Annotated in this window: 27 protein-coding genes (1 of these 27 running past the window's edge); 18 read left to right on the forward strand and 9 right to left on the reverse strand. The window is 67.7% G+C overall.

All coding sequences use genetic code 11. The features are described 5' to 3' along the window. The 5 genes in view from LZ199_RS27270 to LZ199_RS27290 are tightly spaced (at most 47 nt apart) and all read left to right on the forward strand, a layout consistent with a single transcriptional unit that may run on beyond the window. Positions 1-784: the 3' end of an amino acid adenylation domain-containing protein gene (locus LZ199_RS27270; protein WP_253996686.1), read on the forward strand. The gene continues 2,666 nt to the left of window position 1, outside the view; the window shows 784 of its 3,450 coding nt (coding positions 2,667-3,450); its start codon lies off the left edge, out of view; its stop codon occupies positions 782-784. 47 nt (positions 785-831) lie between these two features. After that, entirely contained in the window at positions 832-15,081 is a 14,250-nt protein-coding gene (locus LZ199_RS27275) for a non-ribosomal peptide synthetase (protein WP_253996687.1), read from the forward strand. Beyond that, positions 15,074-19,243, forward strand: a complete 4,170-nt coding sequence (locus LZ199_RS27280) for a non-ribosomal peptide synthetase (protein ID WP_253996688.1) — start codon at positions 15,074-15,076, stop codon at positions 19,241-19,243. Before LZ199_RS27275 ends, LZ199_RS27280 begins: the two co-directional genes overlap by 8 nt. Then, a complete protein-coding gene (locus tag LZ199_RS27285; protein WP_253996689.1) occupies positions 19,240-20,613 on the forward strand; it encodes an MFS transporter in 1,374 nt (457 codons plus the stop codon). The genes LZ199_RS27280 and LZ199_RS27285 overlap by 4 nt, the downstream gene beginning before the upstream one ends. Then, positions 20,610-22,364 (forward strand): fatty acyl-AMP ligase, encoded by a 1,755-nt coding sequence (locus LZ199_RS27290; protein ID WP_253996690.1) that lies wholly within the window; start codon positions 20,610-20,612, stop codon positions 22,362-22,364. Before LZ199_RS27285 ends, LZ199_RS27290 begins: the two co-directional genes overlap by 4 nt. Positions 22,365-22,785: 421 nt before the next feature. On the opposite strand, the gene LZ199_RS27295 is transcribed toward LZ199_RS27290, so the two are convergent. Further along, entirely contained in the window at positions 22,786-25,908 is a 3,123-nt protein-coding gene (locus tag LZ199_RS27295) for an RNA-directed DNA polymerase (RefSeq protein ID WP_253996691.1), read from the reverse strand. A 1,211-nt stretch (positions 25,909-27,119) separates the two neighbouring features. Here LZ199_RS27295 and LZ199_RS27300 point away from each other — a divergent pair. From LZ199_RS27300 to LZ199_RS27310, 3 genes are all read left to right on the forward strand, one after another. After that, positions 27,120-29,525, forward strand: coding sequence for an eCIS core domain-containing protein (locus LZ199_RS27300; RefSeq protein ID WP_253996692.1), 2,406 nt, complete (start codon positions 27,120-27,122; stop codon positions 29,523-29,525). A 193-nt stretch (positions 29,526-29,718) separates the two neighbouring features. Next, positions 29,719-29,973: a transposase gene (locus LZ199_RS47015; protein WP_407667253.1), complete on the forward strand. Its 255-nt coding sequence runs from the start codon at positions 29,719-29,721 to the stop codon at positions 29,971-29,973. Between the two features lie 220 nt (positions 29,974-30,193). Further along, a complete protein-coding gene (locus tag LZ199_RS27310; protein ID WP_253996693.1) occupies positions 30,194-32,812 on the forward strand; it encodes an NB-ARC domain-containing protein in 2,619 nt (872 codons plus the stop codon). Positions 32,813-33,462: 650 nt separating this feature from the next. Here the strand turns inward: LZ199_RS27310 and LZ199_RS27315 are convergent. From LZ199_RS27315 to LZ199_RS27325, 3 genes are all read right to left on the reverse strand, one after another. Further along, positions 33,463-35,280 (reverse strand): hypothetical protein, encoded by a 1,818-nt coding sequence (locus tag LZ199_RS27315; protein WP_253996694.1) that lies wholly within the window; start codon positions 35,278-35,280, stop codon positions 33,463-33,465. A gap of 17 nt (positions 35,281-35,297) precedes the next feature. Next, complete coding sequence (locus tag LZ199_RS27320; protein WP_253996695.1) at positions 35,298-39,386, reverse strand: M4 family metallopeptidase; 4,089 nt, start codon at positions 39,384-39,386, stop codon at positions 35,298-35,300. Between the two features lie 606 nt (positions 39,387-39,992). Continuing rightward, on the reverse strand, positions 39,993-41,195 hold the full coding sequence (locus LZ199_RS27325; RefSeq protein ID WP_253996696.1) for an aminotransferase-like domain-containing protein: 1,203 nt from the start codon (positions 41,193-41,195) through the stop codon (positions 39,993-39,995). A gap of 225 nt (positions 41,196-41,420) precedes the next feature. Here LZ199_RS27325 and LZ199_RS27330 point away from each other — a divergent pair, with 225 nt between their 5' ends. Further along, the gene (locus tag LZ199_RS27330) at positions 41,421-43,007 is read left to right on the forward strand and encodes an MBL fold metallo-hydrolase (protein ID WP_253996722.1); all 1,587 of its coding nucleotides are present in this window, start codon (positions 41,421-41,423) and stop codon (positions 43,005-43,007) included. On the opposite strand, the gene cysC is transcribed toward LZ199_RS27330, so the two are convergent. Genes cysC through cysD form a run of 3 tightly spaced genes read right to left on the reverse strand, consistent with a single transcriptional unit; the run spans position 43,004 to position 45,730 of the window. Further along, on the reverse strand, positions 43,004-43,561 hold the full coding sequence (gene cysC / locus LZ199_RS27335; protein ID WP_253996697.1) for an adenylyl-sulfate kinase: 558 nt from the start codon (positions 43,559-43,561) through the stop codon (positions 43,004-43,006). The two genes, LZ199_RS27330 and cysC, sit on opposite strands and share 4 nt — an antisense overlap. Before the next feature lie 7 nt (positions 43,562-43,568). Beyond that, a complete protein-coding gene (locus LZ199_RS27340; protein WP_253996698.1) occupies positions 43,569-44,825 on the reverse strand; it encodes a sulfate adenylyltransferase subunit 1 in 1,257 nt (418 codons plus the stop codon). Continuing rightward, on the reverse strand, positions 44,825-45,730 hold the full coding sequence (cysD, locus tag LZ199_RS27345) for a sulfate adenylyltransferase subunit CysD (protein ID WP_253996699.1): 906 nt from the start codon (positions 45,728-45,730) through the stop codon (positions 44,825-44,827). The genes LZ199_RS27340 and cysD overlap by 1 nt, the downstream gene beginning before the upstream one ends. Before the next feature lie 163 nt (positions 45,731-45,893). On the opposite strand from cysD, the gene LZ199_RS27350 reads away from it, so the two are divergent. Beyond that, entirely contained in the window at positions 45,894-46,679 is a 786-nt protein-coding gene (locus LZ199_RS27350; protein WP_253996700.1) for a thioesterase II family protein, read from the forward strand. Positions 46,680-46,682: 3 nt separating this feature from the next. Here the strand turns inward: LZ199_RS27350 and LZ199_RS27355 are convergent, their stop codons facing one another. Then, positions 46,683-47,459, reverse strand: a complete 777-nt coding sequence (locus LZ199_RS27355; protein WP_253996701.1) for a 4'-phosphopantetheinyl transferase family protein — start codon at positions 47,457-47,459, stop codon at positions 46,683-46,685. A gap of 83 nt (positions 47,460-47,542) precedes the next feature. Between LZ199_RS27355 and LZ199_RS27360 the strand changes: the two genes are divergently transcribed. The 8 genes from LZ199_RS27360 to LZ199_RS27395 all read left to right on the forward strand — a co-directional run bounded on the left by LZ199_RS27360 (position 47,543) and on the right by LZ199_RS27395 (position 56,232). Next, positions 47,543-48,757: a phosphatase domain-containing protein gene (locus tag LZ199_RS27360; protein ID WP_253996702.1), complete on the forward strand. Its 1,215-nt coding sequence runs from the start codon at positions 47,543-47,545 to the stop codon at positions 48,755-48,757. A 243-nt stretch (positions 48,758-49,000) separates the two neighbouring features. Beyond that, positions 49,001-50,251 (forward strand): glycosyltransferase, encoded by a 1,251-nt coding sequence (locus LZ199_RS27365; RefSeq protein WP_253996703.1) that lies wholly within the window; start codon positions 49,001-49,003, stop codon positions 50,249-50,251. Beyond that, positions 50,248-51,348, forward strand: coding sequence for a hypothetical protein (locus tag LZ199_RS27370; RefSeq protein ID WP_253996704.1), 1,101 nt, complete (start codon positions 50,248-50,250; stop codon positions 51,346-51,348). Before LZ199_RS27365 ends, LZ199_RS27370 begins: the two co-directional genes overlap by 4 nt. 33 nt (positions 51,349-51,381) lie before the next feature. Continuing rightward, positions 51,382-52,512, forward strand: a complete 1,131-nt coding sequence (locus LZ199_RS27375; protein WP_253996705.1) for a hypothetical protein — start codon at positions 51,382-51,384, stop codon at positions 52,510-52,512. A gap of 104 nt (positions 52,513-52,616) precedes the next feature. Next, a complete protein-coding gene (locus LZ199_RS27380; RefSeq protein WP_253996706.1) occupies positions 52,617-53,195 on the forward strand; it encodes a hypothetical protein in 579 nt (192 codons plus the stop codon). 85 nt (positions 53,196-53,280) lie between these two features. Continuing rightward, a complete protein-coding gene (locus LZ199_RS27385; RefSeq protein WP_253996707.1) occupies positions 53,281-55,161 on the forward strand; it encodes a Vps62-related protein in 1,881 nt (626 codons plus the stop codon). A 385-nt stretch (positions 55,162-55,546) separates the two neighbouring features. Then, positions 55,547-55,870, forward strand: coding sequence for a hypothetical protein (locus LZ199_RS27390; protein ID WP_253996708.1), 324 nt, complete (start codon positions 55,547-55,549; stop codon positions 55,868-55,870). 32 nt (positions 55,871-55,902) lie between these two features. Then, on the forward strand, positions 55,903-56,232 hold the full coding sequence (locus LZ199_RS27395; RefSeq protein ID WP_253996709.1) for a hypothetical protein: 330 nt from the start codon (positions 55,903-55,905) through the stop codon (positions 56,230-56,232). A 200-nt stretch (positions 56,233-56,432) separates the two neighbouring features. On the opposite strand, the gene LZ199_RS27400 is transcribed toward LZ199_RS27395, so the two are convergent. After that, entirely contained in the window at positions 56,433-57,578 is a 1,146-nt protein-coding gene (locus LZ199_RS27400; RefSeq protein WP_253996710.1) for a mannosyltransferase family protein, read from the reverse strand. Between the last annotated feature and the right edge of the window lie 93 nt (positions 57,579-57,671).

Raw genomic sequence — 57,671 nt, forward strand, 5'->3', positions numbered from 1 at the left:
CGCGAGCTTCGTGCCGGACCCGCACGCAGGGCGTCCAGGCGCACGCCTCTACCGCACCGGAGACCTGGCGCGGCGGCGGGCCGATGGCTCGCTGGAGTTCCTGGGGCGCGGCGACGGACAGGTGAAGCTGCGCGGCCACCGCGTCGAGCTGGGGGACATCGAGGCGCAGCTCGCCCGCTACCCCGGCGTGGCGGAGGCCGCCGTACGCCCGTGGGGACCGGCCGGCGACCCGGTGCTGGTCGCCTACGTCCAGCCCGTCCCAGGCACCGCCCTCGACGAAGCGGCTCTGCGCGAGCACCTGCGCTCCCATCTTCCCGCGTACATGCTGCCCGCGCACTTCGCGGTGCTGGCGTCGTTCCCTCGCACGGCGAACAACAAGCTGGACCGCAAGGCGCTGCCTCCGCCCGCGACGGACTCGCGCGCCTCGGCCGCGTACGTGGCGCCGCGCACTCCTGACGAAGCGCGCCTCGCGACCATCTGGTGCGAGGTGCTGGGAGTGGAGCGCGTCGGCGTGGACGACCACTTCTTCGCCCTGGGCGGCCACTCGATGAAGGCCGTGCAGGCACTCGCGCGCATCCAGGAGGGCTGGCGCGTGGACGTGGCCCTGCGCGTCCTCTTCGAGCACCCCACCCTGGGCGCCATGGCGAAGCACCTGGAGATGCTTCGCCCCAGCGAGTCGCGGCCCGCGCCGCCCCCGTTGGTCGCACGCCCCCGGCAGGCGCGCCGCGTCCAGGCGGACTCGCGCGCCGAGCTGAACCTGCCGGACCCCTCCCAACACGATTAGCGCCGCCCCCTCTCGGGGCCGCCTCCACCTCTTCGCACCCAGTGGCCATGACCGCCGAATCCTTCGTCTTCCCCGTCTCGTTCGCTCAGCAGCGGCTGTGGTTCCTCCACCTCCTCCAGCCGGAGAACCCCAGCTACAACATCGCCGGAGCGGTGAGGCTCAGCGGGAAGCTCGACATCGAGGCGCTTCAGCGCGCCTTCGATGCGCTGGTGGAGCGGCACGAATCGCTGCGCACCACATTCGCGCAGGAAGAGGGCACCCCCGTCCAGGTCATCGCGCCGGAGGGCCGCGCGCCCGTCGTCCTCGTGGACCTGTGTGACGGCCCCGAGGCGGAGCGCGAGGAGCGGGCTCGACGGCTCGCCACCGAGGAGTGCCGGCGGCCGTTCGACCTGATGCGCGGCCCTCTGCTGCGACCGCGCCTCTTCAAGCTGGCCCCCACCGAGCACCTCCTGGTGATGACGCTGCACCACATCATCTCGGATGGTGGCTCGCTCGGCATCCTCATCCACGAGATGTCGAGCCTCTACGCGGCGTTCAGCGCGGGCCACGAGCCCACCCTGGAGCCGCTCCCGCTCCAGTACGCGGACTACACCCAGTGGCAGCGCGACTGGTTGGCGACGCCCGGGACGCTGGATGCCCACCTCGCGTACTGGAAGCAGCGGCTCACGGGCGCGAGCGTGCTCCAGCTCCCCACCGACCGGCCCCGGCCCGCGCTCCAGACGCAGCGGGGCGCGGCGCTGCCCCTCCATCTGCCTCCCCCCCTCGTCGAGGCGTTGCGGGCTCAGGGACAGAAAGAGGGCGCCACCCTCTTCATGACGCTGCTGGCCGCGTGGCAGGGCCTGCTGTCGCGCTACACGCACCAGACGGACATCGTCGTGGGCGCCCCGCAGAACAACCGCTCCCAGGTCCAGACGGAGGGGCTGATCGGCTTCTTCGTCAACACGCTGGTGTTGCGCACGGACCTGTCCGGCAACCCCACCTTCCGTGAGCTGTTGGTCCGCGTGCGCGAGGTGCTGCTGGAGGCGCACGCCCACCAGGACCTGCCCTTCGAGCGGCTGATGGAGCAGGTCCAGCCCGAGCGCAACCTCGCGTACACGCCGCTGTTCCAGGCTGCGCTCAACCTCCAGGTCGCGCCCACCCGTGAGCTGACGCTCCCCGGGCTCGTCTTGAAGACCGTCGAGTTGGAGACGGGCACCTCCAAGTTCGACGTCACGCTGGACCTGCAGGAAGGCCCCGACGGACTGCGCGGCGTCCTCGAGTACAACAGCGACCTGTTCGATGGCGCGACGATGGAGCGCCTGCGCGGCCACCTCCTGTCGCTGCTCACGGGCGTCACGGGCAACCCGGACCTCCGGCTGGATGAATGGCCGCTGCTGACGGCGCCCGAGCGCCACCAGCTCCTGGAGACGTGGCCGGCCCTGAAGTCCTTCGACCGCACGGGGAGCCTGCACCAGCGCTTCGAGGCGCAGGTACAACGCCGGCCCGACGCCATCGCGGTGGTCAGCGAAGGCGAGCGCATCACCTACGCGGAGCTGGACCGCCGCGCCAACCAGCTCGCCCACGCGCTGCGCGAGCGCGGCGTCACGCGGGAGTCACTGGTGGGCCTGTGCGTGGAGCGCACCGCCGCCACCGTGGTCGGCATCCTCGGGATTCTCAAGGCGGGCGCCGCGTATGTACCGCTCGACCCGACGTACCCCGCGGACCGCCTGGCGTACATGGTGACGGACAGCCGGATGACCGTGGCCATCACCCAGCGCCACCTCGCGGAGCGGCTGCCGACTGAAGGCGTGTCGCTGCTCGTCCTGGAGGACGCCGCCGAGCACCTCGCGAGCCAGCCCATCACCTCGCCCGGGGTCGACGTCTCGGAGGACGGCCTCGCCTACGTCATCTACACCTCCGGCTCCACGGGGCGGCCCAAGGGCTCGCTGCTCCCGCACGGGAACGTGCTGCGCCTCTTCGAGGCCACGAAGGACTGGTTCCACTTCGACGAGCACGACGTCTGGACGCTGTTCCACTCCTATGCGTTCGACTTCTCCGTCTGGGAGTTGTGGGGCGCGCTGCTGTACGGCGGCCGGCTGGTGGTGGTGCCCTACCTCACGTCGCGCTCGCCCGACGCCTTCCTCCAGCTGCTGCACGACGAGCACGTCACGGTGCTGAACCAGACGCCCGCGGCCTTCCGTCAGCTCAGCCAGGCCGAGGAGCGCCTGGAGTCGAAGCCGCCACCGCTCGCGCTGCGCTACGTCATCTTCGGCGGCGAAGCGCTGGAGCCCGCGAGCCTCCTGCCCTGGTTCCAGCGACACGGGGACGCGCGGCCCCAGCTCGTCAACATGTACGGCATCACCGAGACGACCGTCCACGTCACCTACCGACCGATGACGGCGGCGGAGGCCGCGCACACCCAGCAGAGCCCCATCGGACTCGCCATCCCCGACCTCCAGCTCTATGTGCTGGACTCGCGGATGGAGCCGGTGCCCATCGGCGTCACGGGCGAAATCCACGTCGGCGGCGCGGGGCTCGCGCGCGGCTACCTGGGACAGCCCGGCCTCACCGCCCAGCGCTTCGTGCCGCACCCGTTCAGCCGCGTCCCGGGGGCCCGGCTCTACCGGACTGGAGACCTGGCGCGCTTCACGCCGGATGGCCAGCTCGAATACCTGGGCCGCATCGACGACCAGGTGAAGATTCGCGGCTTCCGCATCGAGCTGGGCGAAATCCAGGTCGTCCTCAGCCTTCACCCCGCCGTGCGCGAGGCGCTCGTCCTGGTGCGCGAGGAGCCGCCGGGCACCCGCTCACTGGTGGCCTATCTCGCCACCGGCGACCAGCCACCGCCGGGCGTCGATGAGCTGCGCCAGTTCCTGCTGGCCCGCCTGCCGGACTACATGGTCCCCAGCGCCTTCGTCCTGATGGAGCGCTTCCCCCTCACGGCCCACGGCAAGGTGGACCGCAAGGCCCTGCCCACGCCCTCGAAGGAGCGCGCGGAGCCGGCACGGTACGTCGCGCCTCGCGACGCCTCGGAGACCGCCCTGTGCGCCATCTGGGCGGAGGTGCTGGGCGTGCAGCGCGTGGGCATCCACGACAACTTCTTCGCGCTGGGGGGCGACTCCATCCTCAGCATCCGCGTGCTGACGCTCGCCCGACGCCAGGGCCTGGACTTCACCCTCCAGCAGGTCTTCCAACACCAGACAGTGGCCGCGCTGCTCGAAGCGGCCGGTGCGACGCGAGAGCAGCCCGCGCGAGAGGTGTTCCCTCGCACCGAGCCCTTCAGCCTCATCTCCGAGGAGGACCTCGCGAAGCTTCCGCCGGGCATCGAGGACGCGTACCCGCTCGCCCGCATCCAGGCCGGGATGCTGTACCACATGCAGCTCGCGCCGGACTCGAACATCTACCACAACACGGACAGCTTCCATCTGCGGCTGAAGACGCCCGTGGACACGGCGCTGTTCGAGGAGGCGGTGCGCGTCATCGTCGCGCGCCACCCCGTGCTGCGCACGTCGTTCGACATGACGACGTACAGCGAGCCGCTGCAGTTGGTCCACCGTGAGGCGAAGCTCGCCCTGCGGGTCGTGGACGTGCGCCACCTGTCCGACGCGGAGCAGGAGGCCGCCATCCGGCAGCTGCTGGAGGACGAGAAGCGCCACCACTTCGACCTGGCGGTGCCGCCGCTGCTGCGCTTCTTCATCCACCTGCGCGGCGACCAGTCCTTCCAGTTCACGCTCACCGAGTGCCACGCCATCATCGACGGCTGGAGCCTCCACTCCACGCTGGTGGAGATCTTCAACCACCACCACGCCCTGGTGAACGCGCAGCAGCCTCCCCCCGAGCAGCCCACCACGCTGACGTACCGCGACTTCGTGGCCATGGAGCGCCAGGTGCTCGCGTCGGAGCCCCATCAGCGCTTCTGGCGGGACTTGCTGACAGGCGGCGCGGTGATGCGGCTGCCACGCTGGCGGCGCCCGCTCGCCTCCGGCACGCCGACCATCGCCACCGTCAAGGTGCCGTTGTCGCGAGAGCTCCATGACGGACTGCTCGCGCTCACCCGCGCGGAGGGCCTGCCGCTCAAGAGCGTGCTCGTCGCCGCCCACCTCAAGGTGATGGGTCTGCTGAGCGGTCAGGACGACGTCATCACCGGCATGGGCGTCAACAGTCGCCCGGAGGAAGGCGATGGTTCCCGGCTGCGCGCCATCTTCCTCAACACCGTGCCCTTCCGGATGCGGCTGGCCCCGGGGAGCTGGACGTCGCTGGTCCGAGGCGCGTTCGACGCCGAGCGCGCGCTGTATCCCTTCCGCCGCTACCCCATGGCGGACATCCAGCGGCAGTGGGGCCGCGAGCCCCTCTACGAAGTCATGTTCAACTACATGCACTTCCACGTCCTGCACGAGCTGGCGGGCACGCTCTCCCAGGTGGAAGCGCTGGGCATGATCCGCGCCGAGGGGACGAACGCCACCCTCGCGGTCCACTTCCAGACCGAGCCCCACACGCAGGAGCTGACGCTGGAGCTGGACTACAACGCCGTCGACCTGGAGCACGCACAGGTGGAGCAGGTCGGCGCCGCCTTCCAGCGAGTGCTGAGCGCGCTGGCCTTCCACGCGGACCAGCCTCACCACACCACCAGCGCGCTGCCCCCCGAGGAACAGCGGCGGTTGCTCGTGGACTGGAACGCCACCGCCACGCCCTTCCCCACCGAGGCGACGTTCCGGTCGCTCTTCGAGGCGCGCGCCGCGACCTCTCCGGATGCGGTGGCCGCGGTGAACGGCGCGCGGTCGCTCACCTACGCGGAGCTGGACGCGAGGGCGAACCAGCTCGCGTGGCACCTGCGCTCGCTGGGCGTGGGAGCCGAGCGACTGGTGGCGCTCCACATGGACCGCTCGCTCGAGTTGCTCATCGGCCTCTTGGGAGCCACCAAGGCGGGCGCGGCCTGGCTGCCGTTGGACCCTGCCTATCCGTCGGAGCGGCTGGCCTTCATGTTGTCGGACTCGCGCGCGGACGTGCTGCTCACCACGAGCGCCTTCGCGCCAGGGCTCGTCGACGTGGGTGCCCGCACCGTCCTCCTGGATGGGCCCTCGGACCTGCTCGCGGGGGCACCCAGTCACACGCCGCCGCCGACCGACGGCGGTGACTCGCTGGCGTATGTCATCTACACCTCCGGCTCCACGGGCCTCCCCAAAGGGACGCTGGTGACGCAGCGAGGATTGGTCCACTACCTCGACTGGGCACGGCGGGAGTACCAGGTGGAGGAGGGACAGAGCGCGCCCGTCCACACGTCCATCGCCTTCGACGCCACCCTCACCAGCCTCCTCACGCCCCTGTGCGCGGGCGGGACGGTGCACTTGCTGCCCTCGGGGCAGGAGCTGGAAGCGCTGGCGTCATCGCTGCGCGCGCATCGGCACGGGCTCGTCAAGCTCACGCCGGCCCACCTCCAGGTGCTGTCCAACCTCCTACCGGAGCCCGCCCTGGCCGAGCTCCAGGGCACCTTCGTCGTCGGCGGTGAAGCGCTGCCGGCGGCGACCGTGGAGCTGTGGCGACGACAGGCCCCCAAGGTCCGGTTGGTCAACGAGTACGGCCCCACGGAGACCGTGGTCGGCTGCTCCATCCACGACGTGAGCAAGACAGGCCTGGTGGACGGCATCGTCCCGATTGGCCGCCCCATCGCGAACACGGAGCTGTACGTCCTGGACGCGGGGCTCCAACCCGTGCCCGTCGGCGTCACGGGCGAGCTGTACATCGGCGGCGTGGGCGTGGCGCGCGGCTACCTGGGACGCGCGAGCCTCACCGCCGAGCGCTTCGTGCCCGACCCCTTCAGCGGGCGCACGGGCGCGCGGCTGTATCGCCCGGGAGACCTCGCGCGCTACCTGCCGGATGGCGCCCTGGAGTTCCTCGGCCGCCGCGACGGACAGGTGAAGCTGCGCGGCCACCGCATCGAGCTGGGAGAAATCGAAGCCACGCTGCGCCAGCACCCGACCGTGGGTGACGCGGTGGTCCTGGTGCGCGAGGACGAGCCCGGAGACCAGCGCCTCGCCGCCTACGTGGTACCGCACTCCGGAAAGGCGACGGAGCCGGGCGACCTGCGGGCCTTCCTCCAGCGGCGGCTCCCCGGCTACATGGTGCCCGCCAGCGTCACGACGCTCGAGTCCCTGCCGCTCACCCCGAACGGCAAGGTGGACCGCGGAGCGCTGGCGGCACCGCCGTCGAGCGCGAGCGGCGACACCCGGGCCCCGAGGAATGGCACGGAGGAGCTGGTCGCCAGCATCTGGGCCTCGGTGCTGCGCACGGAGCGGTTCGGACTCCACGACGCCTTCTTTGATTTGGGCGGCCACTCGCTGCTCGCCACCCAGGTGGTCTCACGCGTGCGCGAGGCCTTCGGAGTGGAGCTGCCCATCGCCACCCTCTTCGAGGCCCCCACCGTGGCGGGCCTGGCCGAGCGCATCCAGGCGCTGCGCGCGCGGGCCACGGGCGAGCCGCCTCCGCCCCCGCTCCAGTCCCTCCCGCACGACGGACCTCGCCCCCTGTCCTTCGCGCAGCAGCGGCTGTGGTTCCTCTACCGGATGGAGCCGCGGAGCCCCGTCTACAACATGCCGGCCGTGCTCCGGTTGTCCGGCGAGCTCGACGTGGAGGTGGCGCGCCGCTGCCTGGACGCGCTGCGAGAGCGCCACGAGAGCCTGCGCACGACGTTCCTGATGAACGGACAGACGCCAGCACAGCTCGTCCGCCCCGCCGAGCCCCAGCCCCTGGACGTCATCGACCTGACGGGGCTGCCGCCCGAGCACCGCGAGGCCCAGGCCCGACAGTTGGTGGACGAGGAGGCCCGGCGCCCCTTCGACCTGGAGCACGGCCCTGGCTTCCGCTGCGCCCTGCTGCGGCTGGGTGAAACCGAGCACCTGCTGCTGCTGACGCTGCACCACATCATCGCGGACGGCTGGTCGCTCTCCGTGCTGGTGCGCGAAGTGGCGACGCTCTACTCGTCCTTCAGCGCGCAGAGTCCCTCGCCGCTCCCCGCGCTGCCGGTGCAGTACGCGGACTACGCACGCTGGCAGCGGGAGTGGCTGTCCGGCCCCGCGCTGGAGCGGCAGTTGGATTATTGGAAGGAGCGGCTCGCGGGCGCCCCGCCCTTCCTGGAGCTGCCCGCGGACCATCCTCGCCCGCCCGTGCAGGGCTTCCGAGGCAGCACCCACCAGGGTCCGCTCCTCGCTCCCGACGAAGCCGAGGCGCTGCGTGTGCTCTGCCGTCGCGAGGGCGTCACGCCCTTCATGACGGTCATGGCCGCCTTCCAGGCCCTGCTGCACCGCTACACGGGCGCGACGGACGTCGTGGTCGGCACAGACATCGCCAACCGCAACCACCTGGGCACCGAGGGGTTGATTGGCTTCTTCATCAATCAGCTCGTCATGCGCGGGGACCTGTCGGGCGACCCGACCTTCCGTGCGCTGCTCCGCCAGACGCGGCGCTCGGCGCTGGACGCCTACGCCCACCAGGACCTCCCCTTCGAGGAGCTGGTCAAGGCGGTCAACCCCGAGCGCAGCGTGAGCCACTCGCCTCTCTTCCAGGTGAAGCTCATCCTCCAGAACGTGCCGGACACGGATTTGGAGTTGCCCGGCCTCGTGCTGAAGGAGGAGGTCAGCACCACGAGCACCGCCCGGTTCGACATGACCTGGGTGGTCACCGAGACCGCGCGCGGGCTGGAGTGTCTGTGCGAGTACAGCAGCGACCTGTACGAGCAGGACACGGTCTCGCGGATGCGCGAGCACCTGCGCGAGGTGTTGGTGGGCGCGGTCGCGAAGCCGGAGGAGCGCGTCTCGCGCCTTTCACTGCTGTCCGATCCGGAGCGGCAACGCCTGTTGGTGGAGTGGAACGACACGGCGACGCCGCTGCCCGACGTCTGCCTTGCCCATCGCTTCTTCGAGGCCCAGGTGGCGCGCACGCCGGACGCCATCGCCGTCAGCTTCGAGGGACAAGAGCTCCGTTACCGGGAGCTGGACGCCCGAGCCAACCAGCTCGCGTGGCACCTGCGCGCGCTGGGCGTGGGGCCCGAGGTGCGCGTGGGCCTGTGCCTGGAGCGCTCGCCGGAGCTGGTGGTCGGCATGCTCGGCATCCTCAAGGCCGGCGGCGCGTGGCTGCCGTTGGACCCCACCGCTCCCATGGCGCGGCTCGGGATGATGATGCGCGACGCGGGCGTCCCGGTCATCGTCACCCAGGAGCACCTCGCGGACGAGCTTCCCATCCAGTCAGAGCTGATGGTGTGCCTGGACTCGGACGCGGCGGCCATTGCCCGGCAGCCGGTGGAGCCGCCTTCGGTGGCGCTGTCGCCGGAGAACCTCGCCTACGTCATCTACACCTCCGGCTCCACGGGCCGTCCCAAGGGCACGCTGCTGGCGCACCAGGGCCTGTGCAACACGGCCCTGTCGGCCATCCGTGCGCACCGCATCCAGCCTGACAGCCGGGTGCTCCAGTTCGCGGCCATCGGCTTCGACGCCTCGGTGTGCGAGGTGCTCTCCACGTTGCTGGCGGGCGCGCGCCTGTGCCTCGCGCCGCGTGACTCGCTCATGCCGGGCGCGCCGCTCCAGGGACTGCTGGTGTCCCAGGCCATCACCGTGGCCACGCTGACGCCGTCGGTGCTGGCACAGCTGGACCCGGCGGGACTGCCCACGCTGGCGTCCGTCATCTCCGCGGGCGAGGCCTGCACGCCGGAGCTTGCGCGCCGGTGGGTGGAGGGCCGTCACTTCGTCAACGCCTATGGCCCCACGGAGGTGACGGTGTGCGCCTCCGCGCGAGAGCAGGTGGTCGCGGAGCGGCCGGACATCGGCCGGGCCTGGCCCAACGTGCGGCTGTACGTGCTGGACGCGAGCGGACGGCCCGTGCCCACGGGAGTGCCGGGCGAGCTGTACGTCGGCGGCATGGGCGTGGCGCGCGGCTACCTGGGCCGGCCGGAGCTGACGGCCGAGCGCTTCCTTCCGGATGCGTTCAGCGGCACGCCGGGCGCGCGGCTGTACCGCACCGGAGACCGCGTGCGCTGGTTGGCGGATGGCCACCTCGAGTTCCTCGGGCGCAATGACTTCCAGGTGAAGCTGCGAGGCTTCCGAATCGAGCTGGGAGAAGTCGAAGCCGCGCTGACGGACTTGCCCGAAGTGCGCGAGGCCGCGGTCGCCCTGGTCGAAGATGCGTCCGGGCGCGGGCAGCTCGTGGCGTGGCTGGTCACCGGAGAAGAAGCAGAAGAAGGAGCGCTGGACCCTGCGCCGCTCCGGCGCGCGCTGGAGACCCGGCTCCCGGACTACATGGTGCCCTCGGCCTTCATCGCGCTGAAGGCCCTGCCCCTGACGTCCAGCGGCAAGGTGGACCGCCGGGCGCTGGTGTCCGAGGCCCCTCGGCAGCGCAAGCCCAAGGACACCTACGTCGCGCCACGCACGCCCGTGGAGCGGACGCTGGCGAGCATCTGGGCCGCCGTGCTGTCGCACGAGCGGGTGGGCACGCACGACAACTTCTTCGAGCTGGGCGGCGACTCCATCGTCAGCATCCAGGTCATCGCGCGGGCGCAGGATGCCGGGCTGCGCATCACCCCCCGGCAGTTCTTCCAGCACCAGACCATCGCCGCGCTGGCGCTCCACGTGGGCGTGGCCGGAGCCTCCCGCGGCGAGCAGGGTGTGGTGACGGGCCCCGTGCCCCTCACGCCCATCCAGCGCTGGTTCTTCGAGTCGCGCCTTCCCCATCCGCACCACTACAACCAGTCCCTCCTGTTGGGCCTGCGCGAGCGTCCCAATCGAGAGCTGCTGCGCGAGGCGCTGAGCGCGCTGGTGGCACATCACGACGCGCTGCGATTGCGCTTCGAGGAGACCCCGGACGGCTGGCGTCAGGAGAACACCGGCCTGGAGCACGGGGTGGAGCCGCGAGAAGTGGACCTGTCCACCCTGGACGCGGACGCCCAGCGGACCGCGCTGGAGCAGGAGGCCCAGAAGGCGCAGTCAGGCTTCGACCTGGCGAAGGCGCCCCTGGTGAGCGCCGTCCTCTTCGACCTGGGCCCGCGTGGCACCCGGCTGCTGTTGGCCGTCCACCACCTGGTGGTGGATGCCGTCTCGTGGCGCGTGCTGCTCCAGGACCTGGGGACCGCGTTCCAGCAACTCCTCCAGGGCGAGCCCGTGGCCCTGCCTCCGAAGACGACGTCGTTCCAGGAGTGGGCGCGTCGGCTGGAGCCCCACGCCCAGGGACCCGAGCTGGAAGAAGAGGCGGCGTTCTGGCTGCGCCGAAGGGCGGACGTTCCGCCGCTGCCCCTGGACCTCCGAGGTGGAGACAACACACTCGCCTCCGCGCGAACGGTGCACGCCGCGCTGGACGCGGAGGAGACGCGCGCGCTGCTCCAGGAGTTGCCGAGGGCGTGGCGCGCCCGTGTCGACGAGGTGCTGCTCACCGGCCTGGTGGGTGCGCTCGCCGGATGGACGGGTCAGCGCCTGCACTGCGTGCAGTGGGAAGGCCATGGCCGCGAGGAGCTCTTCGAGGACGTGGACCTCGGTCGCACCGTGGGCTGGTTCACCAGCATCTACCCGGTGACGGTGGAGCTGCCGCCAGACGGCACGCCGGGCGATGGGCTCCGCGCCGTGCGGGATGCGCTGCGGCGGGTGCCTCGCAAGGGCCTGGGCCACGGACTGCTGCGATACCTCGGGCGTGATGAGGTGCGCGCGAAGCTCGCGGCCGTGCCCGAGCCCCAGGTCGCCTTCAACTACCTGGGACAGCTCGACTCCGCGTTGCCGTCCGACTCCCCGCTCGTCCCCGCCGATGAGGCCATGGGCGCGCAGCAGAGCGCGCTCGGGCGCCGCCGGCAGGTGCTGGAGGTGAATGCACACGTGTTGGAGGGCAAGCTGGAGGTGTCCTTCACCTACAGCGAGGCGCTGCACCAGCGCTCCACGGTGGAGACGTTGGCCCAGGGCTTCGTCCAGGCGCTTCGCGAGCTGGTGGCGAAGCGGGACACGGCGGACGCGAAGAGGCTGTCGCCCTCGGACTTCCCCCTGGCGGATGTGACGCAGGCCACCATGGACGGACTGCTGCGCGAACACCCCGCGTTGGAGGACCTCTACCCGCTGTCGCCCATGCAGCAGGGCATGCTCTTCCACGCGCGACTGGAGCCTCGCGCGGGGATGTACTTCGAACGGGCCGCGTGGACACTCGACACGGACCTGGACGTGGCGGCGCTGCGACGCGCCTGGCAGGAGACGATGGAGCGCCACCCCATCCTGCGCACCAGCTTCGCGTGGGAGGACATGGAAGAGCCGCACCAGGTGGTCCACCGCGAAGCCGTGCTGCCCTGGGAGGAAGCGGACTGGAGAGCCCTGTCCGACGAGCAGCAGCAGGCCCGGCAGGCCACGTGGATGAAGGAGGACGAGGCGCGGGGCTTCGACCTCGCGCGGGCACCTCTGATGCGGGTGGCGGTGTTGCGCCTGCGTGAGCGGACGTGGCGCGTGGTGTGGAGCTTCCACCACCTGCTGTTGGACGGCTGGAGCGTGGGCCGTGTGCTGAACGAGATGCTGTCGAGGTACGACGCCCGCCAGGGCCGTGAGCTGGCGCCGATGGAGGCGCCACCCCTGTTCCGCGACTACATCGGCTGGCTGCGCGAGCGGGGCGCGGCGAGGTCGGAGGCGTGGTGGCGGCGAGAGTTGGCCGCCTTCACCGAGCCGACGCCAGTCCCCTGCGAGCAGGGAGGTCGGGCCCGGAGCGCGACGCCGATGATGGGAGCGCGCAAGGTCCTGGTCCCCGCGGACGCGACGGAGCGGCTCCGCGCCTTCTCCCGGCGGCACCAGGTCACGCTCGGCACGCTGGTCCAGGGCGCGTGGGCGCTGGTGCTGGGGCGCCATGCCGGCGCGGAGGACGTGCTCTTCGGCGTCACCGTGGCGGGGCGTCCGCCGGAGCTGGCGGGTGTCGAGCAGATGGTGGGCCTGTTCATCAACACCGTCCCCGCACGGGTGAAGCTGCCCCCTGGGATGCGTGTGGTGGACTGGCTGAAGGAGCTCCAGGCCGCGCAGGTGGAGCGCTCGTCCCACGAGTCCGCGCCGCTCGTGCGCGTCCAAGGCTGGAGTCAGGTGCCTCGTGGCACGCCTCTCTTCGAGACGCTGCTCGTCTTCGAGAACTACCCGGTGGAGCAGTCGGTGATGCAGGGCACGAGCGCGCTGGACGTGCGCGACGTCACCGCCCAGGAGCGCACGCATTACCCGCTCACCCTGACGGCCCACGCCGACAAGGAGCTGCTGCTCCACATCGACTTCGAGTCCCCTCGGCTGGACGAGCGGGCCGTGGAGCAACTCCTGGAGCAGCTCGCCACCGCGCTGGTGGGACTCTGCGCCGTCGAAGCACGAAACCTGGGGGACGTGCCCATCCACTCGGAGGCGGCGCGGCACCGGCTGCTCTTCGAGTGGAACGACACCCACGTCCCCTTCGGCCTGGACGCCTGCGTGCACGAGCGCTTCAGTGCCCAGGCCCGCCAGACGCCAGACGCCATCGCCGTCAGCGCACCGGGGGGCACGTCGCTCACGTACGGACAACTGGAGGCACAGGCGAACCGCCTGGCTCACCACCTCCGAGCCCGCGGCGTGGGCCCCGAGGTCCTCGTCGGTGTCTATCTGGAGCGCGCGCCGGAGCTGTACGTCGCGCTCTTGGGCATCCTCAAGGCGGGCGGTGCGTATGTCCCGCTCGACCCCGCCTACCCCGCGGACCGCGTGGCGCTGATGGTCTCCGAGGCCCACCTGTCGCTGCTCGTCACGCAGCGCGCCCTGGAAGCCTCACTGAGCGCACCCGGCGTGGCGCGCTACCTGATGGACGGAGAGGCGCAGTCCCGCGCCGCGCTCCCCATTGAGCCCCCTTCCCCGCTCGCGGGTCCCGACACCCTGGCGTATGTCGTCTTCACCTCCGGCTCGACGGGAACACCCAAGGGCGTGATGGTCTCGCACCGGAGCTGGGCCAATGCCTACCTCGGCTGGGAGCGAGACTACGGACTGCGGGAGGACGGCTGCCGCAATCATCTCCAACTGGCGAGCTTCTCCTTCGACGTGTTCGCGGGAGACCTGGTCCGGGCGCTCCTCTCGGGAGGCCGGCTGGTCCTCTGCCCACGTGAGTGGCTGCTGGAGCCTGCGCGGCTCTATGCGCTGCTGCGTGACGAGGACATCCACTGCGCCGAGTTCGTCCCCGCCGTGGCGCGCGGTCTGCTCCAGTACCTGGAGGAGAGCGGGCAGCGGCTGGACTCCATGCGGGTGTTCATCGCCGGCTCCGATGCCTGGTACGTCGACGAGTACCACCGCCTGCGAGGCGTCATCGGCGACGACACGCGGCTCATCAACTCGTACGGCATCAGCGAAGCCACCATCGACAGCACCTGGTTCGAGAGCGACGGCCTGGAGGCGGCGGACGCACGACTCGTCCCCATCGGCCGCCCCTTCGCCAACGTGCGCATCCACGTGCTGGACGCACGCCACCAGCCCGTGCCCGTGGGCGTCGTGGGCGAGCTCTTCATCGCCGGCGAGGGCGTGGCGCGCGGCTACCGCCTCCGTCCCGAGCTGACCGCGGAGCGCTTCGTCCCCGACCCCTTCGGCGCTCCGGGAGCGCGGCTGTATCGCTCGGGAGACCGGGCGCGCTGGCTGCCGGATGGGAACCTGGAGTTCCTGGGGCGCGCGGACACGCAGGTGAAGCTGCGCGGCTTCCGAGTGGAGCTGGCCGAAATCGAGTCGGTGCTCGGCAAGGCGCCTGGCGTCGAGGCCGCCGTGGTCCTGCTGCGACAAGACCCCGGCGCGCCCGCTCGGCTCGTCGCCTACTTCGTGGGCGCGGGTGCACCGGACCTCTCCGCGCTGAGGGACTTCCTGAGGGCGCGGCTGCCCGACTACATGGTCCCTGCCCTCTTCCTGAGGCTCGACGCGCTCCCGCTGACGCCTAACGGCAAGGTGGACCGCCGGGCCCTGCCGGCGCCGGATGCGGGCCTGCGCGCGGTGGATGACCCGCTGGTCGCTCCCCGGACGGAGACGGAGGCGGCGCTGCTCGCCATCTGGCGCGAGGTGCTGGGGTTGGAGTCGCTCGGAGTGCTGGACGACTTCTTCGCCGTCGGCGGCCACTCCCTGCTGGCCACGCGAATCCTCTCCCGGTTGAACGCCACCTTCCAGGTGGAGGTGCCCCTGCGCGCCCTCTTCGAGCACACCACCGTCGCCGCGCTGGCCGAGCGCATCGTCCTCGCGCGACTGGAGGCCGCGGACGCAGCGGCCCTTGCGAGCGCGTTGGACGAGGTGGACGAGCTGTCGGACGAGGAAGTGGCGCTGCTGATGGGAGGCGCCAGCGATGAGTGACGCGCTCCAGAAGCGGCTGGCCGGCTTGTCCCCGGAGAAGCGCGAGCTCGTGTTGAAGAAGCTGCGCGAGCAACAGAAGACCGCGGCGCCTGCGCCAACACAGGGCCCGCCCCCCATCCTCCGCGCCCCACGCACCGAGCCGCTGCCGCTCTCCTACCCCCAGCGCCGGCTCTGGTTCCTGGACCAGTTCGAGCCAGGGACGCCGGCCTACAACATCCCCGAGTTCGTGAGGCTGCGCGGCCCGCTCCAGGTGGAGGCACTGACGCGAGGTCTCGCCGAGGTCGTCCACAGGCACGAGGTACTGCGCACCACCTTCGCGGCCGTGGCCGGTGAACCCACGCAGCACGTCGTCCCGCGACTGGCACTCGAAGTCCCCGTGGTGGACCTGACGTCCCTGCCTACCGACGAGCGTGAAGCGCGCTGCCGGGAATTGGCGCTGCGCGAGGCGGGCCGATCCTTCGACCTGGCGAAGGGGCCGCTGCTGGCGACCACGCTGGTGCGGCTGGGCCCTGAGGACCACGTCCTGTTGCTGGTGATGCACCACATCATCTCCGACGGCTGGTCCACCGGCGTGCTCGTGCGTGAGCTGGCGGCCCTGTACGACGCCTTCTCGCGCGGACAGCCCTCTCCGTTGACGGAGCTGCCCATCCAGTACGCCGACTTCGCGGTGTGGCAGCGGCGCTGGCTCCAGGGGGACGTGCTGGACGCCCAGCTCGGCTACTGGCGCCGACAGCTCACGGACGGCGACGCTCCGCTGAAGCTGCCCACGGACAGGGCGCGTCCCCGGGTGCGCACGTTCGCGGGAGGAAAGCGGACCTTCGTCGTGAGCGCGGAGGTGACGCGGCGACTGCGCTCGCTCGCGGGCCAGGAGAAGGCCTCGCTGTACATGGTGCTGCTGGCCGCGTTCCAGGCCCAGCTCCACCGCTACACGCGCGAGCCCCGGCTCAGCGTCGGCACATACATCGCCAACCGCAATCGCGCCGCCATCGAGCCGCTCATCGGCTTCTTCCTCAACACCCTCGTCATGCGCACGGACATGTCCGGCAACCCGCGCTTCCGCGAGCTGCTGCGGCGCGTGGTGGACGTGACGCTGGGCGCGTACGCACACCAGGACGTCCCGTTCGAGAAGCTGCTGGAGGAGCTGGCCCCCACGCGCGACACCAGCTTCCCGCCCTTCTTCCAGGCCATGCTGGTGCTGCAGAACACCCCCGAGGCCGAGGCCACGGTGGGGCCACTGCGGCTGGAGTCCTACTCCGTCCCGGGAGAGTCCTTCGCCCAGTTCGACCTCACGCTCTGGCTCGCCGAGGAGGCGGACGGACTGCAAGGCACGTGGGAGTACAACCGGGACCTCTTCGACGCCACCACCGCCGACCGCATGGTGGCGCACTTCCAGACGCTCCTGGCCAGCATCGCCGCCAGGCCCGACGAGCCCCTCGCCACACTGCCACTGCTCCCGCCGGAAGAGCGACAGCAGGTGCTGCACGGCTGGAACGAGGCCCGCCTGGATGTCCCGGCCGGCGCCTGTCTGCATCACCTCATCGCGGCCCATGCCACCAGGACGCCGGACGCCCTCGCCGTCGTCGACCCGGAGCGCCGTCTCACGTATGCCCAGCTCGACCAGCGCGCCAACCAGCTCGCGCACCACCTGCGCGCCCTGGGCGTGGGCCCCGAGCAGCGCGTGGGCATCTTCCTGGAGCGCTCCGTCGACCTGGTGGTGGCGGTCCTCGCGGTGCTCAAGGCCGGGGGCACCTACGTCCCGCTGGACCCCTCCTATCCGCCGGACCGCACCGCGCTGATGCTCTCGGACAGCCAGCCCGCGCTGCTCATCACCCGGAGGACGCTGCGCGCCAACCTGCCCGCGTCTCGCCCCACGGTGGTGAGCCTGGACGAGGACGCCGTCGCCATCGAGGGCCGTTCGGACACGGCCCCCACGGGAGGCTCGGGACCCGAGCACCTCGCGTACGTGGTCTACACGTCGGGCTCCACGGGGCGCCCCAAGGGAGTGATGGTGGACCACCGCGCTCTCGCGAATGCCTACTTCGCGTGGGAGCACGACTATCGGCTGCCCACGCTGCGCGCCCACCTGCAGATGGCGAGCTTCTCCTTCGACGTCTTCAGCGGGGACCTCGCGCGGGCGCTCGGCTCGGGCGCGGCGCTGGTGCTCTGCCCGCGTGAGTGGTTGCTGGAGCCCGAGCGGCTGCACGCGCTGATGGTGCGTGAGCAGGTGGACTGCGGTGAGTTCGTGCCCGCGGTGGTCCGCCTGCTGATGGCCCACCTCCAGGAGCGAGGAGAGCGCCTGGACTTCATGCGGCTGCTCATCGTCGGCTCGGATACGTGGGACATGCGCGAGTACACCCAGCTCCGGAGCCTGTGCGGCCCGGACACGCGACTGGTGAGCTCGTACGGTCTCAGCGAAGCGACCATCGACAGCACCTTCTTCGAGTCCGTCACGCCCAGCCCCAGCGAGCAGACCGTCCCGATTGGCCGCCCCTTCCCCAACGCGGAGATGTACCTGTTGGACGCGGCGCTGCAGCCCGTGCCCATCGGAGTCCCGGGGGAGCTGTTCGTCGGCGGCGTGGGGCTGGCACGAGGCTATTGGACGCAGCCGGGCCTCACGGCCGAGCGCTTCATCCCGCATCCCTTCAGCGCGGAGCCCGGGGCCCGCGTGTACCGGACGGGAGACCTGGCGCGCCACGCGGCGGACGGCACGCTGGAGTTCATCGGGCGCAACGACACACAGGTGAAGCTGCGCGGCCACCGCATCGAGCTGGATGAAATCAGGGCGAGGCTGTTGGAGCACGCGAGCGTGCGCGCCGTGGAGCTGCTCGTCCGAGGCGACGGGGCGGCGCGGCAGCTCGTCGCGTACCTCACGCTGACGTCACCCGACGCGGTGGGCGAGGAGGCGCTCCGTCAGCACCTGCGCCAGCACCTGCCCCTGTACATGGTGCCCTCGGCCTTCGTCCTCCTGGACGCCTTCCCCCTCACACCCAACGGCAAGGTGGACCGGCAGGCGCTCCCAGTGCCCGGGGACTCCCGGCGCGAGGAGGCGGAAGGCTTCATCGCGCCACGCGGAGACACCGAGCCGAAGCTCGCGGCGCTCTTCGAGGAGCTGCTGGGGACAGGCCCCATCGGTGCGAGCGACAGCTTCTTCGACCTGGGCGGTCACTCCCTGCTCGCCGTCCGGCTCGTGGCTCGGATACGCGAGCGCTTCGGCAAGGCGCCGTCCCTGGCGGTCCTCTTCCAGGGCCCCACGCTGGAACAGCTCGCGCGAGCGATTGAGCAGGACGGCGACAGCCCCTGGTCTCCGCTGGTGACACTCCAGGCCGGGGGCGAGGGAGCGCCGCTGTTCTGCGTGCCAGGCGCGGGCGGCAACGTCCTCTACTTCCGGGAGCTGACGCGGCGGCTGGGCAAGGCGCGGCCCCTCTACGGACTCCAGGCCCGGGGACTGGACGGCGCGGAGCCTCCGCACGCCTCCGTCGAGGAGATGGCGGAGTGCAACGTCCAGGCGCTCCAGCGGGTGCGGCCGCACGGCCCCTATCACCTGCTGGGCCACTCCTTCGGAAGCTGGGTGGCCTTCGAGATGGCGCGGCGGCTCCAGGCGCAGGGCGAGGAGGTCGCCTTCCTGGGCCTCCTCAACACCCCTGTGCCCAGGCACCAGGAGCCCACCACCAACGCGCCCGCGCTCGACGACGCGGACTGGATGGCCTCCGTCGCCAGCGTCGCGGGCCGGCTGTATGGCGTTGACCTGGGAGTCTCCGCCGAAGCACTCAGGCCCCTCTCCCCAGAGGAGCGATTGGCCCACGTCACCAGGCGGCTCGTCCAAGGGGGCCTCTTGCCCCCCGACGCGGACAGCCAGCAGGTGCGCGGACTCATCCAGGTCTACAAGCGCGCCTACGAAATCACATACATCCCTCCGGCGGATGCGCGCCCCGCCCCCATCACCCTCTTCCGAGCCAGGGAGCGGCACGAGGATGACGGTGTCCTGCCGGGCGACTTCAAGGAGGACGCCACCTGGGGCTGGAGGCATCACGCGACACGCCCCGTCCTCGTCGAGGACATCCCGGGCGACCACATGACGATGCTGGCCGCGCCCCATGTCGATGAGCTCGCGGAGCGCGTGCGCTGGCACCTGGAGCACCCGTCCACGGAGCGTGGCCCATGACGCCGGCCACGGTGGCGCCGGTGCCTGACTTCTCGCTCGGGCGCGCCCTGGCCCTGTGGCTGGGGCAGGTGGTGTCCCTGCTGGGCTCCTCGCTGACGAGCTTCGCCCTGGGCGTGTGGATGTACCAGACGACGGGAGGCGTGACGCGCTTCGCGCTCATCATGCTGTGCGCCGCGCTCCCGGGCGTCCTGCTGGGACCGGTGACGGGCGCGCTGGTGGACCGGTGGAAGCTCCGGCGGGTGTTGCTGCTGAGTGATTTGACGGCCGGCCTCACGACGCTGGTGCTGGCCGTGCTTCTCTTCACGGGGCAGCTTCGCCCGTGGCACGCGTACGTCACGACGGCCATCGTCTCCGTGGCCGGCGCGTTCCAGCAGCCCGCCTTCGCAGTGCTGGTCTCCACGATGGTGCCGCCCCAACACCTGGGCCGAGCCAACGGCATGCTCCAGTTGGGACTCGCCTGCGCGCAGTTGGGGGCGCCTCTGATGAGCGCCTTCCTGCTCGCGGTGGTCGACCTGGAGGGCATCCTGCTCATCGACGCGGTGAGCTTCGCCCTCGGCGTCCTGCCGCTCTTCGTGTTGCGCCTCCCGGAGCGCCCCACCACCGCCATGTCCGAGGCGGGACAGCCCTCCCTCCTCACCTCGGTGCGAGAGGGCGGCGCCTATATGAGAGCCACGCCTGGCCTGTTCGCGCTGCTCGGCTTCCTGGCGGGCAGCAACTTCATCACCGGCGTCGTCGAGGTGCTGGTGACGCCGCTGGTGCTGGCGCTCGCGGACGTGAAGGCGCTGGGCATGCTCACCACCGCGGGAGGCGTGGGGCTGATGGCGGGCAGCGTGGTGATGAGCGCCTGGGGCGGTCCCCGGCGCAAGATTCACGGCGTCCTGCTCTTCCAGCTCGCGTGCGGCCTGTGTCTCGTCCTGGTCGGACTCGGGACGTCACTGCCCTTGCTAGCGGGCGTGGCCTTCGCGTTCTTCTTCGGCATTCCCATCATCAACGGCTCCAGCCAGTCCATCCTCCAAAGCATCGTCCCCTTGCAGCTCCGGGGTCGCGTCTTCGCCATGAGCGGGGCCCTCACCGGGATGATGCTGCCGCTCGCCTACGCCATCTCCGGTCCCCTGGCGGACCTCGTGTTCGAGCCCGCGCTCCGTCCAGGCGGGGCGCTGGTCCCCCTGCTGGGGACACTCGTCGGCACGGGCGCGGGGCGAGGCATCGCGGTGATGTTCGTCCTCGCGGGCGCGCTGACCGTCCTGTTGACGGGCCTGGCCGTCTTCCACCGTCCCCTGCGTGCGCTCGAAGCCGAGCGCGAGGTGGCCCCTGGCCCACACGCCGGGATGCCGCCCATTTCCCCATCCTCTGAAGGAGCCACACCTTGAGCGCCGTCATTCCTCCGTCCATCGCCACGCTGAGCGAGCTGCTGCGGTGGCGCGCCAGCGTCCAGCCCGATGCGCCCGCCTACACCTTCCTCGTCAACGGAGAGGACGAAGAGCAGCGCTGGAGCTACGCGGAGTTGGATCAGCGCTCCCGGGCCGTCGCCGCCGCACTCCAGGAACAGGGCGCCGCCAATGACCGGGCCCTGCTGCTGTTCGCGCCGGGGCTGGAGTACATCGGGTCGTTCTTCGGCTGCCTCGACGCGGGCGTGGCGGCGGTGCCCGTCTACCCTCCCCAGAACGAGCAGACCCTGGCGCGCCTGCTCTCCATCATCACGGACGCAAGGCCGCGCTTCGCGCTCACCACGAGCGACATCCTGGAGAGCGTGAAGGCGTTCTCGGAGACGTACCCGCTGCTGAAGGAGCTGCGGTGGCTGGCGGTGGATGCGCTGCCCGCGGGCCAGGAGTCGCGCTGGAGGCCGCCGCGAATCACGGGCGACAGCATGGCCTTTCTCCAATACACGTCCGGCTCCACGTCGACGCCCAAGGGCGTCATGGTGTTGCACCGGAACCTGCTCGCCAACGAGGAGATGATTCGCCAGGGCTTCGGCAACGACTCGAGTTCAACGACCGTGGGCTGGTTGCCGCTCTACCATGACATGGGGCTCATCGGCACGGTGTTGCAGCCCATGTTCCTGGGCTCGCACGCTGTGTTGATGTCTCCCTATTCATTCCTGCAGCGTCCGGTGCGGTGGCTGCGAGCCATCAGCAAGTACCGGGGCGTGGTGAGTGGAGGCCCCAACTTCGGGTATGCGCTGTGCGTCCGGAAGGTGAAGCCCGAGCAGCGCGAGGGATTGGACCTGAGCTCGTGGAAGATTGCCTTCAACGGCGCGGAGCCCGTGCGAGCGGACACCCTGGAGCGCTTCGCCGAGTCCTTCGCGCCACAGGGCTTCCAGAGGGCGGCGCTCTATCCTTGCTATGGGCTCGCCGAGGCGACGCTCTATGCGACGGGAGGGGCCCGCATGGTCACTCACCGCACCCTCGGCGTCGACGCGGGAGCGCTGGAGCGCAATCGCGTGGTCGAGGCCGCCCCTGGCGCGGAGGGCACGCGGACGCTGGTGGGCTGCGGGAGGGGTTGGGCGGGAGGCCAGTTGCGCATCGTCAATCCGGAGACGTCCGAGGCGTGCGCCGACGGTGAGGTGGGAGAGATCTGGGTCTCCGGGCCGCACGTCACCCAGGGCTACTGGGGCCGTGACGAGCACAACGCGGAGACCTTCCAGGCGCGAGTCCGGGGCCACGAGGCCGAGGGGGGATTCCTGCGCACGGGGGACCTGGGGTTCCAGCGAGAGGGAGAGCTGTTCGTCACCGGGCGCCTGAAGGACCTCATCATCGTGGATGGGCGCAATCACTATCCCCAGGACATCGAGCAGACGGTCGAGACGCAGCACGAGGGCTTCCGGCTGGGCTGTTGCGTGGCCTTCTCGGTGGAGCGGGCCAACGAGGAGAAGCTGGTGGTGCTCATCGAGGTGGACCGTCAGTACACGCCCCCCGGAGACGGAGCGGGAGCGCACGTCCTGGAACAGGCGGAGGTGCTCAAGAAGGTGCGCCAGGCCGTCGCCGCAGCGCACTCTCTCGACGTCCACGAGCTCGTCCTGCTCCAGCACGGAGAGGTGCTCAAGACATCCAGCGGCAAGGTCCAGCGCCGAGCCTGCCGGGCGAAGTATCTGGAGGGTTCGTTCCAGCGCTGGCCAGACTGAAGAACACGCCTCCTCCGCAGTCCGGAGCAATAACCCTCCGATGACAGGAACCACGGGCCATCGAGTGTGACTCAACACGAAGAGTCGTATCCGTCCGCCGGACGGATACCTTTTCAGGAAGCCACGCAATCCTTGGCAGCCGGGACCTCCGTGCGCGGCTTTCAGATGGCGCGCGCTGCAGGGGCATCTGGCGAGCATCACCCGTCGGTCGGTTACGGACCAGTTGCTTCCGCACTGCTGGCAACCCTCCTCAGCCTCCGCTCCTTCCTCATCCTGAAACCACGCAAGCCTTGGCAACCAGGCCCTCCACGCACGGCTATCACGCTGCGCGGGGGGAAGCGTGCATCCGCTGCACGCCGGCAGTCGATCGGTTACATCAGTCCGGCACAGCGCTCACCGGATGGATCTGACAAGGACCCAATCACCCCCCATCCCCACTGGGGGACTGTCGCTTTGGCTTAATCTCGAGAGGCTGGGGATCCGCTTCATCTCCGCCTGTTTTCGAAGGGGCTCGGCTCGGCACTGGATCGGAGGAAACCATGCCGGGGGGCACAGGCTTCCATTCGGGCCAATCATCCTTGTGAATCGTCGTTCGCTCGCGTTCATAGAGTTCAGGATCTGCGCGGTATTTTTGCAGGAGCCCAATCTGAAGTTCTACAACGACCGTCTCATTCTGTCCCCGAGTAATGAGGCGCGAAGCTTCACGCTTCCATGGATCTGAATAAGGACCACGAACTCGGCAATCCGAGAAGATGCCATTATTCGCCACCCCAACAAAGCTATGTAACTCCAGGGCTGTCGAATGAACCAGGTACTCGAAACTGGTGATATCCTTATTCCAGGCGGGAACCAACAACAGGTCGATACGTCCAAGCAACTTCGATCTGGCATCAACCTCAAGCAGCTCACTACATATCAAGGGAATGAAACGACCATGCTCACTATGAAACACAGTAAACCGACGGTCTGTCGCGCGCGTCGCGAATTCAAACCTCTCCTTACGAAGGAGACGTGCCTCGTGGTGCGCTGGTCGACGCTTTGTCCAGATCCAACCCGCTGCAGACATATACGCACGAGGAACAAAGGCAACCGCCTCATTGTACACTTTATCGCCGACAACCTCATACTCGACACCAGCAATCAACGAAAGGGTCGGCTCATTATTACCAATATGCCGCATCACTTCGCGAAGCCAACGACGAGGCAATGAGAGCTCAGGCAGGACAAGCATCGTCGCAATGCCCCGTTGCTTCGCCCGCCCCGCTGCCTCGATTGCTTGATTAAGAACCCTGGAGAGCCGGCGTTGACGCTCCATGCTCAACACAGGCGCAGTGAGCGAGGGTTCCCACCATTTCTCCTCAGTACACAGATTTCCAAGAACCAACTGAGCCTCGCGCAGGCCGTCAGTAGAATGCCCCTGGGGGGACATGGCAACAACCGCAGCCCCTCCTTCGATCTCTTCCATTGCCGATGCTAAATAACTGGTTCCACGGACCGCGTTGACCACGTGAACAAGATCGACAAGGGGACGCTCGGCGCGAAGCCAGCGCAACATGATGTCGGAGTAGCTAGGTGGCCGAGCAAGCAGCAGCAACTCAATCTCACTTAGACTGGAGAAGATCGGGTCTCTTGTCTTTTCACAGGCCTTGCGGAACTCACTGATCCTCATCACTCTGTCGGAGTCGAACTGGGGGTCGATTGCCTCATGCTCCAGGGCAGCCAGCGCATCCAAAGGGCGCACGACTAGCGCGCAACCCATGTAAAAATCTGTCTCCCTATCAACCCATCGCAAGTCAGAACTGGAAAGCAACTGCGCATATCGCAAGAGCGTCTCAGGCAAGAAGACATTCTTCCTGAAGCTAAATCCGTCATCAAGGACTCGAACTCCTCGAGAGCTAAATCCCCGCTCATCAAATACTGCAGAACTACAAATGGTCTCTACGAGTAGTTCCGCAACCCATTCTTGCAACCTCCTGCGAGCGCGGGATGCCGCGATTCTGTTTGGGCCCCATTGGACCCTGATGGAGCGTCCGTGATCACCGGCCAAGCCAGTAACTCGACTCCACAGAGAGTCGAACACTTCATTAGCCGTCTTGACATCACCAGCAACGAGCGCAGCAGCAAGAATCTTGTTGGATTGATCTAGAAGATCGACCCACCGGGACCAATCGGTTGCTATTCGACCGACCCTTCCGAGGTGTGACCGCGAGAACTTGCTGGCATCTTCGCGCGACAGCATCGCCGCTGCAGTCATGACCTTCTCGCAAACCGAACTCACAGCAAGTTTGCGGAGATTTAGGGCATCTGCCTCGCGAAGCGCCCGAATTGGTTCTGCCCCAGGTGAAGCAGACACCAAGTGCTGCAAGTGCTCGCTTCGAGGATCAAGAAAGCGTCGACGCTCGCTGGAGACAAGATCCAACTCGCCTGCAACAGCACCTAGATACTCCAGTCCTTGGGGCCCTTCGAGATTGAATACTCTTAATTTCGATGCCTGGATTTCAAAACTGGAGCCAGTTCGACCGATGGCCTGCCCATCCAATACATATCGACCCACACTGCCCTGTTTCTGACTCAGCGGCAGAAGACTTGAGATGAACTCACGGGGAGGCAATGCGGGTGTTTTCTCTCGCCGCTGAACAATAAGAATGTCATCGACATAGCGACCATAGTAGGTGATACCTGGCCGTGCCGCAATGATATCATCAAAGTCACACAATGCCAGGTTCGCAATCAGTCGAGCAGTCAAGGAGCCGACAGGAACCCCTATGGTGGGCTCAACTCCAATTGAGTCTCCAACAAGCGCGCGGTAGCTCCCAAATGCGTCCAGCAGCCCCTGGGTTGAGTCAATATACTCAACTGAATTAAACGGGATTCCAGCCCAAGATGCGGCGCGCTCGATCTTGTGGATGAAGGACTCTTCAATCAAAAAGCGCGGATCGATGCAGTCAAAGTAACTAGTCAGGTCAAGGGCGGCCAATGTGCATCGGCCACTCTCATGCCCCAGCAACAAGCGCGCCTCGTCAAGTGCGGCTTCGCGAAAAGAGCGGTACGCAGGGACCCAGTACTTATATATTCTACGACCGGCGGCAGGTATTCGAGCTGGCGTCCCTCGTACGTTGAGTCGGTTTGCGAGACACGACGGCGTGAGTAAGGCATCAAGTGCTGGGCCATAGGCCCGGAGCCAGAGCACTTCGCTAATGGCGAATTCAGGACTAGGCTCTAGCAGGACTCGAACATTCAATCTCTCGATTCTGTGCTCAATCGGCTGTTCAGGGATCGAAATGAAGGAACTGTTGCTCTTGGGAGTATCTCGACGACCTATGGACTTCGGACGGATCCACACTCGCCCGATCTTCGCGGACCTGAATATTCGATCAGATGTCACCCCTCGCTCACCGATCGCTTTTAGATTGGCAGCTAGGTTTTGTTCGAATTGAGCAAAGTTGAGCCGACCCGTGCCACGGCGCTCGGCCGCCACTTCGAACTTGGCCAATCGATAGGACCAAAGCAGATGATCTTGAAGAATGGGCAACTCGGAGGCCATGCGTTTCAGGACCTCAGCAGGAGAATGCTAGGCCCTGGACAGGCCAACTCCTCCATGAGTGGATTTTCGGAAGTGTCCGCCATTCGAGAAGCAACTCCTTGTAACGGGTCGCCTAGCCCTCAGTGAGATTCTTTCTGGTCCGATCCATCTGTTGCCACTATCAGGCGCATGACTCAATGCTCACATGCTTCGTCCCCTGTGGAACAAGCATATTCGTACGCGACGACTGCTAGGAGGAGTCGTTCGAGCACCAGAGGGGTCCAATCCACCCCATTTCCGCCCTGGGCTTGATCTGGTTCGGTGGCTCTCCCGCACTTCATGTGGTTCCCCTCGGCGAGGTAGTCAGACGCAGAAGGGGCAGCGGGGCGATTACAGGCTGGGAATGGAAGCGTCGTATCCAATTCCCGGTGGTCGAATAGGCCGGTTCGCTCGCGGCAAGTCAGCGGATCCTGGGCCTGGACGATTGGGCGCTGCGCAAGGGGACGCACCTATGGCTCCATCCTTGTGGACCGGAACCTGTAAACGCGGATGAGATAGAGAATTCGTGAGAGTACTGCGCTCTTACTGCCAGAAGGTCGGAGTCTGGCTGGATAGCGATGGGCTCTGGCAGGTGCGCCTCGACGATGGCGGGGCTGCGGCTGAAGACGATGACCGCTACCCTGGACACGCATCTTCGGAACAGCGAAGCCTAGTGGAGCGATATGAGCGTCACCCGCACCGTGGCACTCCCTCACTTCGTGTGATTCCCCTCTGGGAGCAGGCAGACACGGCGAGCAAGACCAACGAGGTCCTGCAGGGCCTGCGATGCCTGGTTGGGCGAGGCTCGTGCGTGCGGGGTACGCGCGGTCGAAGCCTTGGCGAAAGGCCTCGAACAGGACGGAGATGCTGTCCGCGCCGCCCTGCCCTCCCCTCTGCTTTGCGTCCGCCGCTAAACGGCAATATCGTCACCTCCCGAGGAGGCCTCCTCCATGTTCACGTTCGACCGGAAGCCGCGTCCGTCTTCGGCGCAATCTCCTGCCCCGAAGCGTGAATCGAAGCCCGCAGCCGTCGGACGCTCCGCTTCGGACGCAGACGTGGGAGGCGAGTTGTCGCCACCGCTCGCGCCCGGTTCCCAGTTTGATTTCGCCAGCCTCCCCATCCTGCCGCCACTGACTCAGCACAAGCTGACGATCAGCTCCCCGGAGGACCCAGTCGAGCGCGAGGCAGACAAGGTGGCCGACAAGGTCATGCGGACGCCGCAGACGGCGCCCATCGGCTCGGAGCTGCACCGGGCAAAGGCTGAAGGGGGAACGTCGCCCGCGCTCGCGCCGCCGGTCGTCCATGAGGTGCTCGCTCGGCCCGGGCGCCCGCTGGAGCCGGCCGCGCGCGGCGCGATGGAAGGACGCTTCGGCGGCGCCGACTTCTCCTCCGTGCGCGTGCACGACGACGCTCGGGCCGCGGAGAGCGCCCTGGCAGTGGGCGCGCACGCCTACTCCGTTGGGAGCGACGTGGTCTTCGCCGCCGGGCGCTACGGGCCGGGGACGGCCACCGGAGACCGGCTGCTGGCGCACGAGCTGGCGCACACCCTCCAGGGCGGCGCGACCACGCTCCGCCGACAGCCGTCGGACACGCCACTCCTTGACGTCGGCACGGATGAGCCGCAGTCACTGACAGGCTCCATCGACGACTCGAACCCACAGGCAGTCCGGAGCGAGATCGCTCGGATTCGCCGCTGGCTGGCCCGGCAGCTCCCCGGGACTGACAACGCGACGACGCAGCACCTGCGCGAGGAGCTCGCCCGCCTGGAGGCTCGCCTGGGCCCGGCGTTACCCAGGACGACGGTGTGGGACGCGTTTGCCCCCCTCTTCAACAAGGAGTTCGCGGGAGTGCTGAACGTGTTCGGCGTGCCGCCGACCCCGCTGGCGCCCGCCAGGCTCCAGGCGCTCTTCACGGACACCCAGCGCCAGAAGCTGCAGAGCTTCATCATCTCCCGGCGCATCCCCGAGCGCCTGTTCAACAGCATCGACAGAGGGAAGACCACCGCGCAGCAGCGCCTCCTCCTCTCAGCCCACATCCTCGCGCACGGCATCTACCGTCCCGGCTCGTTCGACCAGCGGGTGCACGCGCAGTTCTGTTTCCACTGGGTGCAGATCGTCCACCACTATGCCGGCGCCACCCCGCCAGGGGCCGGCTTCTCCGGCGGGGTGATGGGGACCTTCGACCCGATGGGCGCCGCGGTGCTCACCACGGGGAAGGAGATTGACGTCTCGAACCCGAAGCGGGTCTCAAAGCCAGACCTCCCCACCGAGGAGTCTCCAGGCGTTGTCGAGACGCCTCCGCCCTGCGGCCCCGGACTGGAGGGGACGATGAAAGACGTGTCGCCGGGCCCAGCAAAGCCGCCGCCCGGCGGCTTGGGACCGCTGCACGAGGGAACAAAGCAGGCGGAGGCGGCGGAGAAGGCCGAGGCGGCGAACCCCGGCAAAGGGGCGAAGTTCTACCGGCAGCCGCATCTTCCTTTCGAGAAGCTCAACGAGATCCAAACGGGAGATTGGCTGTACATCTACAACGCCAATGCCTCGGAAGGCGGTGGACACAGCGTCATCTTCTCCCACTGGGAGACGGGGAAGGACCAGGTCCGTACGCCACCCGGCGCCCGCTTCCGAGTGGCCATCGTCTGGAGCCAGCCGCGGCCCGACACCGGCGGCGTGCGGCACAAGGCGCGCCTGGGCGACCGCTTCGTGCCCAACCCCGCGAACAACCTGGACCCCTTCGTCACTCCCGTCACGCACGTCTCGCGGGTGACACCCGATACAGGGCCCGCCACCACCGCGGCCGAGATGCTGCCAGGCCGCACTGGCGCGGCGGCAACGAAACTGTCGAAGGACAACGAGGACTTCCTCAAGGGGAAGAAGCTCAAGGGACCGGTGAACCGGAAGAAGCTCAATGCGTGGCTTCGGGATAAGAACCAGTCCTTCATGGCCTCGCTGGGGACACACCTGGACCCAGGACAGCGCGACGTGCTCCGCGACGTGAACCGGGGCGAAGACCTGGAGGCGCTGGTCCGCCTCTACCAGCGGCTGCGCACCCTGAGCACCAACGCCAGAGTGCTCGACGAGAACATGCGCGCCTACTACGCAAAGCGGGACCCGACGTACAAGGCGGCCAAGGAAAAGAAGGAGGCCGCATCGGCGACAGCGGCCAGGCAGCTGCGCGATATCGAGGTCGAAATCCAGTCGGTGGAGAGCGACCCTCGGCTGAAGGACCAGGCGCTGGTCCGCGAACTCGAGGCCGCCGCAGCCGAGATGCAGCGAGAGCTCTCGAAGCTGACGGACGGTCCGGAACGCGATGAGCTGAAGATGCGGCGGGAGCGCTTTCTGGATCGGGCCGCAGCGGCGCGCGGAGTGCAGCGAAAGAACGTGGAGCTGCGCGCCAGCCGCGACAAGGCGCTGAAGACGCGCGACGCGGCGGAGGCCATCAAGCTTCCCTTCGGTGTCGTCCACCCCGGAGACCTCCGGAAGGAGGAGCGGCGGCAATCCACCACCGGGAAGCTGGCGGATATCAACTCGGACATCGAGTGGGACAAGCTGGTGGATCCCGCCCCGGCCGTCCCCCCGACCGCGATACCCAAGAAGCCGTGAGCGCGAACCTGTGCCTACATAAAATTCGAGCGCTGCGTCATGAGCGGTTCAGTTCCGTCACGCCGCTGGGCTGTGCGCGCGGCCCGGTAGGAATGCCAGAGGTCCGCGGAGGCGATGCCGCAGCGCGATTCCAGGGCATGGCGCGTGGGCCCGGTGAATGTCAAGGTAGATGTCGCGTGAGAGGGTTCAACCGATGCGCTTCTTCTCCTTCCGCAGAGCCCACTGGAAGCGCCTTTGCAGCACCAACACCAACGCCATGGATTTCCTCCACGGCGAAGTCAAGCGCCGCGTCCGCTCTGTCGGTGTATTCCCGGACCGCGCCAGCGCCCTGCGCCTCATCATCACCGTCGCCCTGAAAGCCACCGGTCACTGGGAGGACGGCGACTATCTCAAAACAACCTTGCAGCAATTAGCCGCAGACTCTGCCGCTACTTATCGCTGCAATTGAGGTTTCTTCCTTACGCCCTCCTGGACTCACTACACAAGTCTCGATACTTGGCCCAATTGGCCACCGCAAAACTTCGCACCTGACTGCATGTAGTCATCCCAGACCCAGGAGGTGCTCGCATAACACAGGCCCGAACTTTGGGTAGGAGCAGGTAGCACAACATTGATGAACTCTCACGTGGCCTTTCTAAACATTACGAACACTGTGATAGCCTGCTCCAATGGTCGGGTTCAAGCCGCTGCTCCGGATACGGGAACGTGTCGAGGTCGGACGTGCCGACTCGGACACGACATTCTTTCACGATCTTATGTACGCGGCCGAGATGACCGCGAAGCTAATCGTGGCAGCGCTTGTCGCCGCAGTCGATGACGACAAGGACGGGTCGCGGTTTCGTCAAGTCTCGCAGCTTGTTCGAGCAGATGGCCTCGGAGAGTGGGCAGCTGTACTCACCGAAGTTCTGACAGGGCCTCCGTCGCAACATCTACTCCTCGAGGCCCGCACGGAGCAGCGCGAGCTGACGCAGAAGGTAGGTCCAGAGGGTTGGCAGTACCAAGCTGCTTACCTTTTGTACAGCTGCCTGGTTCTCGTGGATCCCGCCTGTGAAGCTCCGTCCGCTAAGGTCGATGGCCTTCGATGTATTCGCGATCTCGCTCGGCTCAGGAACAAGACGAGAGGGCACGGTGCCCCCAAAACGGAGGTGCTGAGCAAGCTCGCGCCCTCCCTTGAGCAAGCCCTAGACTTGATCATCAACAATCACTCCCTCTTCAAGCGGGAGTGGGTCTATCTTCACCGCAATCTTTCGGGCAAGTATCGAGTTACGAAACTCAGCGATACAGCAGCTGCGTTCGAACCACTAAAGCAAACTACAACGACCAATCACCCCAACGGCGTATATATTTTTTTTGGGAGGCCGGTTCATGTGGAGCTCGCTGGGTCTGATCCCGATGCGTCGGACTTCTATCTCGCGAACGGTGGCTTCAGCGAGAAACGATTCGAGATGCTTTCCTATGCAACGGGGAGCACGAGCCATGTAGATTCGGCACCTTACCTGAGCCCGTCAACTCCGCTTCCCGGTAGCGAAACGGAGGGATTGGGGGAACTTGATAGTATTGGCAACTGCCTGTCGAATCTTCCGGCAGCTCCTGCTGAATATGTGCGACGAGAGCATCTGGAAACTGAGCTGCTTGAGACGCTGCGAAACGATCGTCATCCAGTAATCACACTCGTCGGACGTGGGGGAATTGGGAAAACGTCACTTGCACTCGCGGCCCTCCATGGGATCGCCCACGAGAACCGATTTGAAGTGATTCTATGGTTCAGCGCTCGCGACCTGGACCTGCTTCCATCGGGGCCCAAACAAGTCCGGCCTGCCGTATTGACCGTGAAAGACGCTGCTGATGAGTTTGTTCGCCTGACTGCGCCACGCTTGACTAAGGAGAAGGGATTCAGGTCAACGGAGCATCTAGCCGAATCGCTTACGAAGCCGCAGCTAGGCCCGACGCTCTTCGTATTCGACAACTTCGAGACGGTCATCAATCCGGCCGAGTTGTTCAAGTGGATCGACACGTACATCCGATTACCGAACAAGGTGCTCATCACGACGCGCTACCGCGACTTCAAGGGCGACTATCCGCTCGACGTTCGCGGAATGTCAGAATCGGAGTGCAAACTACTTATTGATGCCACGGCAGGGAAGTTAGGGATTCAAAGTCTCCTGACGTCGGACTACCGACAAGAGCTAGTGCGCGAGTCCGAGGGCCACCCGTACGTGATCAAGATACTCCTCGGCGAGGTCGTGAAAGCTGGCAAGCCGGTGAAGGTTGAACGCGTTGTCGCCGGTGCGGACGACCTCCTTACCGCCCTATTTGAGAGGACATACGCAACGCTGACGCCCGTCGCACAACGCGTCTTTCTTACGCTCTGCAACTGGCGAACGACGATTCCGCAGTTGGCGTTCGAAGCGGTGCTCCTTCGCCCGGAGAACGAGAAGATGGCGGTTGCGGACGCGATCAACGAACTGGAGCGCAGCTCATTTGTCGAACTGCTTGAGTCCCAGGCGGACCACGAGATCTTCGTGAGCACCCCGCTCGTCGCTGCACTATTTGGGCGACGCAAGCTTGCCGTGTCGCCCCTGAAGAGTGCGATCGAGGCTGACACAGGAATCCTCCATCATTTCGGTGCCGGCCAGCGGAGCGACGTCCGACATGGCGTTGCCCCTAGAATCGAGCGTATGATTACCTCGATTGCCAAGCGCGCACTTCAACAAAAGGACACGCTCGCCGAGTACATGCCCATGCTCGATTTTATTGGGCGTCATTATCCGCGCACGTGGCTGCTGGTTGCCTCGATTTACGAAGACATCGGTAGTATTGAGGCCCTCGAGCAAGCAAAACGGGCCATTCGACAGAATCTTGAGCGAGCAGCTGAAGGTGCTGCTGTTGGCTCTTGGCGACGCCTCGCAGTCGTCTGTCAAAGGACGGGCGATGTGCTCGGAGAGCTCCATGCACTCGTAGAACTGGCTATCCATCCGGAGGTTGAGTTCGACGATGTAAGTAATGCCGCAAGTCAATTGAACTATCTGTTCGCTGAGAAACGGGCGATTCTAGACTCGGAAGAGAAGCAGATTCTCGTCCGGCGACTTGCCGCCGCAATGGAGGCTCGATCACATGAAGCCAACGCCACTGCGTTGTCGCGGCTTGCTTGGCTCTATCTCCACCTGAAGGATACGCCCAAAGCGCAGGAGCACGTGAAGCGAGGGCTCGCGCTGGATCCAGACAATGAGCACTGCCAACGTTTGGCCGGACGACTTGCCTACTCGCAGGGCACAAGCAAGTGGTGAACTTGAGCTGTGCCTACCCAAAAAAATTCGGCCGCTGCGTCACGTGTGCTTGCCCCCTGTGTCAGGGAAGAAGTCGCCTCGGCTGACGTGCCGAGCTGACCACCCGATGGGGGCGAGTGCAGGCGGTTGAAGTGCCGTACACAGGCGCATTCAAGGCGCAGATGGTGAAGCGGATGATGGGCCCGAGCGCGGTGAATGCCTCGACACTGGCCCGGCAGGTAGGAGTGTCCTAGCAGGCGCTGTCGCCGTGGTTGCGGGCGGCGAATAGGGTACACCGAGGTACTGGCGTCTGGCACGAAGGACATCGGGATCCTGTTCCTTCCATGCACACCACGAGGTCAACATCCGCTGATCTGCTACAAGCGATGCGGTCTATTCGGCAACAGTGAATTGGATACGATGTGCTTCTATTCCCAGCGTGTAATCGCCCAGCGGGACGCCTGCCGCGTCTGGCTACTTCGCCGAGGAGAACCACACGAAGTGCGGAAGAGCTACGGAACCGGGCTACGCCCACTGTATCGCCTTGAGGCGCCTCTCCTGGTACGCCACGGACTCTCGCCAGAGTCCCCGCCCTCCTCAGCCCCAACGGACAATGAAAACGGCGGCCTCCCCTGGGGAAGGCCGCCGCTCTCACTGCTTCGGACTCCGGACTACTGCGCGGTGGTGATGGTGCCCACCGCCACGTTGATGGCCTGCAGCGAGCCGGAAGCCGGCAGCGCGTGCGCCTTGAGGACACTCAGCGGCACCACGGTACCGGCCGGCGTCTCGGCGAGGGCCTCCACGGCCAGCGCCACGGACAGCAGCGCGCCGTCGTACTCATGCGCCGGAGCGCCCTTCTGGTACACGCCCACGCTCAGCGTGCGGCCCTTCACGCCCGACTTGAGCAGGTGGGGCGCGTCGCCGAGCGCGTAGCCACGGTTGGCCACGTACTCGGAGCCGTCCACGGTGGACCAGGACGCGGTGGCCGCATCCAGCCCCAGCGTCAGGTCCGCGCCGCGACCGGACTGGCCCGTGGGGCCCACCAGGTCCAGCACCAGCGTGTTGCCCGAGGACTGGCTGGCATTGCGCACCAGGCGCCAGCCCGTACCCGTGGGGTCCACGTAAGCCACCGTGCTGGCGACGGGCACGGTGATGACGGCGGAGTCCGTCTTCGAAGCATCCGCCACGCTGGTGACCGTCACGGTGTACGTGCCCGGCCTGTTCGGCGCGGTGTACACGCCCGTGCTGCTCACGGTGCCGTTGGCCGAACCGCCCTCGACGGCCCAGGTCACCGCGACAACAGAGGTGCCCGTGACTTCGGCCGTGAGGTTGACGACGGCCCCAGGCCCCACGGTGGCCGTCTTCGGAGTGACACTCACCGCCACCGTCGGAACGACGATGGGGTCCACGGTAAGGGTGGCCGAGTCGGACTTCGTCGGGTCCGCCACGCTGGTGGCCGTCACGGTGAACGTGCCCGCGCGGCGCGGCGCCCGGTACACGCCCGTGCTGCTCACGGTGCCGTTGTCGTCACCGCCCTCCACGGACCACTGCACCGCGAGGTTGTTCGTCCCCGTGACCTGCGCGGACAGGGAGAACGAGCCATCCTGCACCACCGTGCCAGTCTTCGGAGAGACAGTCACCGCCACCTCCTCGACGACGACAGGCTCCACCGTGATGGAGGCAGAAGCCTTCTTCGCCGGGTCCGCCACGCTGGTGGCCGTCACGGTGAACGTGCCCGTCTTCTTCGGCGCGCGGTACACGCCCGTGCTGCTGACGAAGCCGTTCGCGTCGCCACCCTCCACGGACCACTGCACCGCGAGGTTGTTGGTGCCGGTGACCTCGGCCGTCAGCTGGACGGTGCCATCCCAGGTGGTGCTGCCCGACGAGGGGCTCACCGTCACCACCACCTCCCCGACGACGACAGGCTCCACCGTGACAGTGGCGGAGCCCTTCTTCGTCGGGTCCGCCACGCTGGTGGCCGTCACGGTGAACGTGCCCGGCGTGTTGGGCGCCGTGTACCGGCCCGTGCTGCTCACGGTGCCATTCTCGTCGCCACCCTCCACGGACCACTGCACCGCGGTGACGGAGGAACCGGAGACCTCCGCCGTGAGAGTGGTGGCGGTCCCCTGGCCGATGGTCACCACCTCCGGCGTCACCTTCACGATGACCGTCGGAGTCTGGACCGCCTCCACCTTGACGGTGGCCGTGTCCTTCTTCGAGGTGTCCACCGCGTTGGTGGCCACCACGGTGTACGTGCCGGCCTCGGCCGGCGCGGTGTAGATGCCCGAGCTGCTGATGGTGCCGTGGGAGTCGCCTCCCTCCACCGACCACAGGACGCGCGGGTCCTTCGCATCCTTCACCGAAGCGCTGAAGGTCGCCTTCTCACCGGCCTTCACCGTGACGGTCTTCGGAGTCACCGTCACCGGCCCCGAATCGGAGTCGGAGCAGGCCACCAGCGCCCCCATCAGGAGCGGAACAATGAGTTTCATCCACGTTTTCATGGGGATTACCGTCCGAACTGGGTGACGAAGAGGGTGATGTCGCTGTCATTCACAGAGCCGACGCCGTCGAGGTTCGTCGCCTCGGAGCCGTTGGTGTCGTAGTCCTGCGCGAGCAGGCCCATGTCCTCTCCGTCCACGACGTTGTCGCCATTGATGTCGCCCGTGTAGACCCGGAAGGTCGCCACGGCCTTCGCCGTCGGCACCACGACGCTCGCCGCGGACACGTGGCACACGCCACGGACCTGCGGCGCGGCGTAGACGCCGTCCTCACTGACGGTGCCGCAGATGCGGCCCTCCGCCACGGACCAGCTCACCGCCGTGTCCACCGCGTTCGCCACGTTCGCCTGCAGGGCGACGGAGCCCCCCACCGGCACCACGTGCTGCGCCACCGCGAACTCCACCGTGACGGGATGCAGCGTGAAGGGCGTGGTCGCTTTGGACCAGTTGCCATAGGCGTCGTACGCCACCGCCTCGAGGACATGCGCCCCCGGCGCCAGCGGAATCGGGAACAGCGGCAGCGTGTACGGCTCGGACGCGCTCCTCCCCTTCAGCGCGCCGTCTACGTAGAACTCCACGTAGGCCACGCCCGTGTCGTCGGTGGCCTCGGCCCGCATCGTGTAGTTCTCGTACAGGCCCTCCACGCTGGCGGTGATGTGCGGCGCGCCCTGGTCCTGGATGGTGGAGTTGCGCACCTCGAAGGCCACCGTGCGCTCCGTCGTGTTGCCCGCCTTGTCCGTGGCCGTCGCCTTGAACTCGTGCGAGCCGTTGGACAGGGTCCTCGTGTCGAACGCCGTCGCGTAGATGCCCTCGGCGTCCGTGAACGAGTCCACCGGGGTGCCATCCACCTGGAACGCGAGGGTGGCCGTCCAGACGTTGTCGCTTACGGAGGCCCGGAGCTGCACCGTCCCGTAGCTGCCCTCGACCGCCGCGGAGAGCGTGGGGCTCTGGATGTCCGCCTGGGTCGAGGTGACCAGGCCGACGTCGTCCAGGAAGAACTGGGTGACTTCATCCGGGACCTGCGGGGCCGCCGTCTGGTCCACGTCGAAGAACAACTGCACCGTCTGGCCCCGGTACGCGGTCAGGTCGAAGCGGTGCTGGCGGTACTCCGCGTTGGTGTCATCCACGTTGGAGAGCGTCCTCAGCGTCGCCAGCTCGGTGCCGGCGGAATCCCGGACCTTCGCGCTGAAGGTGTGGTGGGCCACCGCGTCGGTGAACGCGGCGTTGTAGATGCGCAGCCAGAAGCTGAAGATGGCCGAGGTCGCCGTCGCCGGAATGGCCACGGACTGACGGACGGAGTGCCGCGCCGGCCCCGCGTTGGTCCAGAAGACGTACATGCGGCTGCCCGTGTGCGCGAAGGACGGGCTGCTGAAGATGCCCGCCGAGCCCGACAAGGTCGTGGCCCCCGTCCAGCTCGTGGAGGTCTCGAAGCTGGGATTGAGCACGCGCTGGGTGGCGGTGGTGTCCACGTAGAACGTCACCGAGGGAGAGTCCCCCGTGTTGCCGCCCGCGTCCGTGGCCCGGGCGACGAGCGTGTGCGCGCCAGCCGTCAACGAGGAGACGTTGACGACCCGGGCGAACGACCTGACCGAGTTGCCCAGGGACACGCCGTCGACGAGGAACTCCACCGCGTTGACGAAGCCGTTGTCGGACACCTCCGCGAGGTAGCCCACGCGCGTGCCGGAGAAGAGCACGGAAGCCCTCACCCGGGGCGCCTCGGCATCCGCCGCGTGCATGACGCGCAGCGCGAAGTCATCCAATTGGAAGCTGGTGGCGATCGAGGCGTTCTCGCGCCCCTCCAGGAAGATGCGCACCGTCTGGCCCGCGTAGGCCGTCAGGTCCACGCTCTGCTGCACCCAGCCTGGCGTCGCGTCCAGGTTGGACCACGTCGCCAGCGTCCCCAGCACCGTGCCCGAGGTGTCCTGGACCTGGAGCGTCAGCGTGTCGCGGACGGCGGTGGTCGTCGTCTCGGAGGTGAGGAGGTTGAGGAAGAAGGTCAGCGAGGCCTTGGTGACGCCGGCGGGAATGGTGACGTCCTGCCACAGCCGGTCGACGTGCGTCGATCCCCAGCCGTTGAGCCACACGTAGCCCTGGCCGGAGTGCGTACCGGAGGAGACCGGGAAGTTGATGTTCTCCGGCGGGTCCGCCATCCAGCCCTGGCCGTCCAGCTCGAAGCCCGGGTCGGCCAGCAGCTGCTCGAAGCTGTTGGAGACGGTGAAGCTCGCCGGAGCGGACGCGGTGGAATTGCCGGCCGCGTCGTACGCCACCGCCACCAGCTGGTGCGTGCCGTTGGACAGCGGCGTGGCGTCCAGCGGGCTCTGGTACGGCTGGACGGAGACGTTCCCCGCCAGGGCGCCATCGACGAAGAACTCCACGCGGGCCACGCCCACGTTGTCGTCGGCCTGCGCATGCAACTGGAGCGCAGGCGCGCTGCCAGAGATGCTCGCGGCGACGGTGGGGGCCGTGCGGTCGTCGTACGTGCCGGCGGTGTAGCCCACGTTGATGGCCGCGAAGGCGTTCTGCACCGCGCGGTACTCGTTGGACTGGGAGCCGAAGAGGTCCGCGGCGGCCTGGAGGCTGCTGGTGCGGGCCGACATGTAATTGGACGACGGGAACAGGTAGACGGTGAGCGCGCGGTACCAGATGGCCGCCGCCTTGTCGTTGCCGATACCCCTCATGCCCGCGGGCAGATAGGTGCTGGAGTAGTCGGTGCCGATGACCAGTGGCTGCGCGCCCTGGGACAGGAAGTAGAAGGCGCGGTTCATCGGGCCGCTGCTGAAGTGCACGTCGATGTTGCCGAGGCCGGGGTACCAGGCGTCCACGCTCGCGCCGTCCAGCGACGGGCGGAACATGACGCGCAGCGGGAAGGCGCTGAGCTGCTCGGCCATGAGCCAGTTGCCGCCCGTGTCACCAATGGTGCTGCCGCGGCCGTTGGCCACCCAGAACTCCGCCAGGGTGCCGAAGATGTCCGAGTTGGCCTCGTTGAGGCCGCCGGACTCGCCGTCGTAGATGAGGCCGGCCGTGTGCGAGGCGACGCCGTGGGTCATCTCGTGGCCCGTCACGTCGAGCACGCCCATGGACCTGAAGCCGCCGGCGGCCGGGAACGAGCCGTCGCCGTAGCTCATGCAGAAGCAGCCGTCGCTCCAGAAGGCGTTGTCGTAGAGGTTGCTGGCGTGCACCCGGTTGTAGGTGGGCGAGCCAAAGCCATCCACGCCGTCGCGGCCGAAGATCTTCTTGTAGAAGTCCCACGTCGCCAGCAGGCCGTAGTGCGCGTCGACGGCGGCCGTCTGTCCATTGGTGCTCAGGGTGTTGTTGGCACCGACGATGTAGTTCTGCCCGTCGCCCCAGACGTTGTCGGCGTCCGTGTAGAGGGTCAGCGTGGGAATGACGCCGTTCTGCACGGCGGCGTGGTTGACGTCGTAGGTCCGGATGCCCTCGCCGCCCGCGCGCGTGACATCGCGCAGCTCGAAGAGGCCCTGGGGGTTCTGGAAGACATCCAACGGCACCTCACCGCTGTACTGCGAGCGGCCGAGGCCCTTGGCGGCGGCCGTCTGGAGCGAGCTCCACTTCTTCAGCACCTCGCCCGAGTGCGCGTCGATGATGAAGTCGGTGTGCTTGACGCCGTCCTTCGCGTTCTCCAGCTCGGTGTGCACGTGGTACGCGAGCCGGTAGCCCACGACCTGCGTGTCGAAGTCCGCCGCGTTCTGCTTCGCGACGGGCTTGCCGGGGTAGCGGTTCACCAGCCGCGTCTGGGGATAGACGATGAGCTCGCTCTTCGGCGTGACGCCGAACTCACCCTTGGGTGCCAGCTCCTGGGTGGCCTTCGACACCGCGGACTTCGCGTCCAGCGTGGGCGTCACGTCCAGACGGATGCCCTTGCGCAGGCCGTCGGTGGTGATGCGGAGGTCCCTTGCGGACAGTCCCTGGTGGGTGATGGCCACGGCGCCCCACACGGGTACGCCCTGGTATGTCTGGGCGAAGCGTGCGTGCGTCTGACCAAAGGAGTCCGTGCTGGAGCTGGACAGCTGGAAGCCGTCCCGCGAGCCCAACCCGAGTTCGAGGCTTTGCGACTTGAGGCTTGCCAGGGATTCCGCCACACGGGCTGGCTCCTGGACCTGGAGCTGCGTCAGCGTGGGGAGGGAAACCGGCGTGAGTTTCTCAGCCGCGAGGGAAGAGCTCGCCGAGAAAAGGCTGGCGAGGAGCAGAGGCCACCGGGGCCACGGCTTGGGCATTGAATTGACTCCACACAGCGTTCAGGGGAACTCCCGCCGTCGGCGCCCGTGGTGGCGCGCCGTCGCCGGAAGGATCACGCTCATGGCGGAGGGGCCGAACAGCCTCGGACCTTTGCCCCGTGGGGTCCATGGTCAGCGTAATTATCTGCCAGCATACACTATCAAGGCCCCAAGAAAACAAGGGGGGCCCTGATGGACACAAACGGAAACAAGAACCACAAGGAGTTGCACCTGCTTCACATTGGGTCTTATAAGACCTGTGGGTAGAAAGGAAGACCTTGCCTCAATAGAAAGACACGAAAATCCCCCAACCACACCCGTCTGGCAGGAAAATCTAGTTTTGGAGCCGGTCGCCCACCGAGGACCCGAGAATCTCTCCTCAAGGCACAAGAGGCAGCACCACCAACCACGCAATCACTCGCATGAACACCCCATCCGGCGTCCTGTCGGTTGGAATAACGACCTCTCGGCTCAGCCCGCCCGAAGCACCGTGCCCAACCGACGAACGGCCTCCTCGATGCGCAAAGGCTCACAGTGCGAGAAGTTCAATCGCAGTCCATGTGACGCCGAGCGCCCGCCGCTCACCGCGAAAGCCTGCCCCGGAAGAAACGCCACCTGCTGCGACTCCAGCGCCCGCGCCAGCAGCACCGTGGTGTCGAACCGCTCCGGCAGCTCCACCCAGACGAACATCCCGCTCGTGGGCTTCGTCCACGAAGCCCCTTCCGGCAGGTGCTCCTCCAGCGCCCGCAGCAGCGTGTCCCGCCGCAGCCGGTACTCCCCGCGCAGCCGCTCCAGATGCGCGTCCAACCTCCCCGACTCCAGGAACGCGAGCACCATCCGCTGCGTGAAGGTCGCCGTGTCGATGTCGCTCGACTCCTTCACCGTCGCCAGCCTGAACACCATCGCCTCCGGCACCACCACCCAGCCCACCCGCAGCGCAGGCGCCAGAATCTTCGAGAACGACCCGACGTAATAGACCCACTGCGCGTCCAAAGAGCGCAGCGGAGGCAGCGCCCCGCCCTCCTCGTAGTGCAGGAAGCCGTACGCATCATCCTCGATGATGGGCATGCGGTACTCCCGCGCCAGTTCCACCAGGCGCTCCCGCTCCGCACGCACAAGGCTCGTCCCGAGCGGATTGTGCCCGTCGCTCATCGTGTACAGGAACGCCGGCCGCTCCCCTGACTTGAGCAGTGCCTCCATCCCCTCCAGGTCCAACCCCGTCCGCCCATCCCGCCGCACCGTGAGCCGTCGCGCCTGGAACGGGTCCAACACCTGCTGGAACCCCGAATACACCCGGTCCTCCAGCAGCACCGCCTGCCCCGGCTCCAGCAAGAGCCGCGTCAGCAGATTCATCCCCTGCTGCGCCCCCGTCGTCAGGAACACCTGACTCGTCGAGCAAACCACCCCGCGCTTCGCCATCAACGCCACCACCTGCTCGCGCAGCGGCTCCAGCGTCGCCGAGTACTGCAACGCCCCCACCTGCTCCGCCAGCACCCGCGCCGCCGCCTCCGCCATGCCTTGCGTGGGAAACAGCTCCGCGGCGGGGAGCCCCAACGCCAGTGAGAACACGCCCGGCCGGGTGATTTTCTGCAGCATGTCCTGGATGGCCGAGGGCGCCAGACGCCGGGCCCAGGACGCCAACGGCAACTCGGAGGAGGTCGAAGAAGCCGTCACGGGGAGATACCTCCGGACTCCGACGCGCAAGACATGCGCACCCTTGAAAGTCCGACGCAAGCGTAGCGCAGGGGAAAGCCCCCAGGGTGAAAAGCCGAGGCAGGGGGAGACTCCCCGTGTGTACCGAGGGCCCTCCCCCCCACCTCCAGCAGGCAGGCGATCGTCAACAGGGGCTTCCCTGTCTCCATGTCGTCCCAGATAATCGACGCTCGCCTGGAGAACCCGATGCTGGACCGACCGATGTACCTCAAGCCCAACGTGGCACTCGAGCCACTGTACAACCAGTGGTACGCCTGGTGGTACCTGCTGTCTCCCGCCACCGCGCCGCTGTTCGTCACGAACCTGCACCAGAAGCTGATGCAGTCCTTCGTCGCCAACCCCGACGTGCACGTGGCCGCGCTGAAGAACCCGATGTTGATGGGTGGCCCGTTCATCAACCACCCCACCGCGCGCGCGGGCAAGGTGAAGGAGTTGCTGGAGCGGAACCAGAAGGAACAGGCGCACATGCTCGCGTACACCAAGGCGGTGGCGGAGCTGGAGCAGCTGATGGCGCCGAACAACGGCGGCTCCCTGGAAGCCCTCTACCCCAAGGTGCCGGACCTGCTGCGCGGCTACGTGGAGCTCACGTATGACCTCAGCAACCGCGCCAGCGCGCGCTTCATCGAGCCGCTCCTGTACAAGAGCCGCTTCTATCAAGAGTCCGCGCAGAGCGTGACGCTGATGCAGGTGGACGGCGACTGGCGCCCGTACATCTTCAGCACGCCGCGCCTCGAGGAGGACATGCCCGTCCACCTCAAGGTGCCCTACCGCCACGAGGGCCTGGACGCGCTGTTCCGCATGCGCCACACCCCGGGCTCACCGGGCCAGGTGGCGGAGATGCTCGGCGTGCCGTCCTCGGCCGCCGCCGCGTTCGCCGACCTCTTCACCGACGTCGTTCCGCGCAAGGCGCCTCGCTACGACGGCGAGGGCGTGCGGGTGCGCTACTTCGGCCACGCCTGCGTGCTGCTGGAGACGAAGGAGGTCAGCATCCTCACCGACCCCGTCATCAGCTACGAGTTCCCCACGGACCTGCCGCGCTACACGCACGCGGACCTGCCCGACCACGTGGACTACGTCGTCCTGACGCACGGCCACGCCGACCACCTGATGATGGAGACGCTGCTCCAGCTGCGTCACCGCGTGGGCACCATCATCGTCCCGCGCAACAACGGCAACTCGCTGGCGGACCCGTCCCTGCGCCTGATGCTCCACCACACGGGCTTCAAGAACGTGGTGGAGATCGACGACCTCCAGGAGATCACCATCCCCGGCGGCTCCATCACCGGCCTGCCCTTCCTCGGCGAGCACAGTGATTTGGCCATCCAGGCCAAGACGGCCCACCTGGTGCGCCTGGGTGGCAAGTCCATCCTGATGGCGGCGGACTCCAACGCGATTGAGCCGCGCATGTACCAGCACCTGCGCGAAATCATCGGCCCCATCGACATCCTGTTCCTCGGCATGGAGTGCGAGGGCGGCCCGATGAGCTGGATGTACGGCCCGCTGTTGTCCAACCCGCTGCCTCGGAAGATGGACCAGGCGCGGCGCCTCAACGGCTCCGACTGCAACCGCGCCATGGAAATCACCAACCACCTGACGCCCAAGGAGGTCTACGTCTACGCCATGGGCCAGGAGCCGTGGCTGCGCCACGTGATGATCCTCGTCTACAACGAGACGACTCCGCAGCTCATCGAGTCGAACAAGTTCATCGACCACTGCCGCTCCAAGGGCATGCAGGCCGAGCGGCCCTACGTGCGCATGGAGCGCGTGCTCTAGGCGGCGCGCGGCGCCACGAGGCCCCGGGCCTGGAGCGCGGCCAGCACGCGCTCCAGCCCCACCTCCACCGCCTCCGAGTCCGAGCGCACCGTGACTTCGGGGGCCTCGGGGGCCTCGTATGGGTCCGACACGCCGGTGAAGTGTGGCAGCTCCCCCGCCAGCGCCTTCTTGTAGAGCCCCTTCACGTCGCGAGCGATGAGCGCGTCCAGCGGCGCCTCGATGTAGACCTCCACGAAGGGCAGCCCCACTTCTTCAGCCAGCCCGCGCACCTCCGCCCGGGAGCTCCGGTAGGGCGAAATCGCGGCGACGATGACGCCCACGCCGTGCCGGGCCAGGAGCCGCGCCACGTGGCCGATGCGCCGGACGTTCTCCTCGCGGTCCTCCCGCGTGAAGCCCAGGCCGCGCGTCAGCCAGGTGCGCACCTCGTCGCCGTCCATCACCTCCACCGGACGCAGCGGCTCCAGCCGGGTGCGCAGCGCCCGCGAGAGCGTGCTCTTGCCCGCGCCGGACATGCCCGTCAGCCAGAGGATGAACCCGGAGCCTTGCCGATTCATGCGCACCTCAAACAGCGGGGCCGTTGATCATCCCGGCGCCCACCGTCGCGTTCGTGGCTTCGTCAATGAGGATGAAGCTGCCCGTGTGGCGGTTGCGGCGGTACTCGTCGAAGAAGAGCGGCACCGTGGTGCGCAGCGTCACCCGGCCAATCTCGTTGAGCCCGAGCCGGGGACTCGTCTCGTCCCGGCTCAGCGTGTTCACATCCAGCCGGTAGTGGAGCTGCTTCACCTGGGCCCGCGCCGAGCGCGTGGTGTGCTTGAGCGCGAACCGGGCGCCCGCCTGGAGTGACACCCCCTCCGCCAGCCAACACACCATGGCGTCCAGGTCCTGCCCCACCAGGGGCGGGTTGCCCGGCCTGCACAGCATGTCGCCCCGGCTGATATCCAGCTCGTCCGCCAGCGAGACATTCACCGACATGGGCGGAAACGCCTGCGCCACCGGCCGCCCCGCCAGGTCCAGCTCGCGGATGCGCGTGGTGAAGCCGGAGGGAAGCGCCATGACCTCGTCGCCCGGCCGCAGCACGCCGCCCAGCACCTGCCCCGCGTACGCGCGGTAGTCCGGGAACTTCGAGGACATGGGCCGGAGGACGCTCTGCACCGGGAAGCGCACGTGGATGAGGTTGCGGTCCGACGCGATGTGCACGTTCTCCAGGTGGTGCAGGAGCGTGGAGCCCTGGTACCAGGGCATCCGCTCCGAGCGCGTCACCACGTTGTCCCCGCCCAGCGCGGAGATGGGGATGAACGACAGGTCCGCCACGTCGAGCTTCATGGAGAACTGACGGAACTCCTCGCGGATGCGCTCGAAGACGGCGACGTCGAAGCCCACCAGGTCCATCTTGTTCACGCACAGCACCAGGTGCGGCACGCGCAACAGCGAGGCCAGGAACGCATGGCGCCGCGTCTGCTCCAGCACGCCCTTGCGCGCGTCCACCAGGATGAGCGCCAGGTCCGCCGTGGACGCACCCGTCACCATGTTGCGCGTGTACTGGAGGTGCCCCGGCGTGTCCGCGATGATGAACTTGCGCTGCGCCGTGGCGAAGTACCGGTAAGCCACGTCGATGGTGATGCCCTGCTCGCGCTCGGCCTTCAGGCCGTCCAGGAGCAGCGCCAGGTTGACGTACTCGTCCCCTCTCGCGCGACTGGTGCGCTCCACCGCGGCGAGCTGGTCCTCCAGAATCGAGCGCGTGTCATGGAGCAACCTGCCGATGAGCGTGCTCTTCCCGTCGTCGACGGAGCCCGCGGTCGCGAAACGAAGCAGTTCCACTAGAAGTACCCCTCACGCTTGCGGTCTTCCATCGCCGTCTCGCTGAACTTGTCGTCCGCCCGGCTGGCGCCCCGCTCGGTGACTCGCGAGGCGACAATCTCGGTGATGACCTCCGACACCGTGACGGCGTCGGACTCCACGCACGCGGTGCACGTCATGTCGCCCACCGTGCGGAAGCGCACCGACGCCGTTGAGACCTCCTCACCCGGGAGCAGCGGCAGGTAGGGCGACCACGCCATCAGCATGCCGTCCCGACGGAACACCTCGCGCCTGTGGCTGAAGTAGATGGAGGGCAGGGCCACGCCTTCCCGCGCGATGTACTGCCACACGTCCAGCTCCGTCCAGTTCGACAGCGGGAAGACGCGCAGGTGCTCCCCCCGGCGGTGGCGGCCGTTGTAGAGGCTCCACAGCTCCGGGCGCTGGTTCTTCGGGTCCCACTGGCCGAACTCGTCGCGGAACGAGAACACCCGCTCCTTCGCGCGCGCCTTCTCCTCGTCGCGGCGCGCGCCACCGAAGACGGCGTTGAAGCGGTGCTTCTCAATCGCCTCCAACAGCGGCACCGTCTGCGCGCGGTTGCGCGAGGCGCGCGGGCCCTTCTCCTCCGCCACCCGCCCCCCGTCGATGGCCTCCTGCACGGACGCCACGTGCAGCCGCGCGCCCAGCTCCGCCACGCGCGCGTCGCGGTACTGGAGCACCTCCGGGAAGTTGTGCCCCGTGTCCACGTGCATCAGCGGGAAGGGCAGCGGCGCGGGCGCGAAGGCCTTCACCGCCAGGTGCAACATCACCGCGGAGTCCTTGCCTCCGGAGAACAGCAGCACCGGGCTGTCCAGCTCGGCGACCACCTCCCGGATGATGAAGACCGACTCCGCCTCCAGGGCGTCCAGGTGCGACAGCTCGTAGCTCACGCGAAAACGCTAGCACGCCTCGACAGGAGCCCTGCCAGTCCACTCATTCACGAATACCGAGCACTGACAGTCATCCCTGTATGATGGGCGGAAGTCTTCAACCTGCTCGAAGTGCCGGGGCCTTGACCCGTTTTCCTCGGCTGTGCGACAGAACCATACCGCCATGCCCAGTGCTCCCACCTCGAACCCGAACTCTCCCGAACGTTGGTTTCCTTCCCGGAAGGCGCTGCCGGACCCGCGCCTGCGGCTGTTCTGCCTGCCCTTCGCCGGAGGAAGCGCCTCCATCTACAGCGCCTGGCAGGGAGGTCTGCCGCCGGGCGTGGAGCTGTGCGCGGTGCAGCTCCCCGGCCGTGAGCGGAGGTTGATGGAGAAGCCCTTCGACAGCCTGCCCACGCTGATGGACGCGCTACTGCCGGTGCTCGCTCCGCTGCTGGACAAGCCGTTCGTCTTCTTCGGCTACAGCATGGGCTCGCGCATCTCCCTGGAGCTGACCCGCCGCCTGCAGGCGCGCAACGGGCCGCTGCCCCGGGGCCTCGTGCTGGCCGCGTCCGGCGCCCCCCGCGAGTCGGACCGCAAGCCCATCCACCACCTGCCGCAGGAGCAGTTCATCAACGAGCTGCGGCGCTACGACGGCACGCCGGAGGAGATCCTCCAGCACCGCGAGTTGCTGGAACTCCTGGTGCCCACCCTGCGCGCGGACTTCGCGCTGGCGTGGTGGGAGAACGGCCCGGTGCCCGTGAAGCTCGACGTGCCCATCTCCGTCATGGGCGGCACCGAGGACAAGCACGTGTCCCTGGCGCGCCTGGAGACGTGGCGCGAGGAGACGCGCAACCCCGACTTCCGCATCCGCCACTTCGAGGGAGGCCACTTCTTCCTGCGCAAGCAGCAGGACGCCATGCTCGCCGCCCTGCGAGAGGACCTCACGCGGTGGATGGCGGCGCCGGCCTGAGGCTCACGCCTCTTCGACGCGAGGCGGCCCGTCCGACTCCAGCGGCACGGTGAACCGCCAGCTCACGCGGAAGGGCCTGTCCCGGGCCCCCCGCATCGCCACGGCGGCCTGGTGGCGCGCGGACGGGCGCAGCTGCATGAAGCGCCACGTCTCCGGCGTGTCCACCATCCGCGCATCGAAGGAGATGCGCGGCTCCTTGCCGGCCTCCAGGTGGAAGGCGAACTGGTCCAACGGCAGGGACAGGCCCGCGCCGCGCGCCTTGATGTAGGACTCCTTGAGCGTCCAGTACTCGAAGAAGCGCCCGCGCTGCTCGGCCGCGGGCAGGGCCCGGAGCGCGGCGACTTCCGGCTTCGCGAAGAAGTGGTCGGCGATCTCCACCGTCTCGCCGTGTCGCTCCGCGTCCTCCACGTCCGCGCCCAGCTCCGCGTCCAGGCCCACCGCCACCAGCGCCATGCCGTCGGTGTGCGACAGGTTGAAGCGCAGGCGCGCGCCCCACTCGCCCTTTATCTCCGGCCTCCCGTACGCGTTGGTCGAGAAGCTCCACGCCGAGGGCGCCACCGGCGCGTAGCGCGACAGCGTCAACCGCACCAGCGCGTGACTCACCAGGTATTGCTTCTGGTGACGCTCGAAGCGGAAGCGCATCTGCTTGGCGCGCTCCTCCGCGTCCAGGAGCCCCCAATAGGCATCCAGGAGCTTCGGTTCCTGGATGCGCTCGGGCTCGACAATCCATACATGGACTTCGTCCGGAAGAAGCTCCAGCGGCCCCACGACAGTCGACATGCCTCTCCTCTACCACGGCGGACCGCACCCCGCGTAGGCTCGGACGTCCAAGTCCGGCCCCGCGCCGGGATGGGGGGAGCAACATGGATCCGCACGCCGCGACGAAGAAGCTGGAGACGCTGCGCACGCTCATGGCCGGCCACACCGACACCAGCGAGGAGCGCCGCATCCTGGACCTCCTGCGGGACGCAACCGCCTCCGAGCTGAACTACCTCCTGGCCAATGTCGACCTCGAGTCCCTGCTCGGGGACATGGACGACCGCGTCTTCGGGCCAGACCACCACACCGCCCTCCTGACGATGCTCTGTCGGGAGCGCGCCCCGCAGCTCGCCCTGCCCGTGCGCACAAGCCTGGTGACGGCGCTCCAGCGCGGCGGGACTCCGGCCACCGCCGAGCGGGCCCTGCGCGACATGTTCCTGAGCGTGAGCGGCCGCGAGCTGACCGCCTTCAAGAACCTGCTCGACGCGGGCAACAACCACCAGGACCTGGAGAAGCTCCTCTTCGACGACGTGGACGACCCGGCGCTGCGGGAGGAGATTCTCGCGCACATCCAACGCGAGGGAGAGGCGGCGCCCAGCGGGGAGAACAAGGTCCTCAGCGACATCGACGACACCTTCTTCGCCAACCTCAAGGACACGCGCTACCCGTCCAAGACGGTGTACCCGGGCGTGCTCGCCTTCTACGCGGAGCTGGACCGGGGGCCGGGCATCATCCCCGGCCGCGAGGGCGACCTCACGTTCGTCACCGCGCGCCCCATGGACCCGCTGGGCGCGGTGGAGAACATGACGTTCGACACCCTGAAGAAGCACGGCGTCCCGCCCCATGCCGTGCTCTCCGGCAGCCTCACCCACCTCTTGGGCAACTCCCGCATCGCCGCGAAGAAGTTCGACAACTTCCAGCGCTACGTGCGCGTGTTCCCGGAGTACGGCTTCGTCTTCGTCGGAGACAGCGGCCAGGGCGACGTGGAGTTCGGCGACAAGATGCTCACCGCCGCCCCGCAGGCCGTGCACGCCGTGTTCATCCATGACGTGGTGGACACCCCGGAGACCGCCCGCCGCGCCTGGCGAGAGAAGCGCATCCACTTCTTCGACACCTATGTGGGCGCCGCGGTGGAGGCCTTCGCGCTGGGCCTCATCTCCCGCGACGGACTGGCGCGGGTGGCCCTTGGCGCACGCGAGTCGATGGAGGGCATCGCCTTCACCTCCGCGGCCCAGCGGGATGCCCGCAAGGCGGAGCTGCTCAGGGACCTGCAGCGCGCGGACGCACTGACGTCGCCGTCGCCTCCCGCCGCGCACTGAAAGCCTCCCAAGGCGTCTCGCGCGCGAAGTCGAGGGTGCCCTCCGGGACCTGGGGCTGACGGGTTCCGGACGGCACCCGTGTCGCGATGACGCCTGGGTGGGCAATCCCCTTCCACCGTCCCTCGGGGCAGTTGGCGCGAGCCCACTCCCCGCCAACTTTCCCACCGCTCCCTCACGGGAGAATGGGGGCGGCGTCGGGGCCGCCAGGGGAAGGGGTGGCGGCGTGAGCGGGGACGGGACCTGATGGAGCTGTTTCCCATCCATCTGCTGTTCATCGTCGTGTTGATGAACCGCTACATCCTCGGTCCGTTCCTGCGGCGCCTGCGAGGGCCCAGCATCGACCGCGCGGACGACACGTACCGGCCTCGTGTCGCCATCGTCATCCCCCTCTTCAACGAGGGGAAGGGCATCTTCCACGCCGTCCGCAGCCTGCTGGAGCAGGACTACCCCAGCGAGCTGCTGCAAATCGTGGTGGTGGACGACTGCTCCAAGGACGACAGCTACGCGTGGGCGATGAAGGCCGCGGAGGGCCACGCCAACGTCCTCGTCATGCGCAACCCGGAGAACCTGGGCAAGCGCAAGGGCATCAACCGGGGAGTCCAGGCCGCGGTCGACGCGGAGATCATCGTCTCGGTGGACTCGGACGTCATCGTGGACAAGAGCGCGGTGCGCAACCTGGTGCGCCGCTTCGTCAGTCCCCGCATCGCCGCCGTGGGCGGTCGCACCTTCGTGACGAACCGCCACCAGAACTGGCTGACGCGCATGGTGGAGATCAAGTTCCACTTCGCCCAGCAGTGGCTGAAGGACTTGGAGCGCAGCTTCCGCCAGGTGATGTGCCTGTCCGGCTGCCTCACCGCGTATCGCCGCCACGTGCTCCTGGAGCTGGAGCCCATCCTGGAGGCGCGCGCCATCGCCGGCATTCCCATCAAGTATGGCGAGGACCGGTTCCTCACGCGGCAGATCGTCAAGCACGACTATGAGACGGTCTACACGCTGGACGCGTTCTGCTTCACCGCCGCGCCCGCGACGCTGGCCGGCTACTTCTCCCAGCAGCTGCGGTGGCGGCGCTCCAACCTGGTGGACCTGCTCGGCGGCCTGTCGCACGCGTGGCGCCTGCATCCGGTCATCACCGTCCACTACGTGTCCCAGCTCGCGCTGCTGCTCGCCTACCCCGTCGTCATCGTCCACAACGTCATCACCGGGGAGTTCCTGGACATCCTCTCGTTCCACTTCCTCGTCATCGGCCTCCTGGGAATCATCTACCGGCTGGAGACCCGGCACCTGCCCGAGGACCGGCGGGTGCATGGGGCGTGCTTCCTGCCCATGGCCCTGCTGATGCCGGTGACGTACGCGCTCTTCACACCGCTGGCGCTGCTGACGCTGGACTCCGGGAGCTGGGAGACCCGGGGCAGTCCCAGCGCCGCCCCGGCACCTTCCACCGCGGACAACCGCGGTGGGCTGCCGCCCAACCCCGCCGGAGAGGGTTCTCCATGAACCAACGCGTCGCGAACCGCATCAACGCCATCGCCGTGTCCACGTACAAGCTCCTGGGCTCGGTGCTCCTGGGACTCATCCTGGCGGCGCTGGTGTCCTTCCTGGCCGTCCAGGGCTTCTTCCTCTTGAGCCATGGCTGGGTGACGCCCACGGTGGTGTCTCCCACGGACCCGCAGATCCTCTCGCTCAACACGCAACTGGCGGCGCAGACATCCTCCAGGGACCACGTCGTCGCCGAGCGGCGCGCGGTGGAGAACCGCATCCACGACGCCGAGCGCACCGTGGCCGCGGAGCACGCGTTCCAGCAGCGCTTCCTCGTGGCCCTGCGAAGCGAGCGCGCATCCAAGGACCGCGTCGCGAAGCGCCTGGCCTCCCTGCGCCAGGAGTACAGCCGGGCGCGCGCGGAGATTCTCCAGTCCAACCGCGCCTACGCGGGGCTTTCACGCGCGCGCACGGATGCGATGTACGGCGCGCGGCTGCTCCAGCAGGAGGACAAGCTCACCATCAACCACCACCTGGCGCAGCTGGCGCAGAGCAACCTGTCGCTCGCGCAGACCACCGTAGATCTAGAGACGCGAGTGGACTCGCTGCACCGGGAGCTCGCGGGGCTGACGGCGGTGCAGGACGGGATGGGCAAGGACGGCACGCCGGCGGGCATCACCCCGGACGTGCTGCTCCTGGAGCGCGAGTACACGCACTCGGTGCTGGAGCAGGCGCGCGCGGAGGCGACGCTGCGCAGCCTGGAGAAGGACTTGAAGGCGCTCGAGGACGTGGCCCAGCGCTACGAGACGCTCATCGCGTCGCTGCGGGCTTCACCCTATCTGCGCGCCATCGAGAAGGACCTGACGGTGGCCTTCGTGCCGTACGAGAACCTGAACAACGCGGCGGTGGGCACGCCCCTCTTCGCGTGCGCCGCGAAGGTCGTCTGGTGCCGCGAGGTCGGCGTGGTGGGCCGGGTGCTGGAGGGCGAGGTCTCCATCAAACACCCCATCCGTCAGCACATGCTGCGCGGGGTGATGGTGGAGGTGAAGCTCACGGACTCCGCCTCGGCGCGCGAGGACCTGCTGCACCTGGGCCGCGCGCCCCTGGTGCTGTGAGTGCAGGCGCCCATGAAGACGTGGAGAAGCCCCATGCGGAAGACTCTCACTTGCGGCGTGCTGCTGTATCTCGCCGCGCGAACCCCGGCGGCCCTCGCGGCGCCCCCCGACGCGTCGTCTCCTCCCGATGCACGCATCGAAGAGCGCGCCGCGGGCTACTGCGACTGGGTGAAGGGACTGGGCGACGCGGAGGCCGCGCTGGAGCTGGCCCCGGAGGTGTTCGGCAGCTTCGGCGCGGTGAACACCGGCGAGGCCGAAGGTGGCACCGCGCTGGGCAAGCCCAAGCTGCGCGTGACGGCGGGCCTGAGCTACGACTTCGTGGGCCTGTACCGGGGAAACAAGATTCACCGACGCGCGGCGGCCGAGTGCCGTCGTCACCAGGCCCTCTCCTCGCTCCAGGCCGCCGTCCGCCAGGGCACCGGGCTGGGTGAGGACTCCGCGCTGGAGGCTCGGGCGCGCGTGCTCCAGGACGCGCTGCCCCGCGCGGAGGCGCTCGTCACGGCCCTGCGCGAGGACCTCCGGGATGGCCGGGCGACCCTGGAGGAGCTCAACGCGGTGCAGGTGCGCCTGGACAACCTGCGCTCCCTGAGCACGGACACTGCGCTGGCGCGAGAGCTGCTGGCCTCGCGTCCCGCCTTCCCCCAGGGCCAGCGGCTGGAGTCGCTGCTGGAGGAGCTGCGCGCGGCGGATGACGCGGTGGAGGTCGCCACCGGAAGCCTGCGCCGGGCCAAGGCGTGGGAGCTGAGCGTTCGCGGAGGTTATGACGAGGTCTTCGACGTGGACCAGGACGTCCCCCTCTTCGGGCAGGTCATGTTGACGTATGACCTGGGCCACCTGTGGCAGGGCAAGGCGAACGCCCGGGCGCGCGAGGGCCGCCGCCGCTCGACGCTGCACGAGGTGGAGGGCGTGCACCAGGAGGTCTCCGAGCTGCTGGTGGAGCTGCGCGCGAGACACCGCACGGAGGAGGCGCGGCTGCGAGAGGTGTCCGCGCTCGTGTCGGACCTGGAGGGCCAGCTCAAGGAAGTGGAGGCGCTCCAGACGCGAGAGATACGCCGGTTCCGGGACTACCTCCTGCTGGAGCTGGCGCGGCTGCGCGCGGAGCAGGCCTACCTGACGGCCCATGTGGAGGCGCTCACGGCCTTCCTCGGGACGCCCCGCCCCTGATGTCCACCCACGGGACCACCCGGAGTCGAGTCCTCGTGGCCTGTCTGGGCCTGGGCGCGCTGGTGGGCCTCGGGTGGGGGCGACCTCCGGCGACGAGGAAACCCATGACGACGCTCGCCCCGGTGCCCTTGTCGAAGCTGAAGGTGACGCAGGGCGCGCTGCGCGAGCGGACCGATGGAAAGCTCGACATGGATGGTGCGAGGTTGCGAGCCTTCGTGCCCGGCACGGACATGGCGGCGCGCGCCGAGCTGCGCTTCCTGCCCCGAGGACCCACCGGCGAGCAGCGGGCCTTGCAGTCCGGCGAGCAACGCCAACAGGTGGGCCTCAAGCTTCGCGCGCGGGATGGCTGCAACGTGTTGTATGTGATGTGGCGCTTCGCTCCGAAGGCAGGCGTCGTCGTCAACTACAAGCGAAATCCCGACCAGCACCGGAGCAGCGACTGCGGCAACCGGGGCTATGTCACCGTCACCCCCTTCCGACGCGGCGTGGTGAGCGCGCCCACGTGGGGCGAAGAGCACACCCTGCGCACAGAGCTGCGCGGCGTGACGTTGCGCGTGTGGACGGATGACGCGCTGACGTGGGAGGGCGACCTTCCCCCCGAGGCCCTCGCGCTCGAAGGCCCTTTGGGAGTGCGCTCGGACAACGTGCGGCTGACGTTCCAGCTCGCGGCTCCCCCACCCTGACGCATTCCTTCCAGACGCCAGACTGGTGTCTTGAAGAGACTTGAGGGCATCCTGCGCGTCCACGCAGGGACATGAAGAGGCCCGTATGCTCGCTGGACGTCTGGGTTCACTCCGCTGGCTCGTGTTGTCATCGCTGGGAGTGGGTGCGCTGGGATGTGGCGGTGCGCTGGAGGCCGTGGAGGACACGGCGCTCCGCGACACGGAAGCGTCCCTCGCGGGGCTCCAGGGCAACACGGTATATGGGCGCTGGCTCGGCTCGGGCGGCCGGAGTCCCACGCACCCCGGCAATCGCACGTTCATCGTCGACCACGCGGGCCCCACGGCGACGGTGACGTTCACCCTCACCTCGTCCGTGGACGCCTACCTCTATCTCCTCGACGCGAGCGGCAACGTGCTCGCCGAGGACGACAACAGCGCGGGCAGCCTGGGTGCGCGGCTCTCCGTCTCCCTGGCCCCTGGCACGTACAGGCTCGTCGCGGCGACGGCCTCACCGGGCCAGAGCGGGGAGCTCACCCTCGTCTCCGACAGGGCGCCGCTGCGCTTCAGCCAGCGACTGCTCCTCAAGGCCGTGTCCACGTTCCAGTGGGTCTACGACGACAGCGGCACGGGCTCGAACGACGACGTCTCCATCTGGCGCCCCAACCTCGCACAGTCGCCGGGCTACTACTCACTGGGCGATGTCGCGATGCCGAACGGCGGCGGAGGCCCCGCGCCTTCGACGGCGCTCGTGGTGCAGGGAGAGGGAGACCTGCTCGCGCGGCCCGTCGACTACGTCTGGGTCTGGGACGACAAGGGCTCGGGCGGAACCCATGACGGCTCGTTCTGGGAGCCCGTCGCGCCCGCTGGATATACCTGTCTGGGTGCGGTGGGCGTGCTGGGCTACGGCAAGCCCTCCACGGACCTCATTCGATGCGTCAAGAACGAGTACCTGGTCTCCGCCAACCCGGGCGCGCTGTGGAATGACAGCGGCTCCGGCGCGAACAACGACGTGGGGCTCTGGCAGCCGCTGGCCAGGGACCATCGGGGACTTCCCGCGACCACCTTCGTCGCGCGCCCCAGTCACTCCGACGCGGGAGGCAGCCGCTACTGGGCCATCAACAAGAGCGCGACGGCGAACCCCGAGCTTCAGGGGCTGCCCGTGAGCGCCGCTACGGCCGCGGCCTTCGCCCCTCGCGTGTGGATGCACCCGGGCGAGGCCTACTTCCCCTCCTCCACCGAGTTCCACCTGGCCAACGTCCATGTGGAGGGCGGTCATCAGGTGACGAACCAGGCGCTGGGCTGTGACTCCTGCACGGACCCGCAGTTCCTGGATGGACAGCGGCCGAACCAGACGCCGGTGCCTGTCTATGCGGAGCTCATCACGCGCACCGTCAATGGGCAGCCCACGTCGACCACGGACGTGGTGTATTGGATGTTCTATCCGTACAATAATGGCAAGCGCGTCTGCATCGGCTGGTACTCGCCCTGGGGCTGCGTGGGTGGGTACTCCACGTTTGGCAATCACGTGGGGGACTGGGAGCACGCCACGGTGCGCTTCGTGGAGGGCCGTCCGTCGCAGGTCTATCTGAGCCAGCACGCCAGCGGGCAGACCTTCACCTATGGCGACAAGGGCCTGGGCCTGTTGGGCTGGCGACCGGAGCTCTTCTCCGCCCAGGGCTCGCACGGCGTCTATGCGGATGCCGCGCGGCACATCTACCGGAACCTGCCCAACGGTGACTTCCTGGCGGATGACACCGGACGCGGCATCGCCTGGGACACGTGGAGCGCGCTGGTGCCCTTCGACTGGCGCACGCCGGGTACTTTCGAGGGCAGCCTGTCCTGGTTGAATCGCACCGAGCGCTGGGGCAACCCGAAGTCGGGCTGCGAAGTCTCCGAGCCCATCGCCGGCGAGTGCATCCTCAATGACGGGCCCACAGGCCCCATGTCGAAGAGCGCGTCCCGGCCGGACTTCCTACCCCTCGACTGACCTGCGGGTGCACTGCGGGCGGTGCAAGCCCCCCTCGAGTTGTACGCAGGCCGCGTCCGGCAAGGGGCGCAGCGTCACGATGGGCGACGACGAGCGACTCCAGAAGCGTCTTCGCTCGCGTCCCCGGCGCTCCAGGGCAGGCTTCCGACAACCTTGGAACACCCCGCGCGATTGCCATTCCCATCATCCACCATCCAATCAATCGCACCAGCCGTTCCGCCCATGCGTCTGACTCTTTTCCCACGCCACACAGTCACGACTGTCCAACCCACACACAAACAGGTAAATCTGGCTAGACCTCAATAACCAAGATGAAGATAAACCCTCCGGGAGACTCCGGCTCGCGGTCTCCGCATCGACCCCCAGAGCCTTCAAAGAGGTGCCCATGAAGAACAGTCTCAGAGGTCTGTGCCTGCTTGCGATTGGAGCAGTGCTTGCCGTGGGTTGTGGTGGCGTTCCCCAGGAAGAGACGCAGCCCCAGGACAGCGACTCGTCGGTGGCCATCCCTTCTGAGTACCTCGGCACCGAGGATGAAGAGGCGGTCCAGGGAGAGGTGGGAAGTAGCGCCATCTGCTGCAACATCAAGTGTTCAGGTAACTGGTATGGCCCCTACCCGTCCGTCCAATACAACAATTGCGCTGAGTTCGGCAGGTACAAATGCAAGCAGAAGGGCCTCTCCTATCAGAACTACGCCTGGAAGAACTGCTAGTCGTTCATCTTCAATCACTCAAGGACACCCCCATGAAGACCCGATTCAAGAGCGCATGGCTGCTTTCCCTGGCGACCACCCTCCTCCTGGCCTGCGGTGGCACCGCGAATGAGCCGCTCGATGGTGACAGCCCTGCGCCGACCACCATTCCCGAGGAGTACATCGGACAGGACGAGACTGTCTTCAATGAAGACACCCCCGTGGGAGAGTTCAAGGCCTGCTGCTACGCCATCTGCGCGACCGACACGGTGTGGAAGGGTCCCTTCCGGAACGTCGTGGCTGGCAACTGCGGGAACTACGGGAAGTACTACTGCAAGCAGCGTAACCTGGCCTACGCGGGCGCGAAGTGGGATAACTGCTAGGCCCTGTCTGACTCAAGCGCCGACGCCGGTTGTCGTCCTCCGCAGGGAGGCAAGCCAGCGTGATGCGCTACGAATTGAACGAGCGGCAGTGGAGGGCCTTGGCCCCTCTGCTGCCGCACCAGGTCCGGGGTGGTGCATGGAAGGACCACCGGCTCATCGGGCACTTCAAGGACCAGCGTGCCAGCCGTGCCCTTCGACCATCAATTGATGGGGTACGCGTGGACGAAGAGGAAGACGAGCATGCCCTGGAACAGCGCGCAGCCGAGCACCACGGGACCTCGCAACGCGGGGTGCCGGCTGAGCCAGGCGCCCAGGGGCAGGAAGGCGGGCCACACGGCCGCGCTGTAGCGCCCCAGGCCCACCAGCCCAATCGTCCACAACACGAGCATCAGCGGCAGGCCAAAGACAGCCAGCGTCCACCAGCGCCTCCGCATCGTGAGCAGGAGCGCCCCCACGCCGGGGATGAAGGACAGCGCCACGTAGAGGCTGACCTCGGGCGCCCAGTTGCCCTTCCACCACGTCACCAGCCCCGCCCAGGCCCCCGCCCACTCGCCCCCGCGCACCTTCCACCAGATCTGCGGGTCCCCGAACTTCCGCCAGAGGAAGACGAAGTAGAGCGAGGTCATCACCAACGGAATCGCCAGCGCGAGGATGTCGCGATGGAACCACGCCTTCAGCCCACCCCCGCGCGAGCGAAGCTGCTGGAACAAGAGGGACAGCCCCGCCACGAGTGACAGGTGGCGCGCCAGCCCTCCGAAGCCCAGCGCGAGCGCCGCCCACCAGTGCCGCCCCCGCAGGCTCAAGAGCAGCGCGAGCGCCGTGAGGAACACCATCCAGGACTCGGGGTAGCCCGCGGACTGGAAGAAGGCGAAGGGATACGCGGTGAAGAGCAACAGTGAGACACGGGCCGTGTCCTCGCCCTCCAGCATGCGAAACAGCCGATACAGGACGATGAGCCCCAGCAGTCCCGCGACATTCGCCACCAGCACCAGGGAGACCTGGATGCTCAGGCCCGTGGTGTCTCGCACCAGGCGCCCCAGCATCGGCAGGAGCGGGAAGAAGTTGGTGGCCTGGGGCCGCGCGTAGCCCTGCTGGGCAATCTCCGTGTACCAACCACAGTCCCACCGACAGAACGCGTCCAGCCCCGCCAGGCCCGTCTGCTGGAAGGGCGCGCGGTGGAGCCTGTTGTCGAACACCAGCGACACGCGCGCGAGCAGGAACAGCGCCAGCCGACTGATGAAGAAGAGCCCCACGGGAAACGCCAGCTCCGCCCCCAGCGCGCGCAGCCGCGCCCCCAGCGATATCGGCGACGGGGTCTCTCCTGAAACAGGGACATCGGTGGACATGCGGTGGCTGAATCCAGAGGTGCGAGAAGGGCGGACACCCTACCCTACTCCCTCGTCCTTCACAGCGAGGAACGGGCGGCCCCCGCCCTGCCT

Source organism: Myxococcus qinghaiensis (genome assembly GCF_024198215.1).
Lineage (GTDB): Bacteria > Myxococcota > Myxococcia > Myxococcales > Myxococcaceae > Myxococcus > Myxococcus qinghaiensis.

What these genes read in the sequence shown, in the direction of transcription:
- LZ199_RS27390 (WP_253996708.1), top strand. Translation starts at nt 55,547, where the DNA reads ATGAAGAACAGTCTCAGAGGTCTGTGCCTGCTTGCGATTGGAGCAGTG.
- LZ199_RS27375 (WP_253996705.1), top strand. Translation starts at nt 51,382, where the DNA reads ATGCGGAAGACTCTCACTTGCGGCGTGCTGCTGTATCTCGCCGCGCGA.
- LZ199_RS27385 (WP_253996707.1), top strand. Translation starts at nt 53,281, where the DNA reads ATGCTCGCTGGACGTCTGGGTTCACTCCGCTGGCTCGTGTTGTCATCG.
- cysC (WP_253996697.1), bottom strand. Translation starts at nt 43,561, where the DNA reads ATGAATCGGCAAGGCTCCGGGTTCATCCTCTGGCTGACGGGCATGTCC.
- LZ199_RS27315 (WP_253996694.1), bottom strand. Translation starts at nt 35,280, where the DNA reads ATGAAACTCATTGTTCCGCTCCTGATGGGGGCGCTGGTGGCCTGCTCC.
- LZ199_RS27295 (WP_253996691.1), bottom strand. Translation starts at nt 25,908, where the DNA reads ATGGCCTCCGAGTTGCCCATTCTTCAAGATCATCTGCTTTGGTCCTAT.
- LZ199_RS27355 (WP_253996701.1), bottom strand. Translation starts at nt 47,459, where the DNA reads ATGTCGACTGTCGTGGGGCCGCTGGAGCTTCTTCCGGACGAAGTCCAT.
- LZ199_RS27360 (WP_253996702.1), top strand. Translation starts at nt 47,543, where the DNA reads ATGGATCCGCACGCCGCGACGAAGAAGCTGGAGACGCTGCGCACGCTC.
- LZ199_RS27275 (WP_253996687.1), top strand. Translation starts at nt 832, where the DNA reads ATGACCGCCGAATCCTTCGTCTTCCCCGTCTCGTTCGCTCAGCAGCGG.
- LZ199_RS27400 (WP_253996710.1), bottom strand. Translation starts at nt 57,578, where the DNA reads ATGTCCACCGATGTCCCTGTTTCAGGAGAGACCCCGTCGCCGATATCG.
- LZ199_RS27280 (WP_253996688.1), top strand. Translation starts at nt 15,074, where the DNA reads ATGAGTGACGCGCTCCAGAAGCGGCTGGCCGGCTTGTCCCCGGAGAAG.
- LZ199_RS27350 (WP_253996700.1), top strand. Translation starts at nt 45,894, where the DNA reads ATGCCCAGTGCTCCCACCTCGAACCCGAACTCTCCCGAACGTTGGTTT.
- LZ199_RS27285 (WP_253996689.1), top strand. Translation starts at nt 19,240, where the DNA reads ATGACGCCGGCCACGGTGGCGCCGGTGCCTGACTTCTCGCTCGGGCGC.
- LZ199_RS27330 (WP_253996722.1), top strand. Translation starts at nt 41,421, where the DNA reads ATGCTGGACCGACCGATGTACCTCAAGCCCAACGTGGCACTCGAGCCA.
- LZ199_RS27365 (WP_253996703.1), top strand. Translation starts at nt 49,001, where the DNA reads ATGGAGCTGTTTCCCATCCATCTGCTGTTCATCGTCGTGTTGATGAAC.
- LZ199_RS27380 (WP_253996706.1), top strand. Translation starts at nt 52,617, where the DNA reads ATGACGACGCTCGCCCCGGTGCCCTTGTCGAAGCTGAAGGTGACGCAG.
- LZ199_RS27370 (WP_253996704.1), top strand. Translation starts at nt 50,248, where the DNA reads ATGAACCAACGCGTCGCGAACCGCATCAACGCCATCGCCGTGTCCACG.
- LZ199_RS27395 (WP_253996709.1), top strand. Translation starts at nt 55,903, where the DNA reads ATGAAGACCCGATTCAAGAGCGCATGGCTGCTTTCCCTGGCGACCACC.
- LZ199_RS27310 (WP_253996693.1), top strand. Translation starts at nt 30,194, where the DNA reads ATGGTCGGGTTCAAGCCGCTGCTCCGGATACGGGAACGTGTCGAGGTC.
- LZ199_RS47015 (WP_407667253.1), top strand. Translation starts at nt 29,719, where the DNA reads ATGCGCTTCTTCTCCTTCCGCAGAGCCCACTGGAAGCGCCTTTGCAGC.